The following is a 57,020-nucleotide window of genomic DNA, read 5'->3' on the forward strand; positions in this document are numbered from 1 at the left end:
CGACACCGTGCCGGCCGCGCCGGGCTGGGGCAGCGACCCGTTTTGCCTGACCCGCGATGGCGATCGGCTGATCGGCCTTGGCGCAGCCGACATGAAAGGCACGATCGCGGCAGTGTTGTTGGCGTTGCGGGCGGCAGCCGCGACGAAGCTGCCGCTGGCCTACGATCCGATGCTGCTGTTGTGTACCGACGAGGAGGCCGGGCTTTATCCTGGGGTGCGCTATCTGGCCGAGCAGGGCCTGCTCGAAGGCCACATCCTCAATTTCAACGGCAGTGCCGCGCCGCGCATCTGGGCCGGCTGCTTTGGCCTGTTCACGCTTTTGGTACGCATTCACGGCAAGGCGGCGCATGCCGGCGAGCAGCGCAGCAATGGCGCCAATGCGATCGAGGCGGCGCTGCCGCTGCTCAATACGCTCAGCGCGCTGAAGCCGGCGATCGCGCGGCGTGTGTCGAGCCTGCCGCCGCCACCGCAGGCGAGCGGGCCGCTGACGGCGCAGCTCGATATTGTCGCGGCCCATGGCGGTCAGTGCGGCGGGCAGATTCCGTCGCTGTTCGAGATCCTGCTGTGCCGACGCTATGCGCCCGAGGAGGATTTCGTCGCCGCGCGTGCCGAGATCGAGACCGCGATCGCGCAGGCCACCGAAGGCCTCGACGTCGAAATTGTTCTGACCGGCCATCTGATGCCGACGTCCGATCCGACCGGGCCGCACTGGCCGCGCTGGCAGAGCGCGCTCTCGGCCGGCTTTGGCTATGCGGCAGAGGATTTCGCCACATGGGGCGCGTCGGGCTGCTCGGATTTCGGCTGGGTCCAGCGGACCGGCATGCAGGAGGTGCTGCTGACCGGTCTCGGCCGACCGACCAGCCGCATTCACGCGCCTGGGGAATCCACCACCGTGTCCGACATCGTGGCGCTGGCCAAATCGGTGCTGGCCTATCTCTGCGCTGAATTTCGTCCCGATCTTTCTCCCGAAGCCGTGAATCATCCTTGAGGACACGCAACATGCCGTCCCTGTCCCGTCGTCATTTTCTCGCAGGAACCGCGCTCACATTCGCCGCCTTGCCGCATGTCGCGGGCGCCGCCGAGGCGCCGGCGCGCGGCGGCGTCCTGCGCATCTCCGTCGATCAGGGCGTGGCCGTGATCCATCCGCTGCTGACGCGGGTGAATCCGGAATATCTCGTCACCGAGTTGCTGTACTCGAACCTCACCCGGCTGAAGCCCGACATGACGGTGGAGCCGGATCTTGCGTTGTCCTGGCACGCCGATGCCGGTCTGTTCGAATGGACCTTCAAACTGCGGCCCAACGTCACCTTCCACGACGGCACTGCGCTGACGGCCGACGATGTCGTCGCCACCTTCAAGGCGATTCTCGATCCCAAGACGGCCTCGCCGGGGCGCACCAATGTCGGCCCGATCAAGGAGATCGCAGCCCTCGATCCGCTCACGGTCAAGTTCACGCTTTCGAGCGCCTTTGCCGACCTGCCGGTTGCGCTCGCCTACACTAACGCGCGCATCGTGCCAGCGAAGGCCATCGCCGGCGACCTCGGCAGCCTTGCCACCAAGCCGAACGGCACCGGCCCGTTCAAGCTCGTCTCATACGAGCCAGACCGCAAGATCGTCGTCGAACGCAATGCCAGCTACTACGATCCCGCGCGGCCTTATCTCGACCGGGTCGAGATCCTGGTTTACCCGGATCGCACGGCGGAAGCATCGGCGCTGATCTCGGGCGACACCGATCTGATGCTGTCGACGACGCCCGGCGAATATGAGCGCCTTGCCAAAGCGGCGGGCGTCAAGGCGCTGCGCACGCCGTCCGGCCAGTTTCTCAACGTCAACATGGGCTGCGACCAGAAGCCGTTCAACGACGTCCGCGTACGCCAGGCGCTGGCGCTGACCGTCGATCGCGAGGCGATGGCGGGTTTCGTCGCAGGCGGCTACGGCACAGCGGGCAACGACACGCCGTTGAGCCCGGCCTATCGCTTCTACAAGGACATTCCGCTGAAGAAGCCGGACATCGCCAAGGCCAAGAAGCTTTTGGCCGATGCCGGCTATCCCGGTGGCCTCGACCTGACGCTGGTGGCCTCCGACAAACCGGAGACGCGAACGCAGCTCGGTGTCGCGATCCGCGAGATGGCCGCGCCTGCGGGATTCCGTATCAACGTCCAGACCATGCCGCATGCCACCTATCTCGACCAGGTCTGGAAGAAGGGCAACTTCTATGTCGGCTTCTACAACATGCAGCCGACGGCAGATGCGATCTTCAAGCTGCTCTACACCTCGGACGCGGCCTGGAACGAGACGCGCTGGAACAACCCCCGCTTCGACGAGGTCGTCAACGCGGCGCGCGCCGAAACCGCCGAAGCCAATCGCAGAGCGCTTTATGATCGGGCCCAGGCGATGATGAACGATGAGGTCCCGTCGGTGATCCCGGTGTTCTTCGACATCCTCGCAGCGCAGCGGTCCTATGTTTCCGGCTATGTGCTGCATCCGCGCGGCTCCGTGTTCCTGCTGGACAAGGTCTCGCTCGGGGCCGGTGCGCCGAAGCGCGCCTGACATCGGGACGTCCAATGTCGTTTGCCTGGCTGCTGCGGCGGCTGCTCCTGATGGCCTACACGGTCGTCATCGTCTGCGTGCTGGTGTTTGCCATCACCCAGGCGCTGCCGGCCGATGCGGCTCAGACCCTGCTCGGCGAGAACGCCTCACCGGAGGCTCTCGCCGCGGTTCGTGCCAGGCTCGGTCTCAATGACCCCGTCTGGCTGCAATTCGTTCATTGGGCGGCGCACGCTGCTCTGGGCGATTTCGGCGTCTCGATGCGCACCGGTTTGCCGGTCGCGCCGGAGATGCTGACCGCGCTGTTGCGCTCGCTGCTGCTTGCGCTCTGCGCGATCTTGGTCACCCTCGTTATTGCGGTGCCGCTCGGTATTTTCGCCGCTATCAGACAGGGCCGGCTGGCCGATACGATCACCAGCCTTGCTGCTTATGTCGGTGTCTCGCTGCCGGAGTTCGTCACGGCCACGATCCTCACGCTGGTGTTCACGGACAAGCTGCCCTGGCTGCCAGCCACCGGCTACGTGTCGCCGTTGGAGGACACGGCTGCGGCGATCGCCCATCTGGCGCTGCCCGTGCTCACCGTCTCGGTCATCCTGGTCGCTCACGTCATGCGGATGATGCGGTCCGAGACGCTCGACGTGCTGCAGTCCGACTACATCCGCGCCGCGCGGCTCAAGGGATTGCCGGAGCGGACCGTGCTGACGCGGCATGCGCTGCGCAACGCGCTGTTGCCGGTCATCACCATCATCGCGCTGGATGTCGGCTATCTCCTGGGCGGCATCATCGTCATCGAGGAAATCTTCGCCATTCCCGGCATCGGGCGCGCGCTGATGATCGCGATCACGACGCGCGACCTGCCGTCGATCCAGGCCGGCGCCATGATCATGGCCGTGACCTACGCGATCACCAACACGGCGGCCGACGTCGTCTATGCTCTGATCGACAGGCGCATCCGCTATGACTGAGTTGCTGCGCCGCCTGTTGCACAAGCCGCAAGGCGCGATCGGTGTCGCGCTGCTGGTGATGCTGACCTTGGCCTGCCTTTTCGGCCCGTGGATCGCGCCTTACGCGCCGGAGAAGATGGATTTCCTCGGCCGCTTCCGCGCGCCGGGCTGGCAGAACTGGCTCGGCGCCGACCAGTTCGGCCGCGATGTGCTGAGCCGCCTGCTGTTCGGCGCCCGCTCGACGCTTCCGATGGCGCTCGCGGCCACCCTGATCGGCAGTGTCGCCGGCGCGGTGATCGGCACCGCATCGGCCTATCTCGGCGGCAAGGCGGACGAGATCATCATGCGGACCAATGATGCGATCATGGCGATTCCCGGCCTTCTGATGGCGCTGCTGCTGGTCAGCACGCTCGGCAATGGTGCCGGCAACGCGGTGATCGCCATCGCAGCGGCGTTCGCACCGGGCATGGCGCGGGTGACGCGCGCGGTGGCGCTGGCCGTGCGCAATCAGGACTATGTCAAGGCGGCCAGCTCGCGGGGCGAGGGCGCGAGCTGGATCGTCTTCCGCGAGATGCTGCCCAACGTCATGGCGCCGATCGTGATCGAGTCCACCATCCGGGTCTCGTTCGCCGTGATGCTGTTCGCGACCTTGAGCTTCCTCGGTCTCGGCGCCCAGCCGCCCGCTTCCGAATGGGGACTGATGGTGGCGGATGCGCGTCAATACATGCATCAGGCGCCCTGGGTGCTGATCGCGCCCTCGGCTGCGATCGCACTCGCGGCGATCGCCTTCAATCTGGTCGGCGACGGGCTGCGCGATGCGCTCAATCCGAGGGCCGAGCGATGACGGCACGCCCTGCACTTGCGGTCGCGAACTACGCGCTGGACTATATCACCGCCGCTGGCCCCGTGCAGGTGCTCCGCGATGTCTCGCTCGAGATCGCGCCGGGTGAAGTGCTCGGCCTTGTCGGCGAATCCGGCTCGGGCAAGAGTTCGCTCGCTTGGGCCTTGATGCGTCATCTGCCGGCCAACGCCCGTGAGGTGGCTGGCTCGCTGACGCTCGGTGACATCGATTTGCAGCGTTTGACGGCCAAGCAGTTGACGCATGTTCGCGGCCGCAGGCTCGGCATGGTGTTCCAGGATCCGTCCACTGCGCTGAACCCAACGCTGACGGTCGGACGCCAAGTCACGGAAGCGCTGATCCGGCATCGCGGCTTGCGGGCGCGCGAGGCCGAGGCGCTCGCCATTGAGCTGCTCGGTCATGTCGAACTGCGCAATCCCGCGGCGATCATGCAGCGCTACCCGCACGAGATCTCGGGTGGCGAGAAGCAGCGCGTCATCATCGCCACGGCTTTCGGCTGCAGGCCGGACGTCATCCTGTTCGACGAGCCGACCACTGCGCTCGACGTCATCACCGGCGCCCGTATCCTCGACCTGTTTGCGCGGCTGCGTGCCGAGACCAAGGTCGCCGCGCTCTATATCTCGCATGATCTCGCGATGATGACGCGCGTCGCCGACCGCGTCGCGGTGATCAAACACGGTCGCGTGGTCGAGCAGGGGCGGGCGTCCGAGATTTTCCGCTTCCCCCGGCAGGCCGATACGCGTGCCTTGGTCGCGGCGGTGCCGCGACCCGAACGCCGTCTGGTGCACGACAGTCCGGAGCAACGTGTTCTTCTCGCCGCAAACCGCATCGGCGTGCACTATGGCCGCGGCGGACTGTTTCGGGCCGCGCCGCCGCCAGCGACGCATGCCGTCGACCTTTCGATCCGGGCTGGCGAAATCCTCGGCCTGGTCGGCGAGTCCGGTTCGGGCAAGTCGTCCATTGCGCGCGCGCTCACCGGCCTGGCGCGCTTTTCCGGTGAGATCGCATTCGCCAACCGCACGCTGCATGGCGGCCGCGACATGAACGCGGCGTATCGGCGTGACGTTCAGATCATATTCCAGCATCCGGATTCCTCGCTCAATCCGCGTCACCGGATCGGCGAGATCCTGTCGCGCCCGCTCAAGCTCTATGGCGGCGATGCGGCGGAGGTTCCCCGGCTGCTCGAGCAGGTCAAGCTGCCCCGGTCCTATGCCTCGCGCTGGCCGCATCAGCTCTCCGGCGGTGAGAAGCAGCGGGTGGCGATCGCGCGCGCCTTTGCAGCGCGTCCAAAGCTCGTGATCTGCGACGAGATCACCGCGCCCCTCGATGTTTCGGTGCAGGCCCAGATCATCGAGCTGCTGCTCACGCTACGCGCCGAGACCGGCGCAGCCTATCTCTTCATCACCCACGACCTCAACCTGATCAGGCAGATCGCGCACCGGATTGCCGTGATGCGGCACGGCCATTTGGTCGATTGTCTGCCTGTCGAGGACTTCGATACGGACCACGTTCATCCGTATACCCGCGAGCTGATGGCTGCCTCGCCGGCACCGGTCGGCTGATTTGCAAGGATTTGACTTCATGGACCACAACGCGCTTTTCGCTCGGATCGACGTCGCGGGCTCTCTGGAGCTGCTGTCGCGCATGGTTCAGCACAAGAGCTACTCCAAGACCGAAGGCGAGAAGCAGCTCGCGGCCTTCATGGCGGAGCGCATGCGCGAGATCGGTCTGGATTCCGAGCTCGCGCCGTTCGGCAACGAGGGCCGGGTCAACGCGGTCGGTCGCTGGAAGGGCTCCGGCGGTGGCAAGAGCCTGTTGTTCAACGGCCATGTCGACACCAACCCGGTAACGGAGGGGTGGACCGTCGATCCCTGGGCCGGCAAGGTCGACGACGACTTCATCTACGGCATCGGCGTCTCCAACATGAAGGCTGGCGATGCCGCCTATTTCTGCGCGGTCAAGACGCTGATCGATGCCGGCGTGAAGCTGAAGGGGGACGTCATCCTCACCTATGTGGTCGGCGAGCTGCAGGGCGGCGTCGGGACCTATTCGCTGCTCGAACAGGGGCTGCGCGCCGACTACTTCGTCAATTCCGAGCCGACCGACCTGAAGGCGATGACCATGCACGCGGCCGCGTTCATGTTCATCATCGAGCTCACGGGCAATACCCGCCATCTTTCCAAGCGCGAAGAGGCCGTCGATGCGATCGCGGCGGCTTGCGATCTCATTCCGCGTCTCAACGCGATGAAATTTTCCGGTGCGCGCTCGCCTGCGCACGAAGGGATCAATCGCGTTCATGTCGGTGTCGTCCACGGCGCCCTCGGCCGCGAGCTGCACGAATGGCGCACGCCGCAGGTCGCCGATTTTGTCCGCATCAAGGGCTCGGGACGCTATGCGCCGGGCCAGACCGAAGCCGGCGCCATCGCCGACATGCGCCGGGAACTCGATGCGCTGCAGGCGCGCTTTCCCGGCCTGAAGGCCGAGATCATGTCGGAGGACCGCGCCGGCGTACCGACCATGCCGCCTTTCGAGGTGGCTCCTGAAAGTCCGATCGTCCTTGCGATCAACCAGGCTTACCGCGCAGTGCGTGGCGAGCAGCAACCGACCGGACCGGTCGCACCGAGCTGCTTCTACGGGACGGATGCCGGCCATCTCTATACCTACGGCGGCATGGAGGGTATCGTGTGCGGACCGGGCGGCCGCTACAACACCATGCCGGACGAGCGGGTCGATATCGCAGATTTCCTGGATATGATCCGAATCTATATGCTGACGATCCTCGAAATCTGCAGCTGACGAAATTTGTCGCCGGGACCGGGCGGACAAAGCGCGCGATTCGTGACAAGATGGCTTCATTGTTTCGAACCGAATTGCTGGAACGCCATGGTCGTGTTCAATTCGAGCCGCATATCGAATGGGGTTCGGGCCGCTATGATGGCGGCGCTCGGCCTCGTCCTGATCTGCCCGGCAGCGAACGCTTGGGCCGCGGATAACGACGACGGCAGCGATACAAAGCCAGCTGCGCCGACGATGTATCTGGACCTCAGGACCTATTATTCGCAGCTGCCTGCTGGGACTCTGGCGTTCGGCTTCGGTCATCCCTCCTTGTTCAGCGCAGTGCAGACGCTTGGCGGGCCCAACGGCGCGGCATTGTCGGCCGGATTGCCGGCGGCGAAGTCCCTGAACGTCGATGTTCCATTTACGGTCGACGTCACCGACCACATCTCGCTCTACGCCGGTGTGTCCGGCAGCTCCACGCAATTCGCGGGAAGCGGCTGGTCCTCATTTGACATCACGAGCTGGAATGTCGGGTTCCAGGCCGACGTCTACGAGCAGAATGGTGGGACGTTTCCGACCGTAACTCTGCAATCGACAATCACCCAATCGATACCGAACGGCCCCCTGGCCGCAACGTCCTTCAACAATATTGTCGAGTTCGACTATGCCCTGGACAAGGACGAGACACGCGGTCTGCTCGCAGGCGTCCAGTACACGCGCGTCGAAATGGCCACCGCAGCGGTAAGGATCAACCCAAATACGATCGGCTATGTCGGCGGCTATTATCAATGGCCCAACAACTGGAAGTTCACGGGCCGCGTGGGCGTGCAGTCGTTCGACGGCGCCCAGCTTCTGAGCCTCACGCCGGTCCGGCCATTCACGCAGCCCATCGTGCGGCTCGATCTGGACCGTATGGATGACAACGACAACCGGCTGTTTGGCGTGACCGCCGAGATCATGTGGGTACCGAAACCGGCATTCCAGCTCACGCTCAGAACGCCGCTCTACGCGGTGCGGAACTAGCTCGGTCGCAGCCTCTTTCGTCGCACGCTATCGCTTCAGCTGCTTGATCAGGGCTTCAAGTTCGCTGTTGCCGGGCATCAAACGCGAGAGCTGGGCTGCATAGTCCAGGGCAGATGCCGTATCGCCGCTTTCGCGGCTCAGTGCGAGCGCCGCAGCAAGGATGTCGCGATCATTGGGATGACTTTGCAAACCATTCCTCAAGACGGCAAGAGCCTCGTCGCGGCGGCCGGAGGAATTTAGCCCCACGGCATAGACATAGGCGTAGCGTGCCTGGCCGGGGTCGAGCGAGGCTGCTTGACGCAGCTCGTCGAGCGCCGCCTCGTTGCGCTTCAGGCGGACGAGCGTCAAGCCGAGCGCGTGGTGAAGCGAGGCGTCTTGCGCCGATGTGGAGAGAGCCTCGCGCAGGACCCGCTCGCCGTCACCGTCACGTCCGAGCTGCCGATACAGGTCGGCCAGATTGATGGCGGCGGCTGCAAACGAGGGATCGAGCTTCAGCGCAGCCTGGTACTCGGCTTCGGCGTCAGCGGCTCTCGCTTGGCGGACGAAGAAGTTGCCGAGTGCCGTTCGGGCGTCCGGACGGTCGGCGTTGAGATTCTGCGCCGCAACGAATTCGGCTGCGGCTTGTGCAAACTTGTCGCGCTCGGCGACAGGCTGACGTGCGGCGGGAACCGATGCGAGAAGCTCGGCGGCACGGATGCGCACGCCACGGATCGGGTCGGTCAATTGCGCGGAGGCGAGCGCCCAGAGCCGATCGGCCGGCACTCCTTCCAGCCCGTCGAGCGCCCCCAGCCTGACCAGTGGATCCGGGTCTGAGAGGCCGCGGCGGATCAGGTCGAGGTCCGGCGTGGGAAGCTCGGCCAGAGCGCTGGCGCGGACGATGCCAGGCAGTTCGCCTGCGCCAGCAACAGTCGCAAGCAGGGCTTGCGCATCAGCGGCTTCGGTCCAGGCGGCATGAAATGCCGATGCATAGCTCTGATAGCCGTGTCGCTCCGGCCCGAACCAGCTCTCGATCTGTTGTGCTGCCCAGGCCGCCGACTTGTCGCGGTGGCAGTCGTTGCAGGCATTGGGTGCGCCTGTCTGCATGGAGAGATCGGGGCGGGGAATCCGGAAGCCATGGTCATGGCGTCGGTCGACGACCATGTAGCGGCGTTCCGGCATGTGGCAGGAGGGGCAGCCCGGCGCCGGCGAGACATCGGCATGGTGCCGGTGCGCGGCCGTTTCATATGTCGCGGCAGCATGACACTGCGCACAGATGCCATCGCCGGGTGCCTTCAGGGCCGCACTGTGCGGGTCGTGGCAGTCGCTGCAGGTCACGCCCTTGGCGAACATCCTGCTCTGCTTGAACGGGGCGTAATTGTAGGTCTCCTCGTCGTCGCGCATCTGGCCGTCGGGATGGAAGCGCTGCTGATCGAGGAGCGAGACTCGATGGGTCTCCGAGAGTGGGCGTCCCGGAATCCAGTCTTCCGAAAGCTGGCCGCGGCGCGCGTGGCAGCGCCCGCAGGTTTCGACCTCCTTGCGCAAGGCCGGCGCCGGCGCGCTGCGGATCGGCCTCAACGTTCCGGCCTCGGTCGACCAGGTGATGCCCGTCCGTTCGTCGAATTTCACGAGCAAGCCGGGGTCGAAGCCGCGCGACGCCAGCTTCTGGTGAGCCCATTCGACGTGGCGTGACCCCGCGCCGTGACAGGCTTCGCAGCCTACACTGATCTCGGCGAAGGTCGTTGCGAACCGGCCCTTGGCCGCGTCATAGTTCTTGTGAACGTCGGTCGAGTGGCACTCGGCGCACATGAAGTTCCAGTTCTGGTTCAGTTTGGTCCAGTGCAGGGGATCTTTGTTGGTGACCGCTGCATCCGGATACAGGTGAAACCAGCGCTGTCCGCCTTGATCCTTCGGCCGTGTATCCCAAGCAATGGACAGGGCCTGAATACGGCCATCGGCGAATTCGATCAGGTATTGTTGCAATGGCTCCACGCCGAACGCGTATTTGATTTCGAACGTCCCGAGTTTGCCGTCCGGGCCGTCGGTCTCGACAATGAATTTTTCTCCCTCGCGGAAGAAGCGGGAGCGCGTGCCGGCATATTCGAACGTTGCGTCATTGAAATCGCCGCGCACCGACCGTCCGGTCGCGTGATCCATCGCGTGCCGGTGTTGCGAGGTCTGCCAGAGCTTCGTCTCGGCTTGATGGCACCCAGCGCAGGCCTGGCTGCCGACAAAGCTCAACTCCGCGGTTTGATGCGGCGCAGGCGGGAGGTCGGACTTCGTGAGCCAGTAGAGTGCGCCGCCTATGACCAGGGCGAGAAGAAGCAGGCTCGGGCCAATCCCCAGCCAGAGAATGCGTTTGCTGGCGACCGCTTCGGGCTGTTGCGACGCGCCAGACAGCACCTGCGGTCGCGTATCGGCGTCGGTCCTTTTTCGTTTACGGTTCCTTCGAGAGCCCTTGGCCACGTCTCTTTACCGATCCGTGCGTCGTCTATCCGTTTGGATTACACGCCAAGATCGTCTGCGTGAAGCACGAGTCTCGCTTCCGTCGCGAAGGTCTTTCCGAGCAGAAGGGCTGGACCCGAGCCGGAACATCGGCAACGCACCTATTGAAGCTGCTGAACCTTCGCAGCCATGTCGGGGGCACGGCTCACCTGATAACTCGCATTGCTGCATTTGAGCACCCAAACCGCATGATCGGGTTTGGAGAGATTCGTATCTTGTGTGGCGCTCAGCGGCTTCTCGCAGACAAAGCCCTGCGCTCGGATTTGTGCGGCGAGCATGTTTTGCACGGTCTCGTCGGCGGTTTGCGCGGAAGCGCCGCCGGGAGCCAGCAGGTCGGCCAGCATCATGGTTGAGATGCACATTGCGTGACGACTTATCATGAAGCCCTCCAATTGCGGAATCGAGAGGATGTGTTGGTCCGATTCCGAAGTCGCGCCAGAGGGTGCCCTTCGTGGAAAGCACCCTCCATCCGTCGGGATCTATTTCGTCGGGGCTGCCGGATGGGACGGCGGCGACACGCCGGGAGCCGCCCGTTCCACATCGCGAGTCGAGATCGCCTTCATCCAGGCCGTCATCGACTCTTCCGACACCGGCCCCTCGCCGAGATCCACCGTGATCTTCTCAAGCTTGCCCGAGAAGACGAACGGGGTCTGATAGTCCTTGTCGTCGACGGCGGTGCCGGTATCCATTCCGACGTCGAAGGTCTCGTCCCAGGCGAAGGTGAAGGGCGTCGTGTGGGGAAGCGTGATGCGCGCGGCTTCCTGACCGTCCACGGACATCACGCCCGTGCCGCCATGTCCGAACGGGACTTCCCCCTTCTGCTCCAGTGCAAAGTCGAAAACGATCGTATGTCGGCCCGGCTTCAACGCCTCTCGTGCTTGCCACTTGGGCCGTTCGACGTTCAGGAGGTTCATGGTGAAGGTCGGCCTGCCGTCCTTCAGGTAGAATCCCCATCCGCCGAACCGGCCGCCCTGCAGGAGCGCCGAGCGGGTTGGCGAGCACAATGCGGTGGTGTGGAAGCTGGTGTAACGCAGGCCGTCCGCTGCGACCCGGTCAAGCGTCGGAGTTGGGATCACGCCGCCAAACGTCGAAGGCGCTCCGAAGCCGACGTCGTCGGTCAGAATGAGGAGGACGTTCGGCGCATTGGCTGGAGGCATGATCTGCGGCGGCCAAGCGGGTGTACTATCAACCGCATTAGGCTGGATCGCTCCCGAAAACTGCGGCGTGGGTGCCGGCAATTGCAGGCCCGGCAATGTCATCACGGTGCTTGGCGCTCCCGGAGTGCCACGTATCTGCTGCGCCTCACTCGATGCGGACATCGATAGCGCGCCAACAAACAATGCGCATGCGGCAACTAAATGTCGACGACAATGCACTGCAATGCCTCCTCGAAAACGGCCAATCCTCACTTTGTTTCCGCTCTCTGAACTTGACGCAGATCAACCGATCTTAGGTGCGCCCTGCTGCCGGACCGGCCGCTTTAAGTCGGGATCACTGTGCCAGCGCCTATGCAGACGTCGAAATCTAATCAGGAGAAACGCGCGGCAGCCAGGTGCAAGGCATTGCCTTTCGGTCTCTCAATTCATTGAATCTACTATAGATTGTAAGATTGGGTCGACGTAATGCTGTCATCGGCGGAGCTGATCAGCAAGATAGATCGCTCTAACAGTTTTGATCTGCATCAACGCTTGGCATCCGCTCGCGTGGCTCGTTTCGTACATTTTAGCGAACGGAGAGATGCATGAAGATTGTTCTGATTTCAGCTGCCATGCTTGCAGGCCAATCGTTGATAGCGGTGTCCGATCGCGTTCCCGAACTGAAAGTCGAAGCGCTTTGCCAGGCGACCTCCGACACGGACAAGGCGATGGGATTGGCGTTGGCGCAGAGTGTCTCCGATTGCATGCGCGATGAGACAGCGGCGCGGCAGCAGCTCGAGGTTGCATGGTCGGCGACCAAACCGGCCGTCCGCAATGAATGCGAAAGTGAGGCCATGTCGGACGGGACTCAAAGCTATGTCGATCTGCTCACCTGCATTCAGATGACGGACACGGCAAGCGCGATGACGTCGGCGGCGCCACTCAGGGGCGCCAGCAAGAATCGAAACAAGCGATAGTGAATCAAATTATCGATGGAGCAAATCTATGAGCATCAAGCGTTTCGCACTCGTCGCCGGCATCATTGCCGCGACCGTGATTCCGGCTTCTGGCGCGTCGGCCCAGTCGATCAATCTCACCGGCATCTTCAGGTGCATTCAGATGTGCCGCGGCGGCTTGCCGGCCTACGTCACCCAGAATGGCCCCGAGCTCAACATTCTGACCGAGGCGGGGGTGCCTTCGCGCGCGTGGCCGGACTGGTATTCGCCGGCCAACCGGATCTGGATCGATGCCTTCAACGAGAGCGCGGTCTACTCGCCGGATGGCATGCTGATCCAGTTCGATAACGGGACCATCTGGCAACGGGAGCTTCCGCCGGTCGTGCCGCCCGTCCGTCGGCGACGGTAGGGCTGCACTCGTTGGAAAGACCTGCCGCGTAGCGCGGGGACGAAGATCGCGGGCCAGGCGGCGTTCGGCTAGTCGCGCGATCACCCGTGATTCAGTGGTGGGCCCGGCAGGACTCGAACCTGCAACCAGACCGTTATGAGCGGGAGGACAACGGTCGGCGTGGTTGAATTTGCTGAGCCTTCGATTGAGATCGACTGCGTTTGGGGGCGCGGCGCTTGGATCCGCCGCACGCAGTTAGAAAGCTCGGGCAGTGCGGGCCGGCTGCGCCGCCGGTAGCGCGTCAAGCCGCAGGTCCTTTCGAATCCCGGCGTCCACCAGGGCGGCGGGAGCAAATCGGTGGAGCAACCGCAGGCGGTTTGCGAGTTTGCCGGCCGCGTATCGGATTTTTGGGTGCGCCGCGCTGGCCGCCTTCAGGACGGTGTCGGCAACGACGCCGGGCTGTTCGGCGGTTGCCATCACCTCGTGCATTCTCTTGGTCACGCCCTCGCGTGCCTCGCGATACGCATCGAGCTTGGCATCCGGCTCCATGAAGTTCGCGTCAAACGGCGTCTTCGTGTACGCGGGTTCGATGACCGAGACCCGGATGCCTTTCGTGCGCAGCTCATGGTCGAGCGATTCCGAATAGCCTTCCACGGCGTGCTTGGTTGCGGCATAGAGCGCACCATAAGGCATCGGCAGAAAGCCGAGCACGGAGCCGATATTGATGATGCGGCCCTTCCCCTGGCGTCGCATGTGAGGCACGACGGCGCGCGTCATCCGGATCAGTCCGAAAAAGTTCGTCTCGAAAATCGATCGGGCCTGACTGATCGAGCTCTCCTCCGCCCCAGCAGGGGCAACACCGAATCCGGCGTTGTTCACGAGCAGATCAATGCGGCCATCGCGCCGTATCACTTCGGCAACTGCGGCTTCGACGGACTCATCGCTGGTTACATCAAGCGACAGCATCTCGAACGATTGCTTGTTTGCCCGGGCTGCCCGTCTGCTCGTGCCGTAGACCTTGTAGCCGCCTTTCGCGAGCCGCTCCGCCGTGGCTTGGCCGATGCCTGACGAAGCGCCGGTAACGAGCGCTATCTTTGTTTGGGTGCTGTTCATAAGAGTCTCCTGACGGCAGGGGGCCGATTCTGAACCAATTTGATTGCGATCGTAATTATTGATATAGATGACGGTCGCCACTATATTTGTCAAGTCCCGAGACTGAGGACCAGCGAACATGCGCGTTTCAAAAGAACAGGCAGCCAAGAACCGCGAGCGCATTCTCAATGCCGCCTCCCGCCTCATGCGAGAGCGCGGCATCTCCGGCGTCGGTGTCGACGCGCTGGCGGAGGCGGCCGGGATGACCCATGGCAGCCTGTACAGTCAGTTCGGTTCCAAGGAACGGCTCGTCGAAGAAGCGGTGGCCCACGCAATCGCCACCAACGGGCAGGACGTGCCCAAGGTCTTTGCGCTCGGCGACTACGTTTCAGAATATCTCTCGGCGGCGCATCGCGACGAGCCGGGAAGCGGCTGCCCATTGGCAGCGCTGTGTTGTGAAATGCCGCGTCAAAGTGGTGGCGTGAGAGAGCGCTTCACGGCCGGAGTGCGGGGCGTGGTCGCGCTCCTGAGCGGCCGAATGGAGTCCCAGCTGAAGCCACGGCAGCGCGAGGAAAAAGCGCTGGCGACTCTGGCCTCGCTGGTCGGAGCGCTCGTGCTCGCCCGGGCCGTGAACGATCCCAAGCTATCGGACGACATTCTTCGCGCAACCAGGAGCCGGTTGAGCGACTGACTGTCATCGTGGCGCGACAATTTGGTGGGCGTTGAAGTAGAGCAATGAACGACAAAACCAGGTGTTTCTGGTGCGGTATTCAACTGCGAGAAGACGAGACCCGATAAGCTCTTGGTTCATTGGTGGGCCCGGCAGGACTCGAACCTGCAACCAGACCGTTATGAGCGGCCGGCTCTAACCATTGAGCTACAGGCCCCGCGGCGCTGGCGCTACCCACAACGACATCTGTGGTATCGAACCGGCACGGCTGGTTCGACCAATGCCGGTGGGAGGCCGGGCGACGGTGCGGGCCCCGTTTACCGCGTGGCGTCCGATCCGGCAATGCCGCCTGCCGGATCTCTCGCCGAATCCTGATGATGCCGGCGAAGCTCGCGGAATGGCGGGTAGGGGGTAACGAACAGGAAAAATTCCCATTCGCTACTCGCCAATCGCTATTCGCGCCGCTTCACCAGCGGACAGGCCGGATCGGGCGGGCCGAAGGCGTCCTCGCCGGAAATCGTCGCCAGGATCTTGTAATAGTCCCACGGATATTTGCTTTCCTCCGGCGACTTGACCTGCGCCAGCACGAGATCGTGCACCATCAGATTGTCGGCGCGCAGCTTGCCGTGGCGGGCGAAGAAATCCTCCACAGGCGTCTCGCGCATCTTCGCCGCGACGACAAGCGGATCGTCGCTGCCTGCGGCCTTGATGGCGTTCAGGTAATGCGTCACGGCGGAATAGACGCCGGCCTGCCACATCGTCGGCATCCGGTTCATCTTGGCGAAATAGCGCTTCGACCATTCGCGGGTCTTGTCGTCCATGTCCCAGTAGAACGAGGTGGTCAGGAGCAGGCCCTGTGCCGCCTGCAGGCCGAGCGAGTGGATGTCGGTGATCAGCGCCAGCAAGGCCGCCATCTGCTGGCCGCCCTTGAGCACGCCGAATTCGGCCGCCGTCTTGATCTCGTTGATGTTGTTCGGCGGCCCGGCGGCAATGCCGATGATCTTCGCCTTGGAGGCCTGGGCCTGCAGGACGAAGGAGGAGAGATCAGGCGTTGCGAAGGGCGGGCGTACCGCGCCGACCACCTTGCCGCCATTGGCGGTCACGACGCTGGAGGCATCTCGCTCCAGCGAATGGCCGAAGGCATAATCGTCGGTGATGAAGAACCAGCTGTCGCCGCCGCGCTTCACCACCTCTTTCGCCGTCCCGGTCGCGAGCGCGCGGGTGTCGAACACCCATTGCATGGCGTAAGGCGAGCAGAACTTGCCATGGAAATCGGCCGCGCCGGTCGAATGCGTGATGAACAGCCGGTGCTTCTCGTTGGCGATGGTCTGCACCGCGAGGCCGACCGCCGAGACCGGCACGTCGACGATCAGGTCGACCTGTTCGGTGTCATACCAGCGCCGCGCGATCGCAGCGCCGATATCCGGCTTGTCCTGATGGTCGCCGACGATGACGCTGATCGGCTTGTCCAGCACTTTGCCGCCGAAATCGTCGACCGCCATCTGCGCGGCCGTCACCGAGCCCTGGCCGGTCGGCGTCGATGCCGGGCCGTTCATGTCCGAGAGCACGCCGATCTTGACGACGCCGTCTGAAATCTCGGCGCGGGCTGTGGGCGCAACGCAAAGCAGGGCCGCGCCCATGATCGCGCCCATGATCGCGGCCTTGGTCGCGCGTTTGGCGTCGATAAAAGGCAATCCGTCCTCCCCCGATATCTCCGGCTCTCTCGGCCGGTCGCCCTTTGTGCAATCAACCGGCGGTTCCAGTCAATCAGGCGGCAAAACGGATCTGCCCGGCGGGAGAGGTATCATAGCCGGTCAGTTCGGCGGCGCGCTGCTGCGTGCGCTTGTCGGCGAGGAAGCGGATCAGGGCCTGCATCGCGGGGCGGAAATAGCTGCGCTGCCGCGTCAGGAGGTCGAAATTTTCCCAGGTGAGCGGCACGAAATCGAGCCCGGCCGCCTTGGCCGCCGCGCGCGTGGCGATGCCGCAATCGGCACTGCCGTTGCGGATTGCGGCAGCCAGATCTGGTCCGGTCAAGCAGGCGGGCTCGCGGCGCTTCAAATCTCTCAATCTGGCGCCGGTGCGTGCGAGCAGGCTTTCCAGCAGAAGCTGCGCACCCGCGCCGGGCTGCCGCACGGCAACCAGCGCGCCAGAGGCCAGCACGTCGGCCAGGCTCAAGAGATGCCGCGGATTGCCGAGCGGCACCAACAGTCCCTGTTCCCGCCTGACAACCCCGACCAGCACGGCGTCGTAAAGGCCCGGCATCGCCTGCACCGCCGCGACGTTGGCGTCGCTCTGCTCAGGTCCGCTGCCGTGAAAGTGAAGCGCGGTGGCGATCACCTCGCCGCGCTGCAACCGCTCGACGCCGCGCAGCGTGCCTTCTGTCAGCGAGGCCAGAGCCGAGCCGGATTCGCGCAGGCACCATTCGAGCAGATCGTCCTGACTGCCGCCGACGATCGGCGGCGGGTCGGCTGCCGGCATGCCGGGCGGCCGTGCCATGCCTGCCAGCACCCACAGATCTAGCTCATGCCGCGGGAATAGCCACTTACCGGTGACCTTGCTGCAGGGAATCGCTCCCGAGGTCACGAGCTCATAGAGCTTGCGCTCGCCCAACCGAAGGTAGTCGGCCGCTTCGCTGGTAGTGAGGAATTCCATCCTGCATCTATATGCATATTTTGGGTCCTGCTCAATTGTTTGACAGCACCGGGAAATTATGCCGAACAGGGCAGGCGGAGCGGCAGATGGTAGATCACGGCAGCGCTTGGGAGTTGATCGCGAGCGGCGATGCGACCTTGTTCGCAATCGTCCGCTTGTCGCTGATCGTCAGCCTCGCCGCAGTTGCGCTCTCGACCCTGATCGGGTTGCCGCTCGGCGCCTGGCTGGCGCTGGCCCGTTTTCCGGGCCGCGAAGCGATCGTGGTCGGACTGAATGCGATGATGGGGCTGCCGCCGGTCGTGGTCGGGCTTGCGATCTATTTGTTGCTGTCGCGCTCGGGCCCGCTTGGCGAACTTGGCATCCTGTTTACGCCGAGCGCGATGGTGATTGCGCAGACCGTGCTGATCGTGCCGATCCTTGCGGCATTGACGCGTCAGACCATCGCCGATCTTTGGGTCGAATATCGTGATGAGCTCGCGGCGATGGCGGTCGGCCCGGTCGGGCGGCTGACGACCGTCTTATGGGATGCGCGCTTCAGTCTGCTCACGGCGCTGCTGGCGGGCTTCGGCCGCGCGGCGGCCGAGGTCGGCGCTGTGATGATCGTCGGCGGCAATATCGATGGCTTCACCCGCACCATGACGACGGCGGTGGCCTTGGAGACCTCCAAGGGCGATCTGCCGCTCGCGATGGGGCTCGGGCTCATTCTTCTCGCCATCGTGGTGGCGATCAACGCCGCTGCCTGGGCCATGCGCGCCTGGTCGGAACGGCAGGCAGGTTAGAGATGCGCGCGCCCCTTAGCGACCTGCCGCTGCTGCTTGAGGATGTCTCGCTGCGCGCCGGGCGCACGCCTCTCCTCGAGGGTGTGAGCCTCAGGATCACGCAAGGACCGCCGACCATGATCGTCGGCCCCAATGGCTCGGGCAAGACCAGCCTGTTGCGGCTGTGCATGGGCCTGGCGCGCGCGAGCGAAGGCCGTATGACCTGGGGCGGCCGGGAGGAGAGCGCGCCGGCGCGGCGCGCCTTCGTGTTCCAGCGTCCGGTGATGCTGCGGCGAAGTGCTGCGGCCAATGTGGATTACGCGCTGGCGCATGCGGGTGTGGCGCGTGCCGAGCGCCCCGCGCGCATTGCGGAACTGCTCGATCGCGTCGGCTTGTCCGAGCTTTCGGAGCGTCCGGCGCGAAGATTGTCCGGCGGTGAGCAGCAGCGCCTGGCGCTGGCACGTGCGCTGGCGCGCGAGCCCGAAATCCTGTTTCTGGACGAGCCGACCGCGAGCCTCGACCCCGCCGCGACCCGCGCGGTGGAAGACGTCGTACTCAGGGCGGCGCAGTCCGGCATCAAGGTCGTGATGAGCACACATGATCTCGGCCAGGTGCGCAGGCTTGCCGGCGACGTGATCTTTCTGGTGCGCGGCGCGCTGCGCGAACGCAGCCTCGTGATCGATTTCCTCGACAATCCGGCAACGCCGGACGCTGCGGCGTTCATCCGCGGCGATCTCGTGCTCTGAACGCACACAACGACAAGCTCACAATAACAAGAAGGACATCGTGATGCGCGCTCGCCTCGGCTCCTTGCTCGTCATCGGCTTCGTCGCGGCGGTCGCGGCGCTTGCGCCTGCGCGCGCCGCGGACCACTCGATCGTGGTCGCCTCGACGACATCGACGCAGGATTCCGGCCTGTTCGGCTATCTGCTGCCGCTGTTCAAGGCCAAGACCGGCATCGACGTGAAGGTGGTCGCGCAAGGCACGGGCCAGGCGCTCGACACTGCGCGGCGCGGCGATGCCGACGTCGTGTTCGTCCACGCCAAGGCGCAGGAGGAGAAATTCCTGGCCGAAGGCTACGGCGTGAAGCGTTATGACGTCATGTACAATGATTTCGTGCTGATCGGTCCGAGCAGCGACCCGGCGCATGTCAAGGGCAACGACATCCTCGCCGCGTTCAAGGCGATCGCCGCCAAGGCTGCGCCCTTCGTCTCGCGCGGCGACCGCTCCGGTACCCATCAGGCCGAGCTTGCGCTGTGGAAGGACGCCGGCATCGACATAACAGCGCAAAAAGGGCCCTGGTATCGCGAGATCGGGCAGGGCATGGGAGCGGCGCTGAACACCGCAAGTGCGATGAACGCCTATGTGCTCTCGGACCGCGGCACCTGGATTTCATTCAAGAACCGCGGCGATCTTGCCATCCTGGTCCAGGGCGACACGCACCTGTTCAACCAGTACGGCGTGATGCTGGTGAACCCGGAGAAATTCCCGCATGTGAAGAAGGCGGACGGCCAGGCTTTCGTCGACTGGTTGATCTCCCCGGAAGGTCAGGCCGCGATCGCCAACTACAAGATCGACGGCCAGCAGCTGTTCTTCCCCAACACGAAATCCTGAACTTGGTGCTGTATGAGCTGTTGCCGCGCGCTCGTGACACCTCTCCCCGGTGGGGAGAGGTCGATCGCGAAGCGATCGGGTGAGGGGGCACAGCTCTATCGATAGACCGTAGCCCCTCACCCCAGCCCTCTCCCGAAGGGAGAGGGAGCAGACCGCCATTGCAATTGCCGCTTGAGGCTCTCTCCGTCGAGTTCTGGCTACGCCTTCGCCGCCTTGCGTTCGGCATGCGCGGCTTCCCACACCTCGTGCGCGGCGTCCGCATTGAGGCAGGCGATGCCGACGCCGACGATCAGGTCGGGCCAGATCGAGTGCCACAGAAAGGCGCTGATCAGCCCTGCGGCGATGATCGCGAGGTTGGCAAACGCGTCGTTGCGCGCCGACAGGAACGCCGCTCTCGTCAGGCTGCCATGGTGATGCCGGACCCGCGCGAGCATGATCGCGCAGGAGAGATTCACGATGAGCGCACCTAAGCCGGTGATGGTCAGTGGCAGCGGCTCGGGGACGGCGGGCGTGAAGAACTTCTCGCCCGCGGTCCACAGCCCGGCGAGTGCCGGCACCAGCAGGACGACCGCGAGCACCATGCCGAGCCACGCGCGGGCCGGCGCGCTCCAGCGCAGCGCAAACAGGATGAGGAGATTGACCGAAGCATCTTCGAGGAAGTCGACGCTGTCGGCGAACAGCGACACCGATCCGATCGCGAGCGCCACCGCGAATTCGATGCCGAAATAGCCGAGATTGAGCAGCGCAACGGCGATCACCGCGCGCCGCACCGCGGTCGTTCGCGGATCGTCAGTGATGTCGTCAACCGCCATTGGATGCCGCCAGTCGCTCAGCTTCCGCCAGATCCTCGGCGGTGTTGGCATTGAAGAAGGGATCGAGCGGTGTCGTCGGCCAGGTCACGGTCGCGAGCCTATAGCGCGCGGTGAAGCGGTCGATCTTCCTGATGTCCTCGACCACCAGCGCGTGACGCAGCTGATCGCGCAAGGATACTTTCCACAGCCCGATCACCGGATGCGACTGGCCGTCCGATGCCGCCACGGCGAGCTCGGTGCCGTCGGCGCATACCGCGGCGTGCAGCCGCGTCACCAGATCCCGCGGCAGGAATGGGCAGTCGCCGGCTGCGCTCAGCATCCATGGTGCGGACGGCAGGTTGGCTGCGACCCAGTCCAGCCCGGCGAGGATTCCTGCCAACGGTCCGGGAAAGTCGGTGACGCTGTCCGCCACGACCGGCAGGCCGAACGCTGCAAAGCGGGCGGGATCGCCATTGGCATTGAGGATCAGGCGGCTGCATTGCGGCGCAAGCCGCGCGATCACGCGCTCCAGGATGGTGCGGCCGGCGATGACGCGCATCGGCTTGTCGCCGCCGCCCATCCGCCGCGCCAGCCCGCCGGCCAGCACCACGCCCGGAATGTCCATCGCGGTCATGGATTCAGTCATCGCCGCCTTCGCCCTTGCGCCGGTGTTTGGCCGATTCTTCTTCGACATAGGCCAGATCCTGGTCGTAGACGATCCGCTCCGCGCCCGAAAGCGCGATGAAGCGTTTGCCCCTGGTACGACCGACCAGGGTCAGCCCGACCTGGCGCGCGAGGTCGACGCCCCACGCCGTGAATCCGGAGCGCGACACCAGGATTGGAATGCCCATCCGCACCGTCTTGATCACCATCTCGGAGGTCAGCCGGCCCGTGGTGTAGAGGATCTTGTCGGCGGGATCGACGCCGTGGCGGAAGAGCCAGCCTGCGATCTTGTCCACGGCGTTGTGACGTCCGACATCCTCGGTGTAGCAGATCGGCGTGCCTTGCTCGCACAGCACGCAGCCATGGATCGCGCCGGCCTCGAGATAGAGCGAAGGCATCGTGTTGATGGTCTGCGTCATCTGATAGAGCCACGAGGTACGCAGCTCGGCCTTGGGCAGCACGATGCTCTCGATCGCCTCCATCAGGTCGCCGAAGGCGGTGCCTTGCGCGCAGCCGGACGTCTGCGTGCGCTTCTTCAGCTTCGCTTCGAAATTGGTGTGATGTTCGGTGCGCACGACCACGACCTGCAGATCGTCGTCATACTCGACCTCGGTGACGACGTCGTCGTATTTCAGCATGTTCTGATTGAGCAGATAGCCGAGCGCCAGATAGTCCGGATAATCGCCGATGGTCATCATCGTGACGATCTCCTGGGCGTTCAGGTAGAGCGTCAGCGGCCGCTCCACCGGCACCTTGATTTCGACCCGCGCGCCGGTCTGGTCGATGCCGCTGACGCGCTCGGTCAGCCGCGGATCGCTTGGGTCAGGCAGGATGCGCGGGGCGGGGGATCTTTCGAGTTTCACCATAGTCTCAGCTTAGCATGACAAGGCGATCCCGCCGATATAATGATGGCTCCGGGCGCGAAGCAGCGCTTGCTCGTCATTGCGAGGAGCGCCAGCGCCGAAGCAATCCAGATCTTCTCCGCGGAACCATTCTGGATTGCTTCGGCGCTGATGCGCCTCGCAATGACGGGAAGCTTCGGAGCGAACCGGTTGCGGAGTAGACAAGACATGAACGTGATTGGCCTCGCCGGCTGGAGTGGTGCCGGCAAGACCACCCTGCTGACCCGCGCGATTCCGTATCTGAAAGCGCAGGGCCTGCGCGTGTCCGTGATCAAGCATGCCCACCACAGATTCGATGTCGACGTGCCCGGCAAGGATTCCTGGCGGCATCGGGAGGCAGGGGCGGAGGAGGTCCTGGTGTCTTCAGCCGCGCGCTGGGCCTTGATGCATGAGTTGCGCGGTGACGCGGAGCCCGCGCTCGCCGACCTGCTGGCCAAATTGTCCCCGGTCGATCTCGTGGTGGTCGAGGGCTACAAGGCCGATCCGCATCGCAAGATCGAGGTGCATCGCGCAGCCAACGACAAACCGCTGCTGTTCCCGAACGACCCCGCCATCATCGGGATCGCCAGCGATGCCGCGATCAAAACGTCGCTGCCGACCGTCCATCTCGACGACATCCCGGCGATTGCAGCATTGATGTTGCAGGCGGCAATGCCGGTCGCCGACATCATTGCGATGGCCCGACATTAAGAGGCAGAGACATCATGGCGCAGCTCTCCGACGATTGTTTTGCCTTCGGCGGCCCCTTGATGTCGATCGACGATGCCGTCGGCATCATCACAGCGAGAGTGAGCGCGGTCTCGGAAACCGAGACCGTGCCGCTGATCGCGGCCGATGGGCGCATCCTTGCCGGCGATGTGGCGGCGCCATTGCCGCTGCCGCCATTCACGAATTCGGCCGTTGACGGTTACGCGGTGCGCGCGGCCGATCTGCCGGTCGGACGTGAGGCGACATTCGCAGTCGCGGGGCGCGTTGCCGCCGGCAGCGTGGCGGCAGCTCCCATTGTGGGCGCGCACGCCGTGCGCATTTTCACCGGTGCGCCCATGCCTGACGGCGCGGACACCGTGTTCATGCAGGAGGATGTGGGCCTCGCCGACGACGGCCGCGTCAGGCTGCCTGCCGGGTTGAAGCCGGGCGCCAATGTGCGTCCCGCAGGCGAGGACATCGCGGCCGGCGCCGTCGCACTCAAAGCAGGCCTACGCCTGAACCCGCAACATCTGGCGGTGGCCGCCGCCTTTGGCCTGCCGGCGCTGACCGTGCGGCGCCGCATCCGGGTGGCGGTGTTTTCCACCGGCGATGAACTGGCCTCACCCGGCGCTTCGCGCGGGCCGGCGCAGCTCTACGATTCCAACCGCTTCATGCTGATGGCGATGTTGAAACGCCTCGGCTGCGAGGTGTCCGACCTCGGCATCTTCAGCGATGAGCGGGCGCCGCTCGCAACGTCCCTGCGCGACGTCGCTGCCCGGCACGATCTGCTTCTGACCACCGGCGGCGTCTCGACCGGCGAGGAGGATCACGTCAAAGCTGCGGTCGAGAGTGTCGGCTCGCTGGTGCTGTGGCGGATGGCGATCAAGCCGGGACGTCCGGTCGCGATGGGCATCATCTCGGGTACCCCGTTCATCGGCCTGCCCGGCAATCCGGTGGCGAGTTTTGTCACCTTCGTCCACGTGGTCCGGCCGACCGTGCTGGCCCTTGCCGGCGGCCTGCCGGAGGTGCTCATGCCGATGCCGGTGCGCGCCGCCTTCAGCTACAAGAAGAAGGCCGGCCGCCGCGAATATGTTCGCGTGACCTTGCGCAAGGCGGCGGATGGCTCGTTCGAGGCGACCAAGTTCCCACGCGAGGGCGCTGGCCTCCTCTCGTCCCTGATCGAGACTGACGGGCTGGCAGAACTCGGCGAGGAGATCATCAAGGTCGAGCCCGGCCAGAGCGTCGGCTTCCTCTCTTATGCCGAACTGATTTGAAGGCGCGTGCTCCGCCATGCGCAATTTGGGCCACGGCCTTTTCGGCCGTCGGTTGACGCTGCGGTCTTGCTTCGCCATGGTCCGCCGATGACAACGACGATGCTCGATCTCAAGGGCTTGAAGTGCCCGCTGCCGGCGCTGAAGACCCGCAAGGCGCTGAAGCCCCTCAAGCCTGGTGACCGCCTCGAAGTGCATTGCACCGATCCCTTGTCGGTGATCGATATCCCGAATCTGATTCGTGAGACCGGCGACAAGGTCGAAATCGCCGAGCGCAGCGAGCGGCAGATCGTGTTCCTGATCGAGAAATGCGATCGTGCGCAGGTTGGCTGATCGCATCTTTGTTACCCGGGCGGGCTGGGTTTCGCCCTGCTCCTGACATCCTGGCGGCGTCAAACTCGCACTGTGCCAGCGTGGTAGAGCCGCTCGAGATTGGGATAGCGCGACACGTAGAATCAAACTACCAACGTCTGGCCCGCGGTTCCATTTGAGATTCGGATGATTTGATCGAGAACTCGAATGACTCGCGTCATTCGGTCGCACCTTTGCCTGCAGCTGTTAGTGGCGAACTAATGATTTGCACGCGCTGCAACGTAACAATGAGCAATGTTTGTTGCTGCGCCGCGACGAATCTACGTTGTTTGTTTCGATATCAGCTTTTGCGACTCGACATCTTCCGCGGCTTCTGCACCAATCACGGTTTCTCCGCAGAGGTTGCGGAGGATCAGTCATGCCCGTTGTGAATCGAGGCGGAAGCAAACCCCGACACAATGATGGCAGGCGGCATAAGAGGTCGGCAGGGGTGTTATGCGTGTCGAAGCCGACCTTGGGGCCTTGTGCATCGCGACATGTCGTGGTGCATCCATTACGGACGGCCGCGACTGACCGCGTTGATTCAAATCAAGGGGACTGAAGATGGGACTTAGCCTTGGGACGGGCGCAAGTAGGGGAGGTTTGAATGGCTAGCGTTGAGAGTGCTGGAACCATGGTCGAGGAAAGCCCGGGAATTTTTGACCGCGAGCATACCGTCGCCAAGGCCGGCTTTAATCGGTGGCTGGTGCCGCCTGCGGCGCTATGCATCCATTTGTGCATAGGCATGGCCTACGGTTTTTCCGTGTTCTGGCTACCGCTGTCGCGGTCGATCGGCATCACCCAGACCAAAGCCTGCCCGGACATGTCGCTGGTCGAGGAGCTGTTCACCACGACCTGCGACTGGAAGGTCGCGAGCCTGGGGTGGATGTTCACGCTGTTCTTCGTGCTGCTCGGCGTCTCCGCTGCGATCTGGGGCGGCTGGCTCGAGCGCGCGGGTCCGCGAAAAGCGGGTGCGGTTGCAGCATGCTGCTGGGGTGGTGGCCTGCTGATCGCTGCGTTCGGGATCTATATTCACCAGCTCTGGATCATGTGGCTCGGCGCCGGCGTGATCGGCGGCGTCGGGCTTGGCCTCGGCTACATCTCGCCAGTTTCGACGCTGGTGAAGTGGTTCCCGGACCGGCGCGGCATGGCGACCGGCATGGCCATCATGGGTTTCGGCGGTGGCGCCATGATCGGTGCGCCGCTGGCGAACCTGCTGATGAACTACTTCAAGACTCCGACCTCGGTCGGCGTCTGGGAGACCTTCGTCGCGATGGGCGTGATCTACTTCATCTTCATGATGATCGGCGCCTTCGCCTATCGCGTGGCTCCGGCCGGTTGGCAGCCAGATGGCTGGACACCGCCGACGACCAAGAAGGCGATGATCTCCGAGCACCATGTCCATCTGCGGGATGCTCACAAGACGCCGCAGTTCTGGCTGGTCTGGTGGGTGCTGTGTCTCAACGTGTCCGCCGGCATCGGCGTGATCGGCATGGCCTCGCCGATGCTGCAGGAGATCTTCGCCGGCAAGCTGATCGGCCTGCCCGACGTCAGCTTCAACCAGCTCGACGCTGCGCAGAAGGCAACGATCGCGGGGATCGCGGCCGGCTTTGCCGGTCTGCTGTCACTGTTCAACATCGGCGGCCGTTTCTTCTGGGCGTCGCTGTCCGATCACATCGGCCGCAAGAACACCTACTACTGCTTCTTCCTGATCGGCATCGTGCTCTACGCGCTGGCGCCGACCTTTGCGGCAATGGGCTCGAAACTGCTGTTCGTGGGAGCGTTCGCCGTCATCCTGTCGATGTATGGCGGTGGTTTCTCGACGGTGCCGGCCTATCTCGCCGACCTGTTCGGAACCCAATTCGTGGGTGCCATTCACGGCCGGCTGCTGACGGCGTGGGCGACGGCCGGCATCATCGGCCCTGTCGTGGTGAACTACATCCGCGAGTTCCAGCTGGCTGCCGGCGTGCCGCGCGACCAGCTCTATAACTCGACGATGTACATTCTCTGCGCCATGCTGCTCGCCGGCCTGATCTGCAATTTCCTGATCAAGCCGGTCGATCACAAGTGGAACATGAGCCCGGAGGAAGTCGCCCGGTATCAGGCCGAGACCGCCAAGACCGAAGCTGGAATCCAGCACGGCTCGTTCGGCATCGGCAAGGGCGGCCTCGACGCCAAGGCCGGCCTGTTCTGGCTCTTCGTCGGTATCCCGTTGTTGTGGGGTGTCTGGAAGACCTTGGAAAGCGCGGTCAAGATTTTCTGATCGCCTTGCGTTATTGATTGCGGGACGCGCCAGCCCGGCGCGTCCCGCATTTTTTTTGCGCCATTGTTGATGAATGATTTTAGGGGGGTCGAAATGTCTCGGCTTTGGATTTGTTGTCTTGCCAGCGGTGCTGGTCGCCAATCCGCTTTCGACCGGCTTTGCCCAGACGGCGCCGGCTGCTGCGGCCGCCTCCGATGGCGCGAAGCCGTCGCGCGTGAAGCTGTCGATGCAGAGGCTGAAGGAGATGAAGGCCAAGTGGAGCGCGAACAGGCCGAAGCTGAAGGCCTGCCGGAAGCAGGTCAAGGCAAAGGGTCTCCTGGGCGACGAACGCTGGTTCTATATCGAGGATTGCACGAGCAAGGGCTGAGGCTCGGCCCGCATCAGCCGCGGGCGGAAATGGGTTCCCTCGTTTCCGCTCATGGAGCGATGACCTCGTAAATTGCGAGTTGCACTTGCCTCTGGCATGCCAGGGATTAGAGTGGCCTAAAGATTTCAGGGAATGAAGCGCTAATGGCTCACGATGTGCATCAAGTTCGTGCCTTCGACCATCCAGGAGAGGGCCGCCGGCGAGCCAAGGCCACGCCGAAAGGCCGGCAGGTCGATCCCACCGCCGCGCATGAGATCGTGGAGTTGCTCGGCGAACGCCCGCGCCGGCGCGATCTTCTGATCGAGCACCTGCACCTGATCCAGGACACGTATCGTCAGATTTCGGCGGCGCATCTGGCCGCCCTCGCCGACGAGATGAAGCTGTCCTTTGCCGAAGTGTTCGAGACCGCGACCTTCTATGCGCATTTCGACGTGGTGAAGGAAGGCGAGCCGAACCTGCCGCCGCTCACGGTCCGAGTTTGCGATTCCTTGAGCTGCGCCATGATGGGCGGCGAGCAGCTGCTGGCCGATCTCCAGGCCCAGGCCGGTCCCGGTATCCGCGTCGTGCGCGCACCCTGCGTTGGCCTGTGCGACTGCGCGCCGGTGGCCGAGGTCGGGCATCATTTCGTGCACCAGGCCACGCCGGCCGAGGTGCTGGCGACCGCCGCCCGCGACGACAGTCACCCGCATATCCCCGACTATATCGACTACGGAGCCTATGTCGCTGGCGGCGGCTACAAGTTGCTGAACGACCTGCGCGCCGGCCGCGTCAGCCGCGATGACATCCTGAAGGTGCTGGATGATGCCAGCCTGCGTGGGCTCGGCGGTGCTGGCTTCCCGACGGGGCGCAAATGGCGCGCGGTGCTCGGCGAGCCTGGACCGCGGCTGATGGCGGTCAATGGCGACGAGGGCGAGCCGGGCACCTTCAAGGACCGGCACTATCTCAACAGCGATCCGCACCGCTTCCTCGAAGGCACCCTGATCGGCGCCCATATCGTCGAGGCGGGCGAGGTCTACATCTACATCCGCGACGAGTATCCGGCGGCACGCGAGATCCTCGCGCGGGAGATTGCCAAGCTGCCGCCGGGCGGCCCGGTGCTGCATCTGCGCCGCGGCGCCGGCGCCTATATCTGCGGCGAGGAATCCTCGCTGCTGGAGAGCATCGAGGGCAAGCGCGGCCTGCCGCGGCACAAGCCGCCTTACCCGTTCCAGGTCGGCCTGTTCGGTCTGCCGACCCTGATCAACAATATCGAGACCTTGTGGTGGGTGCGCGACCTCGTCGAGAAGGGCGCGGGCTGGTGGACCAGCCATGGCCGCAACGGCCGCAAGGGACTGCGCAGCTATTCGGTGTCGGGGCGCGTCAAGAATCCCGGCGTCAAGCTGGCGCCGGCCGGCATCACCGTGCGCGAGCTGATCGATGAGTTCTGCGGCGGCATGGCCGACGGCCACAGCTTCTACGCCTATCTGCCGGGCGGCGCCTCCGGCGGCATCCTCCCCGCATCGATGGACGACATCCCGCTCGATTTCGGCACGCTGGAGAAATATGGCTGCTTCATCGGTTCGGCCGCGGTGATCATCCTGTCGCAGCACGACAGCGTGCGGGCAGCCGCGCTGAACCTGATGAAGTTCTTCGAGGATGAGAGCTGCGGCCAGTGCACGCCGTGCCGGGTCGGCACCCAGAAGGCGGCGCTATTGATGCAACAGCCGGTCTGGAACCGGGCTCTGCTCGACGAATTGAGCCAGGCGATGCGCGATGCTTCGATTTGCGGGCTCGGCCAGGCCGCCTCGAACCCGCTGACCTCGGTGATCAAATACTTCCCCGACGAATTCAAGGACGCAGCCGAATGACCGCGATTCTGTTCGAGCTCGATGGCGTCAACGTCGAAGCCAAACCTGGCGAGACGATCTGGCAGGTCGCGCAGCGTCAGGGCAAGGAGATCCCGCATCTCTGCTACTCGCCGGCGCCGGATTATCGCCCAGACGGCAATTGCCGCGCCTGCATGGTGGAGATCGAAGGCGAGCGCGTGCTCGCCGCCTCCTGCAAGCGCACGCCGACCGTCGGCATGAAGGTGAAGACGGCGAGCAGCCGTGCCGTTGCCGCGCAGAAGATGGTGATGGAGTTGCTGGTCGCCGACCAGCCGGCGCGCGAGACCTCGCACGATCCGGATTCCAAGTTCTGGCATTGGGCGGAAAAGACCGGCGTCACCGAGAGCCGCTTCCCCTCCGTGGAGCGGTGGCAGGCCGACCCGAGCCATCCGGCGATGCGCGTCAATCTCGATGCCTGCATCCAGTGCGGCTTGTGCGTGCGCGCCTGCCGCGAAGTGCAGGTCAACGACGTCATCGGCATGGCCTATCGCAATGCCGACGCCAAGATCGTGTTCGATTTCGACGATCCGATGGGCGAATCCACCTGCGTCGCCTGCGGCGAATGCGTGCAGGCCTGCCCGACCGGCGCGCTGATGCCGGCCGTGATGCTGGACGACAAGCAGACCCGCGTCACCTATGCCGATCGCAAGGTCGATTCGCTGTGCCCGTTCTGCGGTGTCGGCTGCCAGGTCACCTATCAGGTCAAGGACGAGAAGGTGATCTATGCGGAAGGGCGCGACGGTCCGGCCAATCACAACCGGCTCTGCGTCAAGGGCCGCTTCGGTTTCGACTACATCCACCATCCGCACCGGCTGACCAAGCCCTTGGTGCGGCTGCCGAACGCCAAGAAGGACGCCAACGACCAGGTCGATCCGGCCAATCCGTTCACGCATTTCCGCGAGGCGAGCTGGGACGAAGCGCTCGATATCGCCGCCAAGGGTCTCGTCAAGATCCGCGACGAGAGGGGAGCAAAGGCGCTGGCCGGCTTCGGCTCGGCCAAGGGCTCCAATGAGGAAGCCTATCTGTTCCAGAAGCTCGTGCGCACGGGTTTCGGCTCCAACAATGTCGACCACTGCACGCGGCTCTGCCATGCCTCCTCGGTCGCCGCGCTGTTCGAAGGTCTGAGCTCCGGCGCAGTGTCGGCGCCGTTTGCGGCCGCCGCCGATGCCGAGGTGATCTGGGTGATCGGCGCGAACCCGACCGTGAACCATCCGGTCGCCGCGACCTATATCAAGAACGCGGCCAAGCGCGGCGCCAAGCTCTACGTCATGGATCCGCGGCGGCAGGTGCTGTCGCGCCATGCCACCAAGCATCTCGCCTTCAAGCCGGGCAGCGACGTCGCGATGCTGAACGCGATGATCAACACCATCATCACGGAGGGCCTGACCGACGAGCAGTACATCGCGGGCTACACCGAAGGCTATGACGAGCTGAAGGCGAAAATCCAGGAGTTCACCCCCGAGCGCATGGCTCCGGTCTGCGGCATTCCCGCGGAAACGCTGCGCGAGGTCGCACGGGCCTACGCCACTGCCAAATCCTCGATCATCTTCTGGGGCATGGGCATCAGCCAGCATGTCCACGGCACCGACAATGCGCGCTGCTTGATCGCGCTGGCGCTGATCACCGGCCAGGTCGGCCGTCCCGGTACCGGTCTGCATCCGCTGCGCGGGCAGAACAACGTGCAGGGCGCATCGGACGCTGGCCTGATCCCGATGTTCTTTCCGGACTATCAGCCAGTCGGCCGCGCCGACCTGCGCGGCGCCTTCGAAAAGCTATGGGGACAGGAGCTCGACCCCGTGCGCGGGCTCACCGTGGTCGAGATCATGAACGCGATCCACGCCGGCGAAATCCATGGCATGTATATCGAGGGCGAAAATCCGGCGATGTCGGATCCCGACCTGCAGCACGCCCGCGAGGCGCTGGCGAAGCTCGACCATCTCGTGGTGCAGGACCTGTTCGTCACTGAGACTGCTTTCCATGCCGATGTGATCCTGCCGGCATCTGCCTTCGCGGAGAAATCCGGCTCCTTCACCAACACTGATCGCCGCGTGCAGCTGGCGCGCGAGGTGATCAAGCCGCCGGGTGATGCCCGTCAGGATCTCTGGATCATCCAGGAGATCGGCAAGCGGATGGGTCTGCCGTGGAACTATTCCGGACCCGGTGAGGTGTTCGCCGAGATGGCCGAGCTGATGCCGTCGTTGAAGAACATCACCTGGGAGCGGCTGGTGCGCGAGGGCGCGGTGACCTATCCGGCCGACGATCCGAACAAGCCCGGCAACGAGATCATCTTCACCACCGGCTTCCCGACCGAAAGCGGCCGCGGCAAGATCGTGCCGGCGCACATCATCCCGCCGGACGAGGTGCCCGACGACGAGTACCCGATGGTGCTGTCGACCGGGCGCGTGCTCGAGCATTGGCACACCGGATCGATGACGCGCCGCTCCAACGTGCTCGACCAGATCGAGCCGGAGGCGGTCGCCTTCATGTCGCCGAAGGACATGCGGCGCCTGCAGGTGGTGCCGGGCGATTTCATCCGGCTGGAGACCCGCCGCGGCGCGGTCGAGGTCAAGGTGCGCTCCGACCGCGACGTGCCCGAGAACATGGTGTTCATGCCGTTCTGCTATGCGGAAGCCGCCGCCAATCTCCTCACCAATCCCGCGCTCGATCCGTTCGGCAAGATCCCGGAGTTCAAGTTCTGCGCGGTCCGCGTCGCGCGCGCCGAGCTGCGCAACGCGGCCGCGGAGTAGCCCGCCGGGCGCGCGCAGGCAGCGCTTATGAGTTTCCTATGAGGGACGGCCGGACGCCGTCTCGCATTCCTACGCCGATCATGTCCATCGTTCCTCTCTGCTGGCACGTCGTTATGCGCCGGCGTCAGGAGACTGGCCATGACTTCGATCGATCTGCACGTCGGTACCGCGCGCGGCTTCGGCAAGGGCAGTGCGGCGCCGCTCGCTCGTACCATCAGCCGGATTCGCGCCGCCTTCAGAACGATCCATGCGGCGATTGCCGCGGCGAAGATCCGGCGGCTGCGCAACGAGCTGATGTTGCGCGGCAGCCCTGCCGGCGCGCCCTCGATTGTCCCTGATCCGATCCGGCAGCCTCAGGTGCCGCTGATCCTCTCTGACAAATGGGATTTCTGAAGTGATCGATGCGCCCGGGATATCCGGGCGCATCGCAATTCTGGTTTAAGCCTGCGCGCGGATATTGCAGGCAGGCGCGTCGGCGATCTCCTGAGAGAGAAGCAAGGCGTTCGCCTTGGCCACGGTGGTCTTGGCCTCCTCATCCAACGCGACCAGCGGCAGCCGCACATCCGGGCGCATCAGGTCTTGCAGGCTCAAAGCATATTTGAGCGCCGCGGGCGTATCGCTTGCAAGAGCTTCGACCATCGGCAGCATCTGCCGATACAGCCGTCGTGCCGCGCGCCAGCGCGCCCGCTGACCATACGCAAGCATCGCGGCGCATTGATGTGGCGCAATGTTCATGACCTGGGAGATGCAGCCGTCGCCGCCTGCGGCGATGAACGGCAGGGCCGTTGCATCATCGCCGGATAGGAGCCGGAAGCCGGCCGGGAGCAGCGAACGCAGCCGCGCCGTACGCATGATATCCCCGGTGCCGTCTCGCAGGCCGACGAACTGGCTGGACTGCGCGAGCCGGGCCAGCGTGTCGTCGGACAGCCCGCGCGCGGTTCGCGCGGGACAGTCGTGCAGGATGATCGGCAGTGCTGTGGCTGCGGCCACGGCGCGGAAATGCGCGTCAAGTCCTTCCTGCATGGGCCTGTTGTAGTAAGGCACCACCGAGAGGATTGCGTCCGCGCCTGCGGCGGCGGCCTGCTTTGTGTTTTCCACCGCAAGGCCGGTGGAGTTCGAGCCGGCGCCGGCGATGACATGGACGCGCTTGCGCGAGGCCTCGACGGCCGTGCGGATGATCGCGTCGCGTTCGGCGGGAGTGAGTGTCGCGGCTTCGCCGACGATATCGCACACCACGATCGCGAGGGCGCCGGCCTCGATCTGCCGCTCGCAAAGCCTGCCGAGAGCCGCGAGGTCGACCGTACCCTCGGCATCGAACGGCGTCGGGATGTCTGGAATATAGCCTGCCAGCCATCTGGCCGGATGGCCGCCCCAACGATAGCTGGTGACTTGCGACGTCATGCGACGGGCCGTTTGCCGGCGCCGAACAGCATTCCGATCGGCGCGAGCCGGCCTTGCGTGTCGAGTTCGATCGTGCGGTGCAATTCGACGATGGTCTCGGGATGATGGCCGTTCTCGAACAGCGCATATTTCATGGCCTCGGCGCGGCTGACGAACAGGCCGCCATAGAGGCCGTTCTGCTCCTGGGCGACCCATTGGCCGCTCCTGTTCCTGCCAATGAAGACGAGGGCGGCAGCGGATTGATTGTGCGAGGGAGGTTCGACGAATTTCACGGAAATGGTCCTTTCAGCTGCGGCGCGCGAATCCCTTGCGAGATCCGTGGCTGTGGTCGTTCAAATATCGAAGGGGGTGGATAGGAATTCGAGACGGCGCGACGGTCGACGTCATAAGCGTCGCGTATAGGGCGCGCCTCAGGAGGCCGTCAGCTGGTTCAATTCCATGACGCCGCAATAGAGTGCGGTATAGGCAACCATCTCATCCCAATGGTTCAGCCCGGCGGTGAAGACGCGCTCGCGCCGCATCGTGCCAAGCACGGCGCAGAGGATGATCGTCATCCACAGCAGCGCAGCGAGGCTGCGGCCGAAGCTGATCGTGCCGAACGCGGCGAAGACCAGCAGGATGGAGGTTCGTACGACGAAGCGAAGCACGACCCGTAGCGGCGAAAGCTCGGTCGATGTGTCTGCAGTTGGCACCACTGCTTTCCCCGGGGTCGCTAAGCGAAGTTGTCACAGCAGAAGGGCATCGTCGCAGCGCCTGCGTCGGCAGGTGGCACATGCGGGGCGCTCCTCGGCTCGCTGGATCCGCGGGCCTCCAAACAGGCCTCGAGAACCGCCAGCGCGAGGTCGGCATGCCGGCCCTCGACCGAACGGTCGAGCCAGTCGGGCAGCTCGCGCATGCGCGACAATGCGCAATGCCACTCGCCGGCGTCGTAGGCGATCCGGCGCAGCTGCCATTGCGGCAATTCCAGCGCGATCAGCTCGAGGGCGGCGTCGATCCGGGCGCCCGACCTCATCAGGTCTTCGATCCGCGCTCTGCGATGGTCACGCTCCAGGGCAGGCGACTCGCGCCTCGAGCTGCCGAGGATGTCGTCCATCAGGGCCGATGTCGTCGCGGCGACATCATGTCCGGCAAGTTCCTGATATCTGCTCGCAAGCGACATGACGTCGTCCCGAAGGTCATATTGCTGCAGCCCGCTTCGGACTGCGCCCGGCAGCATGGCAAGATCGCCGTAGGAAAACGAGATGATCGCCGGGCGCCGGATATAAATGCCGCATAGGCAGAGGAGGGCAGAGGTGATCCGTTCCCACGCGTTGTTCGCAGCGAAGGCTAGAGGTCTGCGGCGGTCGGCCCTTATGGTTTCGTGTGACTTGCGGCGCTTGTGCTTTAGGTCCCACACGCGCCAAAAAGCCGGTTTCTGCGGTGTTTCCAAGCCGATCTTCCGGTTCAGCTCTCCCAGTATAAATCTTGTTTCGTTTTTTCGGAAATGTGCTATGCTTGTTTCGTCCTGTTTCGTCGGAGGGGCGTACGCGTCGTCACGAACGTGAGGCGGGATGCGGTGGACGTGGTTGCTTGCGATGAGACGAGCGCAAGGATCGCGGACGTGAAGTCGTGTCGTCCTGGCGCCCCGGTGCTGGCGCCAAGTTGGCGGCGATGCTCAGTGCATCGTGCCGATGACGGGGGCAAGAAAGCCGGTCCCCGGGGAGAACTCGTATAAGCGTTAAAACCATCGCGCAGGGAATGCCGGTTGATCGGCGGAACCTGTGGTGACTGCCGCCTGCTATTTTCTTTGCAGGCGGGCCATGGGTGAGGCCTTCACCCGGCATTCCCTGCTCCCTCTGAATCAAGGGGGGATCATCTCAAAACCTCGGACGCCTGGCGCCGCGAGAAGGTGAGCGTGTGGCTGCACGCGGTACCGAGGTCAGCCAAGCGCCGACCGTCTTTATGAGATTCCTATAAGTTTGCCGCGGGCACCGTCTCGAAAACCTATGTCTCCAATGGCACTTCCGGGCGACGGATCCGGGCGTAGCAGAAGCGACCCGCGATTGATCCATCGCAACGCTGCTCGTCCGGATCAGGGCAGCTTTGTGCGCTGCCTATTCCGCGCACGACCTGGAGCAAACCATGCTTGACATTCTGATGCTGGCGCTTGCCGCCGGCCTGTTCGCACTGGCGATCGGCTACACCTACGCCTGCGAGCGGCTTTAGAGGAGGCGAGCCATGATGTTCGACTATTCGCTTGCGGCCGCCGTCTCGCTCGGCCTTCTCGTTTACCTCACTTACGCGCTGCTGCGGCCCGAGCGGTTCTGACCGCTTACGACCTGCGCAATCAAGGGCACCTTCCATGACCGCTATCGGCTGGATTCAAATCCTCCTTTACTGCGCGATCGTCATCGCGCTCACAAAACCGCTCGGCTGGTACATGACCCGCGTGTTCTCGGGCGAGCGCACCTTTCTCTCGCCGGTGCTGCGCCCGGTCGAGTCCGCGATCTACTGGATCAGCGGCGTCGATGAGCGGCGCGAGCAGCACTGGCTGACCTACACAGTCGCAATGCTGCTGTTCCACGTCGGCGGCTTCCTGATCATCTACGGCGTGATGCGGCTGCAGGCCGTCCTGCCGTTCAATCCCGCGGGGCAGTCGGCGGTCGCCGAGGATCTGTCGTTCAACACCGCAATCAGCTTCCTCACCAACACCAACTGGCAGAACTACGGCGGCGAGAGCACGGTTTCCTATCTCGTGCAGATGCTGGGCCTGACCCATCAGAACTTTTTGTCGGCGGCGACGGGTATCGTCTTGGCGATTGCGCTGATCCGCGGCTTTTCGCGGGCCTCCGCCCGCACGGTCGGCAATTTCTGGGTCGACGTGACGCGCTGCACTCTCTACGTGCTGCTGCCGATCTGTGTCGTCTACACACTGTTCCTGGTCTGGCAGGGCATGCCGCAGACACTCGGCGACTATGTCGAGGCGACCACCCTCGAGGGCACCAAGCAGACCATCGCGGTCGGCCCGGTCGCCTCCCAGGTCGCGATCAAGATGCTCGGCACCAATGGCGGCGGTTTCTTCAATGCCAATGCGGCGCATCCGTTCGAAAACCCGACTGCACTATCGAACTTCGTGCAGATGATCTCGATCTTCGTGCTCGGTGCGGCGCTGACCAACGTGTTCGGCCGCATGGTCGGCAACCAGCGCCAGGGCTGGGCCATCCTCGCCGTCATGGGCGTGCTGTTCGTCGCCGGCGTGTTCGTGACCTATTGGGCCGAGGCCAACGGCACCACCACGCTCGATGCGCTGGGACTGACCGGCGGCAACATGGAAGGCAAGGAAGTCCGCTTCGGCATCGTTGCGTCCTCGCTGTTCGCCGTCATCACCACGGCGGCATCCTGCGGTGCAGTCAATGCGATGCATGACAGCTTCACCGCGCTCGGCGGCATGATCCCGCTGATCAACATGCAGCTCGGCGAGATCATCGTCGGCGGCGTCGGCGCTGGGCTCTACGGCATGCTGCTGTTCGTGGTGCTCGCGATCTTCGTGGCGGGCCTGATGGTCGGTCGCACGCCGGAATATGTCGGCAAGAAGATCGAGGCGCGCGAAGTGAAGATGGCGATGCTGGCGATCCTGGTTCTGCCCTTGATGTATCTCGGCTGGTCCGCGGTCGCCGTGGTGCTGCCGTCAGCCGTCGCATCGATGGCCAATGCCGGCCCGCACGGCTTTACTGAAGTGCTCTATGCCTACACGTCGGCGACCGCCAACAACGGTTCCGCTTTCGCCGGTCTGACAGGCAACACCTTCTTCTACAACCTGACGCTTGCCAGTGCGATGTTCGTCGGCCGCTTCTTCATGATCATCCCGGCAATGGCGATTGCCGGCTCGCTGGCGGGCAAGAAGTCGATCCCGCCCTCGGCAGGGACGTTCCCGACCACCGGCGGCCTGTTCGTCGGCCTCGTCGTCGGCGTCATTCTGATCATCGGCGGCCTGACCTTCTTCCCGGCGCTGGCGCTCGGGCCGATCGTCGAGCATCTCGCGATGAACGCCGGCACCTTATTCTGATCGGGCTCTTTTCGGAGTGACTTCCATGGAAGCTGTTCACAAGACCAACAAGCGGATGCCGGTCGCCACGATGCTGGATCCGAAAATCGTGACGCCGGCGTTCGCTGCAGCGTTCGCCAAGCTCGATCCCCGGCTCATGATCAAGAACCCCGTGATGTTCGTGGTCGAGGTCGTGGCTGCGCTGACCACCGTGATCTTCCTGCGCGATCTCGTCACCGGAGGAGCCAATCTCGGCTTCACCTTCCAGATCATCCTCTGGCTCTGGTTCACGGTGCTGTTCGCCAATTTTGCGGAAGCCGTGGCCGAGGGCCGCGGCAAGGCGCAGGCGGACTCGCTGCGCAAGACGCGCTCCGAGAGCCAGGCCAAGCTCTTGACCGGCATCGACCGTACCTATCGGCTGGTACCGGGCACCAGCCTCAAGGTCGGCGACATCGTGCTGGTCGAAGCCGGCGATACCATTCCGTCGGACGGCGAGGTGATCGAAGGCGTTGCCTCCGTGAACGAGGCCGCCATCACCGGCGAGTCGGCTCCCGTGATCCGCGAATCCGGCGGCGATCGCTCGGCCGTGACCGGCGGCACGCAGGTGCTGTCCGACTGGATCCGGGTCAAGATCACGGCGGCGCAAGGTTCGACCTTCATCGACCGCATGATCCGGCTGGTCGAGGGCGCAGAGCGGCAGAAGACGCCGAACGAGATCGCGCTGAACATCCTGCTGGCAGGGCTGACCATCATCTTCGTGTTCGCCACCGTGACGATCCCGAGCTACGCCGCCTATGCGGGCGGCTCGATCTCGGTGGTGGTGCTGGTCGCGTTGTTCGTCACCCTGATCCCCACCACCATCGGTGCGCTGTTGTCGGCGATCGGCATCGCCGGCATGGATCGCCTGGTCCGCTTCAACGTGCTGGCCATGTCGGGCCGCGCGGTGGAAGCCGCCGGTGACGTCGATACGCTCCTGCTTGACAAGACCGGAACGATCACGCTCGGCAACCGCCAGGCGACCGCCTTCCGTCCGGTGCGCGGGGTCGGCGAGCAGGAACTGGCGGACGCCGCTCAGCTCGCCTCGCTGGCCGATGAGACGCCGGAGGGCCGCTCCATCGTGGTATTGGCCAAGGAGAAATATGGCTTCCGTGGCCGCGACATGGCCGAGCTCGGCGCCACCTTCGTGCCGTTCACGGCGCAGACCCGCATGAGCGGCGTCGATGCCGGCGGCTCCTCGGTCCGCAAGGGCGCGGTCGATGCGATCCTGAACTATATCGGCGGCGGAGCGACCCAGCTCGCCTCCGGCAATACGGTCCGGGCGATTCAGCCGACGCCCAATTCGGACGTGGCGCGCGAGGTGCAGGCGATCGCCGACGAGATCGCCAAGACCGGCGGTACGCCGCTGGCGGTCGCCAGGGATGGCCGGCTGCTCGGGGTCGTGCAGCTCAAGGACATCGTCAAGGGCGGCATCCGCGAGCGTTTCGCCGAACTGCGCCGGATGGGCATCCGCACAATCATGATCACCGGCGATAACCCGATGACCGCAGCGGCCATCGCGGCCGAAGCCGGAGTGGACGACTTCCTGGCGCAGGCAACGCCTGAAGACAAGCTGAGGCTGATCCGTGACGAGCAGGCCAAGGGCAAGCTGGTGGCGATGTGCGGCGACGGCACCAACGACGCACCCGCACTGGCGCAGGCCGATGTCGGCGTTGCCATGAACACCGGCACGCAGGCCGCGCGCGAGGCCGGCAACATGGTCGACCTCGATTCCAATCCGACCAAGCTGATCGAGGTGGTCGAGATCGGCAAGCAGCTTCTGATGACGCGCGGCGCACTGACGACGTTTTCGATCGCCAACGACGTCGCCAAGTATTTCGCGATCATCCCGGCGATGTTCCTGGCGTTCTACCCGCAGCTCGACGTGCTCAATGTCATGCATCTGGCGAGCCCGCAGAGTGCGATCCTGTCAGCGATCATCTTCAACGCGCTGATCATCATCGCGCTGATCCCGCTGGCCCTGAAGGGCGTCGCCTACCGCGCCATCGGCGCCGGCGCGCTGCTCGGCCGCAACCTGATGATCTACGGGTTAGGCGGCATCATCATTCCCTTCATCGGCATCAAGGCGATCGACCTGATCGTGACCGCCTTGCACTTAGCCTAAGCGACAACCGTCATGGCGAGCGAAGCTATCAATACGTCCACCGTCATTCCGGGGCGCCTCGAAGAGGCGAGCCCGGAATCTCGAGATTCCGGGTTCGATGCTGCGCATCGCCCCGGAATGACGAAGCAGGTGGTCTGGATTGCTTCGTCGCTTCGCGCCTCGCAATGACGGAAACAAATAGGAGACACGACAATGCTCAGAGAAATCCGTCCCGCCATTTTCGTTCTGCTGGCGCTGACCTTGATCACCGGGCTGATCTATCCGCTCGCCATGACCGGCATCGCCGGCGCGGTCTTCCCGGCCCAGGCGGGCGGCAGCCTGATGATGCGCAACGGTCAGGTGGTCGGCTCAGCCCTGATCGGGCAGGAGTTCAAGGACGACAAATATTTCCACGGCCGTCCGTCGGCGACGACGGCGCCCGACCCGAACGACTCGACCAAGACAGTGCCGGCGCCCTACAACGCGGCCAATTCGGGCGGCTCCAATCTCGGGCCGACCAGCAAGGCGCTGGCCGATCGCATCAAGGACGATGTCGAGAAGCTGAAGGCGGAGAACCCGTCGCAAGCCGTGCCCGTCGATCTCGTCACGACCTCGGCGAGCGGGTTGGACCCGGACGTCTCGCCGGGCGCCGCGCTCTTCCAGGTGCCGCGGGTGGCGAAGGCGCGCAACCTGCCCGAGGACAAGGTCCGCGCATTGGTTGTCCTGAACACGCAGGGCCGCTTCCTCGGCCTGCTCGGCGAGCCCCGTGTCAACGTGCTGGCGCTCAACCTGGCTCTCGATACCGCAGCGGCCAAATGACTGGGCTGAACCGTAGGAGCCGCAAGGCGTCGGGCTTGGCGTGACGGGGCGCTCATCTATAATGCGTCATGGCCAGTCAACGCCGCGATCCTGATCAACGTCCCTCGCCGGACGCGCTGCTTGAAGCCGCCCGGCGGGAGGACAGTCCTGCCGGGCGCCTCAAGATTTTTGTCGGCGCGGCGCCCGGCGTCGGCAAGACCTACGAGATGCTCTCCAGCGCGCAGGCCAAGCTGAGGGCCGGCGTCGATGTGGTCATCGGTTTCGTCGAGACTCACGGCCGCGCCGAGACCGAGGCCCTGGTCCAAGGGCTGGAGGTGATCCCGCGTAAGCGTATCGCCTACAAGGATCAGGTCCTGGAGGAGATGGACCTCGATGCGGTGATCGCGCGGCGCCCGCAGCTCGCGCTGGTCGACGAGCTCGCCCATACCAACGTGCCCGGCAGCCGCCATCCCAAGCGCTACCTCGATGTCGAGGAGCTTCTGTCGCATGGCATCGACGTCTATACCGCGGTCAACATCCAGCATATCGAAAGCCTCAACGACGTCGTCGCACAAATCACGCATGTGCGGGTACGAGAGACCGTTCCTGATTCCGTCTTGGACCGCGCCGATGCGATCGAGCTGATCGATCTCACGCCCGATGACCTGATCCAGCGGCTGAAGGAGGGTAAGGTTTATGTCCCCAGGCAGGCCGAGCGCGCGCTGGAGCATTATTTTTCGCCGGGTAATCTCACGGCGCTGCGCGAACTCGCGCTGCGCCGGACCGCCGAGCGGGTCGACGAGCAGCTGCTCACCCATATGCAGGCAAACGCGATCGCCGGCCCGTGGGCCGCTGGCGAGCGCATTCTGGTCTGCGTCAGCGAGGATCCCCGTGCGGCCGGGCTGGTCCGCTATACCAAGCGTCTCGCCGACCGCGTGCATGCGCCGTGGACCGCGATCACGATCGAAACCCGGCGCACCCTGCAGCTCTCCGATGCAGAGCGCGACCGGCTGGCCGATACGCTCCGCCTTGCTGAATCGCTCGGAGCGGAGGCGCTGGCCATTCCTGCCGGCGGGCGCCATATCGCTGACGATCTCATCAGCTTCGCCCAAGCCAACAATGTCACCCAGATCGTCATCGGCAAGTCCAGTCGCTCGCGCCTGTTCGAGATCATAAGAGGCTCGGTGGTGCACGATCTGGTTCGGCAGGCTGGCAACATCAGCGTTCATGTGATCGCGGGCGACGCGCTGCCGAGCAATGCGAGCACATCGGTGCAGACGCGCGCTCGCAGCGAGCCGTTTCAACCGCGGCCCTATCTGATGGCGGCGCTGATCACGGCGATCGGTCTTGGCGTCGCGGAGCTGATCCAGCCCGGCTTCGGCGTCGAGAATGTCGATCTGGTGTTCCTGACCGCGGTGGTCGGCGTCGCGGCGCGCTACGGCCGATGGCCGTCGCTGCTGGCGAGCGTGCTCGCCTCGCTCTGCTACAATTTCTTCTTCCTGCCGCCGATCTACACCTTCACGATCACCGACCCGACCAACATCGCGGCGTTCTTCTTCTTCATGCTGATCGCGATCCTGGTGTCCAATCTGGCCTCGCGGGTGCGCGTGCAGGCGGATTCCGCGATCGGCCGCATCCGCACCACCGAGCAGCTCTATGCCTTCAGCCGCAAGCTCGCGGGGACTGCGACACTCGACGACGTGCTGTGGGCGACCGCCTACCAGGCAGCGCTGATGTTGAAGGTGCGCGTGGTGCTGCTGCTTCCGCAGGACGGCAAGCTGACGGTGATGGCGGGCTATCCGCCGGAGGACCAGCTCGACGACGCCGACCTTGCGGCGGCGAGTTGGGCCTGGAGCAACGATCGCGCGGCAGGCCGTGGCTCGGACACGTTGCCCGGCGCCAAGCGGTTGTTTCTGCCGATGCGCACCGGCCGCGGATCGATCGGTGTCATCGGTATCGATGACGACCGGACCGGGCCATTGTTGACGCCGGATCAGCGGCGCCTGCTCAATGCGCTGGTGGACCAGGGGGCGCTCGCGATCGAGCGCGTGCTCCTGGTCGAGGACATGGACAAGGTCAAGCGCACGATGGAGCAGGACCGGCTGCGCTCGGCGCTGCTGACCTCGATCTCGCACGATCTGAAGACGCCGCTGGCCTCGGTGCTCGGCGCCGCCTCGACCATGCGCGACCTTGCGGCGCGGTTGACCGACAAGGAGAAACTGGACCTGCTCGCGACTGTGATCGATGAGTCCGAGCGTCTCAACCGCTTCATCGCCAATCTGCTCGACATGACCAAGCTGGAATCCGGCGCGATCATACCCAATACCGCGCCGCATGATCTCGGCGAGATCGTCGGCAGCGCGCTCCGCCGCGCCAGCAAGATCCTGGCCCACCACAAGGTCTCGTTGGAGCTTGCCGCCGATCTGCCGATGCTCGAGCTGGATGCCGTGCTGTTCGAACAGGTCTTGTTCAATCTGTTGGATAACGCCGCCAAATATTCCCCGTCGGACACGCTGATTGCCATTCGCTCGCGCCGGGACGAGCAATGGGTGGTGCTCGACATCTGCGACGAAGGCGAGGGGATTCCGCCGGGCGAGGTCGAGCATGTCTTCGACAAATTCTATCGTGTGCAGAAGGGCGATCAGGTCCGCCCAGGCACGGGGCTCGGGCTCGCCATTTCGCGGGGGTTCATCGAGGCCATGCATGGCCGGATCTCGGCCGGCAATCGCCCAGATCGCAGCGGCGCGATGCTGACGATCCGATTACCCATCCCGGCGCTGCTCAAATCGTTGGATACCGCGGCATGACGGGTGCGCCGACCAAAGTCCTCGTGATCGACGACGAGCCGCCGATCCGCAAGCTGCTCCGGATGGGGCTGAGCACCCAGGGGTATGAGATCCTGGAGGCGCCGAACGGCAGAAGCGCATTGGAGCTGCTCGCGCAGCATCCCGCGCTGATCATCCTCGATCTCGGCCTGCCCGATATCGACGGCCACGAGCTGCTGCGAACGATCCGGAGCCGCAACGACAGCGTGCCGATCGTGGTGCTGTCGAGCCGCGGCGACGAGGCGGGCAAGGTGCAGGCGCTCGACCTCGGCGCTGATGATTATGTGACAAAGCCGTTCGGCATGGATGAGCTGCTCGCCCGTCTGCGCGCCGCGCTGAGGCATCAGCTGCAGGTCAAGGGCGAGCGTCCGGTGTTTCGCACCGGCGATCTCTCGGTCGACCTGGTGCGCCGCATCGTCAAGGTCGGTGAGCGCGAGATCAAACTGTCGCCAAAGGAGTACGACCTGCTGCGTGTTCTGGTCCAGCACGCCGGCAAGGTGCTCACCCATCGTTTCCTCTTGAAGGAGCTGTGGGACGAGCTGACCGATGCGCAATACTTGCGCGTCTATGTGCGGCAGCTGCGGCAGAAGATCGAGGCCGACCCGGAGCGCCCTCATTATGTGCTCACCGAAACCGGAATCGGCTATCGGCTGCGCGCGCCGGATCAGGACCACGTATGACAGCTCGACAGAGCTTATCGGGAACCTTCTGCAAGCCTCGTGATTGCTTTGGTGCCACAGGAGATTATTTTCATGGCACGCACAGCACGAAAATATTCCAAGGGAGCATCCGCCAAAGTCGGGCGCGCGATGAAGAAGCGCAAGGCCGGCACGTTGAGAAGCGGCCGTTCGGGACGCAAGGTGAAGAGCCGCAAGCAGGCGATCGCCATCGGTTTGTCCGAAGCGCGGCGCGAAGGCAAGAAGGTACCGAAGAAGAAGACCGCCAGAGCGTCATCAAAGAAGTCCAGCAAGAAGACTACCAAGAAGCGAGGCTCGAAGCGCTGAGAGCGAAATCCTCTCGGCCGTCATTGGGCGGACCGATAGCTGCGAAGCAATCCAGTTGCTATCGCGACCCAACTGGATTGCTTCGCTTCGGGGAATAGCGACTTCGGGAGAGCGATCCACAGGCGTCTTACCCCGCCCGCCGCTGCTGCGCGGTCGAACGATGCGATTTCTTCGCGGAGCGACGCTGCGCGCGCGGTCGTCGGGCCGGCGCGCGCGAAGGCTTGGCTGCGTGCTTGCCTTTCAGGCTTCGTTTCAACGCATCCATCAGGTTGATCACGTTGCTCGGCCGCTCCTCGGGCGCGGGCAGCTTGATCGGCTTGCCGGCGGCCTTGCGCTTCACCAGGGCCTTCAGCGCGGTCTCGTAGTCGTCCTTGAATGTCGACGGATCGAAATGCGCGGCCTTGGTCTGGAGGATATGGCCGGCGAGCTCGACCATATCCTTGCTGATCCTCGGGCTTTTGATGTCATCGAAAAACTCACCCTCGTCGCGCAGCTCGTAAGGAAAGCGCAAAGTGGTACCGAGCATGCCTTTGCCGAGCGGCTCGATCGCGATGACGTGCTCGCGGTTGGTCAGGACGATCCGCGCCAGCGCCACGCGATCCTGGTCCTTCATGGCGTCGCGGATTACCGCGAAGGCGTCGAGCGCGGCCTTGCCGTCGGGTGCGATATAATAGGGGTGGTTGAGGTACCGCTGGTCGATCTCGCGCCTGGGCACGAAGCTGTCGATGTCGATGGTGTGGTTGCTCTCGATCTGGACGGCCTCGAGCTCCTCCGGCTCGACCTCGACATACCGTCCTTTCGAGAGCTCATATCCGCGGCCCTTCTGCTCACCCTCGACGATGTCACCGGTCTCGGCATCGATCATCTGCTGCTTGAGGCGGTTGCCAGTCTCGCGGTTGATCAGGTGAAAGCGGGTCTTCTCGGTCGATGTCGCGGCGGGATAGAGGACAATCGGGCAGCTCACCAGCGACAGCTTGAGTGTCCCTTTCCAATAGGCGCGAGGGGCCATGATGTCTCTCCCGGGAAGGCTCGGCGCGGATCGGGAACCCCAACTGATCTCAGGGGTTTTGGTTCCGGGCGGCGGCCGCGACGTGTTAGGCTCGCGCGCCTCTCGTCGAGTAGGATCAAAAGCCGTGGCGCTGAGAAAGCTATCTGCCTATCGTAAGAAGCGGGATTTCGACAAGACCGCCGAGCCTTCGGGCGACGTCAAAGTCACGCCTGCCGGACGGTTGCGCTTCGTGATCCAGAAGCACGATGCGACGCGCCTGCATTACGATCTGCGTCTGGAATATGGTGGCGTGTTCAAATCCTGGGCGGTCACCAAGGGTCCGTCGCTCGACCCGCACGACAAGCGGCTGGCGGTGGAGGTCGAGGATCATCCGCTCGATTACGGCGACTTCGAAGGCATGATTCCGGAAGGTGAATATGGCGGTGGCACCGTGATGTTATGGGATCGTGGCTATTGGGAAAGCGACGATCCCGAGCGTGGCTTCAAGAACGGCGATTTGAAGTTCACGTTGAGCGGCAAGAAGCTGCACGGCAGCTGGGTGCTGGTGCGCATGCGCCACGATCGTACCGGTAGCAAGCGGACCAATTGGCTTCTGATCAAGCATCGCGACGAATTCGCGCGCGAAGGCGAGGCCAACGACATCCTGGCACAGGACAGATCGGTCGCCTCGGGTCGCACGATGGCGCAGATTGCGGCCGGCAAGGGCAGGGCGCCGAAGCCGTTCATGCTGGCGAAGGCGAAGTCGGCGAGCGCAGACGCGGTCTGGCACTCCAATTACGAGGAGATGCAGGAGCGCCCGCGGAAGGCGACTGCGAACAAGCCTGCCGCGAAGAGCGTCGAGCCTAAGAAGGTCGCGGTGATGCCGGACTTCGTTGCGCCGGAGCTTTGCACCTCGGTGGAGCAGCCGCCGGCAGGAGCGGATTGGGGGCATGAAATCAAGTTTGACGGCTATCGGGTCCAGATCAGGGTTGAAAGCGGCGAGGTGACGCTGAAGACTCGCAAGGGCTTGGACTGGACCCCGAAGTTCGGTGCGATTGCGGATCAGGCAACGAAACTTCCGGACGTGCTCATCGATGGCGAGGTCGTGGCCCTGGATGCGGAAGGGAATCCGAATTTCTCTGCCTTGCAGGCCGCCCTCTCGGAAGGGAGGACCGACCAGCTGATCTATTTTGCGTTCGACCTGCTATTTGCTGAGGGGCTGGATCTCCGCCGACTGCCGCTGCGCGAGCGTAAGGCGCGTCTGCAGAAGCTGCTGAAGGCAAATATCAAGGGCAAGAACCCGCCCATCCGTTATGTCGAGCATTTCGAGAGCGACGGTGAGACGGTGCTGGAGTCCGCGCGCAAGCTGAAGCTGGAGGGTATCGTTTCGAAGCGGCTTGATGCGCCCTATCATTCCGGTCGCAGCGAGAGCTGGACCAAGGCGAAGACGCGGCCGGGCCATGAGGTCGTGATCGGCGGTTGGAAGACGACGAACGGCAAATTCCGCTCGCTGATGGTCGGCGTCAACAAGGATGATCATCTCGCTTACGTCGGCGTCGTGGGGACCGGCTTCGGCCAGGACAAGGTCAAGCAGATCATGCCGGCGTTGAAAGCGGCGGCGTCCGACAAGAACCCGTTCAGCGGCGAGAATGCCCCGCGCAAGTCGCGCGATATGCATTGGCTGAAGCCGGAGCTGGTCGCTGAGATCGAGTTCGCCGGATGGACCGATGGTGGCAACGTGCGGCAGGCGTCGTTCAAAGGGCTGCGTCAGGACAAGCCCGCGAAGGAGGTCGTAGCCGAAGAGCCGGTCATGACAAAGGTCAGGAAGCCGGTCGCGCGCGCGGCGGCGACCGTCGCCAGCGCCGGCAGCGCCGTGTTCGAGACGCCATCTCGGTCGAAGCGCGGCGCCGAAGTGATGGGCGTGGTGATTTCGAACCCCGACAAGGCGCTGTGGCCGGACGACGGCGATGGCGAGCCGGTCAGCAAGCTCGACCTCGCGCGCTATTTCGAGAGCGTCGGCGAGTGGATGATTGGCCACCTCAAAGGCCGGCCATGCTCCATCGTGCGTGCTCCCGACGGCATCCACGGCGAGATATTCTTCCAGCGTCATGGCATGCAGGGCACATCGGAGCTGCTTGAGCTTGCGAAGGTCTCTGGTGACCGCAAGCCGTACCTCGAGATCGATCGCATCGAGGGATTGGCTGCGGTGGCGCAGGTTGCCGCGGTCGAACTGCATCCCTGGAATTGCGCGCCTTACGCCTATGACGTACCAGGTCGGCTCGTATTCGATCTCGATCCCGCGCCGAATGTCCCGTTCGATGAAGTGATCGCGGCGGCAAAGGAGATGCGGCAGCGGCTCAAGAGCTTGGGGCTTGAAAGCTTCTGCAAGACGACCGGCGGCAAGGGCCTGCACGTGGTGACGCCCTTGCAATACGGCGCGCGTGACAAGGTGACGTGGCCGGAAGCGAAGAAGTTCGCACAAGGCGTTTGCCAGTGGATGGCGAATGACAACCCGGAGCAGTTTCTGCTCAACATGTCCAAGCGTCTACGCAAGGGTAAGATCTTCCTTGACTACCTGCGCAATGACCGGATGTCGACGGCGGTAGCCGTCCTGTCGCCGCGCGCGCGTGAGGGCGCCACTGTCTCGATGCCGCTGACCTGGACTCAGGTGAAGGACGGGCTTGATCCCAAGCGTTACACCATCCGCACGGTGCCAGCGCTGCTTGCCAAGACGACGGCCTGGGCGGGCTATGACGAGGCTGCAGGCGCCATCAAGGCGGCAATCAAGCAGCTCGCGAAGAAGCTATGAGTTGGCGAAGGCACTGCCTCGAATACGGCTCTTGCTATCATTGAGGGGGGCTGAAAGGAGGGGGCATGGTGTCACCACGCCCGCCTCGCTCGATCATCGAAAATGCTGTCGGCTCAGATGCGTCCGAGCAGGACCAGGATCAGCACGATGATGACGATCAGGCCCAAGCCGCCGCCGCCATAATAGCCGGTGCCATAGAACGGTCCGCCGCCAATGCCCGAGAAGCCGCCGAGCAACGCAATCACGAGAATGATCAGGATGATGGTTCCGATTGTCATGACGTATCCCTCCTCCGCCCGGCAGCGGGGCGGCCATTTGCTCTGCCTTCGCCGAGGAAACTGGTCGGAACTTCGAAAGTTCCGGAACCGGAGCCAGGAAAATCACTCTGTGTCTTTGCGGTCGCGCCCGGCGTAACTACATCTGATCGATTGGGCAGGAAGGAGATTTCGATGTCAGCGCCGCTTGTCATCTCAATTCCGCACCGTCTCGGCAAAGATGAGGCAGTACGTCGCCTGCAGAATGGACTGACGCGCGCTGCGGCAAGTGTGCCTGTCCTGAAGGTCGATGAGGAACGCTGGGAGGGCGACCAGATGTTCTTTCGTGTCCGTGCGCTTGGGCAGGCTGCGTCAGGCCGCATCGACGTGGCGGACGAATACGTCCGTGTGGAGCTCGTCCTACCCTGGCTATTGCAGCGCTTTGCTGAAGCGGCGCAAGCCGCCATTCGCAACCGCGGGCAGTTGCTCCTCTCGAAGAAGAGCTAGCCAGATGAGGCGTCGGCTCGCGCGGGCATTTGTTTCTGCGCTGGGTGCGCTGCACCCTCGACGCGCGCGTTCACGACGGCGATCGGCAAATGGTTGAACAGCGATGAGACCGGAAGCTCGCTCGTACGCTCTCGGCCTGCAATCCTATAGCCCTCGATGCGCACCGTCGCATCGAATGCCTCCGCACGGGGCCAGACGCGGCCGCCGTCGGTCAGCGGTGCAAAGGTACGGGGAACGACCGTGATGGCGGCATCGCGGCCGCGGCGACGTGCGAATGCGATGATGTGGTCGCGATGCGGCCCGCTGACCGCAAGCGGTTCGTAGTTGCCCTCCGTGAACACGGCTGCAAATTCAGTTCGCAGCTTGAGCAACTGTCTTGTCCAGGCCAATTTGATCCGGCCATCCGGCCAGTTTTGCACCAAGTCCACCCAATCCGGGTTCTCGACGTCGCGCAATGCGGCCGCGCGCGCCGCAAAATCGACCGGCCGCCGGTTGTCGGGGTCGACCATCGACAGATCCCAGAACTCGGTGCCCTGGTAGAAGTCGGGGACGCCCGGCATGGTCACCTTCAGCGTAACCTGGCTCAACGAGTTGAGCGCCCCCAGCAGCGCAAGACGTTTGGCCAGAGTATGCAGCGATTGCAGGAATTCCGGCGATCGCCCGCGGTCTAGCATGCGTTCGATGAAGAGGTGCAAGCCCTTCTCGTAAGCCTCGTTGGGATTGAGCCAGGACGTCTCCTGCTTACCCTCGCGCGCAGCCTTCAGTGCATAGGCCTGGAGCCGCTCCGGCAATGCATCGTCATGCCCGTGGGCAGGCCATATGGCGACCAAGGTCTGGTACAACATATATTCGAAGGTGGCCGAGGGCGCGCGGATATCGCCTTCCGTCACGACATTCGGCGCATTCAATAGCTTCCAGCGCGCAACCGCGGAGGTCCACTCGTTGGGAAGTTCGGTCAGCGCCATCAGCCGCGCGCGGGCGTCTTCGCCGCGCTTGGTATCGTGCGTTGCCGTTGCTGTCATGCCATGCGGCCAACCCTTAGCACGCTGGCGCATGAGCTCGTGAAAATCCGCAATCGACAGACCTGTCGCCGCCGCATCGCCGCCGACTTCATTCAATGCCAGGAGACGATGGAAGCGGTAGAAGCTGGTGTCTTCCAGCGACTTCGCCATCATCGGACCCGTGAACTGCTGCACCTTCAGGGCAAAGCGCCGCACGCGTGGAACGCTATGTGAGGTGCGACGGTCGCGCTTGATGAGGTCCATGGTGAGCGCGTCACGCAGGAAGTCGAAGATGGAGCCATCTGATGCAAACCACTCGGCCCGCGCGCGCTCGATCGTGCGATCGATCATGGCCCGATCGGCCGCCGTCGGGCTCGCGGCGGTCAAATAAGTGCGGTAGACGGGAAAGTGCAGTACATAGAGCTCGAGCGCCTGACGCAGACTGTCTTCCGAATAGTCCCGGGTCGAGTAGTGACCGTTGGCGATGCGCGCGAGCAGCCGTGTCAGCACGATGAACTCGCTCGTCAGCAGCGTTTCGAGCACGCGCCGCTTGGCTTCCTTCAACACCGGCTCGAGCCGAGGCGAAGTGCTGCTGATCTGGCGCCAGATCTCGTCGAGCGGCTCCAGGCCCTTGCGATCGATCAGCACCTGGGTGATCACATTCATCCACTCGTAGCCGGTAGTGCCGTGCACGCCGACGAAGCGCGGCAGCTTCTCTTGCTCGCAGACGATCTTCTCGACGACGATGTAGAGTGGCTGCACGGCTGGGCTGCGCGCGTCGCGGATGAGCCGGCGCAGTCGCTGAAAATATTGTGCGGGGTCGCGCAGGCCGTCGATATGATCGAGACGAAGGCCATGCAACTGACCTTCGGCCATCAGCTTCTTCACCAGACGGTGGATCGCTTCGAAAGTGCGGGCGTCCTCCACCCGCAGGCCGGCCAGCGTGTTGACGTCGAAGAAGCGCCGATAATTGATGTCGCTGGATGCGAGCCGCCAATGGCCGAGCTTGTAATGCTGCCGCTCCAGGAGGTGGTGCAGAGCCAGCGTCTGCGCCGGACGATCGGGGCCGGCGCGATAGGCCTCAAGCCCTTTCACGATGATCTCGGCCCCGCCGGATATATCCTTCAGGGCCGCCTTGAAGGTCGGTGCTTCCTTTCGGTTCGGATGGCGGAGGCCGTGATAGCGCGAGGCGAGCTCCAGGATTCGCTGGCCGGCGTCGCTCTGTTCGGCACCAGCCTCCTTGACGATCACCCGCAGGATCTCGGCGTAGCGCTCCGGTGCGATCGGCAGGCGATGCTCGAAATACCAGCAGGAGAAGCTGCCTTCCTCGGGATCGTAGTGCAGCTCGATCTCGCCACGTTCGAGCGCCTCGCCGTAGAACGAGCCGATGATCGGCAGCAGCACGCCGCCGCGGGCACGATAAGGCAACTGATCCCAATCGATATCGAAAGAGACGGCATGCGGCGATGCCTGGCCCCATTCGAGCACGTCGAGCCACCAGGGATTGTCGTCATAATGCACGCCGACATGGTTCGGCACGAAGTCGAGGATGAGCCCGAGATCGTTCTGCTTCAGCGCGGCGCCCAGCCGCGCAAAGCCTTCTTCGCCACCCAGCTCCGGATTGAGTTTGGTGTGATCGGTGATGTCGTAGCCATGCGTCGAGCCTTTGCGCGCCTTCATGAAGGGCGAGGCATAGAGATGGCTGATGCCAAGCGCCTTCAGATAGGGGACGACGCGCGCAGCCTCATCGAAGTTGAAATCCGCGGTGAGCTGCAGGCGATAGGTGGCAAGGGGAATGGCCGGAGGCATGCTATCCTCCGATGCTCCAGTACACCGACCAGGGTGGCAGGCGATCCGCGGGTGGTCCGCCCCAGATCAGCGTGCCCGGTAAAGGCGATGAAGGGCCAGCGATCTCCTTGTCTGAAACATTGGCGAGCAGGCGCAATTTGGTACCGTCGCCCATGACCCAGTAAGCAGTCAGGAGTCCTTCGTCGCTGACATGGGCCTCGCCGAAATGCGCGCCGGGAAGCCTTGGCGCGATCTCCTTGTGGCGCAGCGTCAGCAGCCCGCGGACCAGCGCCAGGCGTTCCTTGCCCGGGCTTGCATTGCAGGCGTCCCAATCGATGACGGCTGATTTGAACGTTTCGATATCGAGCGGGTCCGGCACCTCGTCGCCATATTTGGCGTAGGCCCACTCGTACTCGGTGCGGCGTCCCTTGCGCACGGCGTGCGCGAGGTCGCCCTTGAAGTCGCAGAAGAACGGGAAGGTTCGCGTTGACCCCCATTCCTCGCCCATGAACAGCATCGGCACTGTCGGCGCCAGCAGCGTCACTGCGAGCGCGGCGGCAATGCCCTCCGGCTTTGCCAAGGCTTCGAGCCGGTCGCCGAATACGCGGTTGCCGATTTGGTCGTGGTTTTGCAGAAAGTTGACGAAGGCGCCGGGTGCGAGGTGACCGCTCGGCTCGCCGCGGGGCTCACCACCCCAGAACGCGGCGCGCTCGCCCTGGTAGACGAAGCCGGAGCCGAGGGCGCGCGCGAGACCGTCGCGCGGAGAGTCCTGATAGTCGCCATAATAGCCGGCGCTTTCGCCGGTCAGCATCACATGCCAGACGTGGTGATAGTCGTCGTTCCATTGCGCCCGAAACTTGCCGCGCGGCGGCTCCTCGTTCGAATCCAGCATGCTGGCGCGATTGTCGCCATTTTCCAGCACCAAATGGATGTGCCGTCCGCTCTGCTCGGCGAATTCGCCGACCGCCGCGCTGAGTTCGTGCAGCATCGGCACCTCGCCTGGCGGCGTCAGGATATGGTTGATGGCATCGAACCTGAGCCCATCGAAGCGGTAGTCGGACAGCCAGTGCAGCGCGTTCTCGATCGCATAGGCGCGCACCTCGGGCCGGCCATAATCGATCGCCGCACCCCAGGGGGTATGCGCATCGGTGAAGAAGGTCGGCGCGTAGCGGCCGAGATAATTCCCTTCCGGGCCGAAATGGTTGTAGACGACGTCCACGAACACCATCAGCCCGCGCAGATGCGCTTCGTCAATCAGGGTGCGCAGATCGTCGGGACGGCCATAGCTGCTGTCGGGCGCATAAAGCAGCACGCCGTCATAGCCCCAGTTGCGGCAGCCTGCGAAGTCCGCCAGCGGCATCAGCTCGAGCGCCGTGATGCCGGTCTCGACCAGGTGGTCGAGCTTGTCGATCATGGCGCGGTAGGTGCCGTCAGGTGTGAAAGCGCCGACATGGCTTTCCAGAAACACCGCGTCCTGCCACGGGCGGCCGCGCCAGTCCTTGGCGCGCCAAGGAAAGCTGGCGTGATCGATCACCTCGCTCGGGCCGGAAACGTCCTCTGGCTGGAAGTCCGAGCCGGGGTCCGGCACATCGAGATCGTCATCGATCCGGAACTTGTAGCGCGCGCCGGCGCCGAGGCCCGTCACGTGGAGGACATACCACCCGTCTTCAGTGCGCTGCATCGGCCGCAGCGTGTCGAGCACAAGATCCACGCGCTTGGCGCCAGGAGCCCAGAGGCGGAATGAGACGCCGTCCTTGGTCAGGTGAGGACCAAACTGACGGGGCCTCATGACAGGCCCGCAAAAGCCAGAACCGAGCGGGGTGGTGCCTCGAGCTCGGTGCCGGAAGCGAAGTCAACCGGCATCTGCTTGACTTCCGCGGTATTGAGCACCTGTTGCCACGTCTTGTATTCGGCGAGCTTAGGCAATTTGAATCCGATCTGTTCGGGGGCAGCGTTCAGAACGATAAAGATCGGAGCTTGCTCCGGTTCCACCGGACCGAGCACATAGGCGAGAAATCGACCGTCAGGAAATGTCCAGTCCGCCTGCGTCATTTCCTCCGCGGAGGGAGTGAGCCACAGCACGCCGAAGCTGTCATCCGGGCGCCGGCCATCGAGCCATCGGCGTGCGCGGATCTGGCCGAATCGACGCCGCAGCTCGGTCAGATGGCCGATGAAGTCGATGAGATCGTCGCCCTCGCCGCCCATCCCGCTCCAATCGACCCAGCCGACCTCGTTGTCCTGACAGTAGGCGTTGTTATTGCCATTCTGCGAATTGCCGACCTCATCGCCTGCGAGCAGAAGCGGCAGGCCTTGCGCGAGGAACAGACAGGCGAGCTGGTTCTTGCGCAACTGCCGGCGCAATGCGTTGATCGCGGGATCGTCAGTCGGGCCCTCGACACCGCAATTGTTGCTATGGTTGTCGTTGGAGCCGTCGCGATTGTCTTCGCCGTTGGCTTCGTTGTGTTTGGAATTGTAGCTGAAGAGGTCGGCCAGGGTGAAGCCGTCATGGACGGTGACGTGATTGACGCTGGCGCGCTGGGTGCGACCGTCGTGATTGAAGAGGTCGGAGGAGCCGGTCATCCGGCTCGACACCTCTCCGATCAGGCTGCCTTGGCCGCTCCAGTAGCGGCGCATCGCGCTACGATAACGATCGTTCCATTCCGACCATTGCGAGGGAAACGCGCCGACCTGATAGCCGCCGAGACCGACGTCCCAGGGTTCGGCGACGAGCTTCACGCCGGACAGGACGGGGTCCTGACGGACCGCAGTGAGGAAGCCGCTGGAGCGGTCGTAGCCGCGTGACCCGCGTGCCAGCGTGGTTGCAAGATCGAAGCGGAAACCGTCGACGTGGCAGACTTCGACCCAATAGCGCAGCGAGTCCATCACCATCTGCAGTACGCGCGGATGGGTCAGGTTGACCGATGAGCCGCAGCCGGTGAAGTCGTCATAGTAGCGCGGATTGTCCGGCTTCAGCCAATAATAGGAGGCGTTGTCGATCCCGCGATAGCAAAGTGTCGGGCCGAGGTGATTGCCCTCGGCCGTATGATTGTAGACGACGTCCAGCATCACTTCGATGCCGGCATCGTGGAGCCTCGCCACCATCGTTCTGAACGAATCGAGCGGATTGTCCTGCGCATAGCGCGGCTCAGGGGCGAAATAGGAGATCGTGTTGTAGCCCCAATAGTTCACGAGCTTCTTCTCGACCAGCATGCGGTCGTCGATGAAGGCGTGAGCCGGCAACAGCTCGATGGTCGTGACGCCGAGCCGTTTGAGGTGTTTGACCATGGCCGGCGACGACAACCCGCCATAGGTGCCGCGCAGGTTCGGCGGCACATCCTCGCGCTTGATGGTCAGCCCTTTGACATGGGCCTCGTAGATGATCGTGTCTTCCCATGGAATCGAGGGGCGCATCTCGCGCCGCCCCCAATTGAAGGTCTCGTCGACGACGACGGCCTTCGGCATGCCGCGTGCATTGTCGCGCCGGTCGAAGGAGAGATCCTCCCGCGGGCTTCCGGCGCGATAGGCGAAATGGGCATCGCTCCAGACCAGGCGGCCGGCGAGCCGCTTGGCATAGGGATCGAGCAGCAGCTTGTGCGGATTGAACCGGTGGCCGCGCTCGGGCTCATAAGGGCCATAGACCCGATAGCCGTAGAGCTGTCCCGGCGACACGTCGTTGAGATAGCCGTGCCAGACATCCTCGGTCCGTTCCGGCAGCTCGATGCGCTCGATTTCGCGCCGGCCCTGGCTGTCGAACAGGCAGAGTTCGACCTTTTCTGCGTTGGCTGAAAACAATGCAAAATTGGTCCCTCGCCCGTCCCAGCTTGCACCGAGACGGGTGGGAGTTCCGGCCAACAGCCGCATCGAGTCAGCCTTCCGGGACGAGAAATACCGCTGCCAGGGGAGGGAGGATGAGGTTGAGCTCGTTTTGACCTTCAGAGGCATGGACCTCGCCGACATTCCCGACATTGCTGCCGCCGTAATGAACGGAATCCGAATTGAAAACTTCCCGCCATATGCCACCGAAGGGCACGCGGACTTTGTAGTTATAATACACGTTCGGCGAGAAATTCACGACGACGACGCAGCGCGCGCGCGGGTCGCGCCCCTTGCGCAGCCAGGCGAACACGTTGCGGTCGGCATCGTCGGTGATGAGCCATTCGAAACCGTCCGGCTCGCAATCGCGCTCGTACAGCGCAGGCTGATTGCGGTAGAGCCGGTTGAGGTCTCGGATCAGCGCTTGGATGCCGGCATATTTCGGTTGGCTGAGGAGATGCCAGTCGAGCGACTGATCGTGGTTCCATTCGCGCTCCTGGGCGAGCTCGCATCCCATGAACAGGAGCTTTTTGCCGGGATGGCCGAACATGAAGCTGTAATAGGTGCGCAGGTTGGCAAAGCGCTGCCAGTCGTCGCCCGGCATCCGGCCCAGGATCGAGCGCTTGCCGTGCACGACCTCGTCGTGCGAGAGCGGCAGGATGAAATTCTCGGAAAATGCGTAATGCAGGCCGAACAGGATTTCGCCGTGGTGATATTTGCGGTGGATCGGATCCTTGCTGATGTAGCGCAAGGTGTCGTGCATCCAGCCCATGTTCCACTTGTAGCCGAAGCCGAGGCCGCCGAGCTCGACCGGGCGTGACACTTGCGGCCAGGCCGTGGATTCCTCCGCCGCGGTGGTGGCTTGGGGGAAATGATGAAACACTTCGGTGTTCACGCGACGAAGAAACTCGATGGCCTCGAGATTTTCCCGTCCGCCATATTTGTTCGGGATCCAGCCGCCCGAGGGACGGCTATAGTCGAGATAGAGCATCGATGCGACGGCATCGACGCGCAGCCCGTCGATCGCATAGCGCTCAAGCCAGAACAGCGCGTTCGAGCGCAGGAAGTTCGCAACTTCGGTGCGGCCATAATTGTAGATCAGGGTGCCCCAATCGAGATGGCGGCCCTGCATCGGGTTGGCGTGCTCATAAAGCGCGGTGCCGTCGAAATGGCCGAGCCCATGTGGATCGTCGGGGAAATGGCCGGGGACCCAGTCGAGCCAGACGCCGAGCCCCTCACGATGACAGGCATCGACGAGAGCGCAGAAGTCCTCCGGGCTGCCGAACCGGCTGGTCGGCGCGAACAGGCCTGTCGGCTGGTAGCCCCAGGAGCCGTCGAACGGGTGCTCGCTGACTGGCAAGAACTCGATATGGGTGAAGCCCATGTCGCGGGCATAGCTCGGCAATTGCTCGGCGAGCTCGCGATAGCTCAGCCACTGATCCCCCGCCTTGCGTCGCCAGGAGCCGAGATGCACTTCGTAGATCGAGATCGGCCTGTCCAGCGCGTTGATGCCGGATGGCGCCGGTTGCGGGTGCGGCAGCCTGGTCTCGTCGATCACGATCGAAGCCGTCTTCGGGCGCAGTTCGGCCGCGAAAGCCATCGGGTCCGACTTGAGCGGCAGGTGCTCGCCATGCGGGCCGATGATGTCGAATTTGTATTTGTCGCCGGTCTTGGCGTGCGGAATAAACAGCTCCCAGTAGCCATTGCCCCGCACCCGCATCGGATGCCGCCGCGCATTCCAGAAGTTGAAATCTCCGACCACGCTGACCCGCCGTGCGTTCGGCGCGAGCACGACGAAACCGACGCCGTCGACGCCCTCCAGCACCATCGGATGTGCGCCGAGCTTGTCGTAGAACCGCTGGT

Annotated in this window: 49 protein-coding genes, 1 tRNA gene and 1 pseudogene (2 of these 51 running past the window's edge); 31 read left to right on the forward strand and 20 right to left on the reverse strand. The window is 63.9% G+C overall.

Going from position 1 to position 57,020, the window contains the following annotated elements; translation table 11 throughout:
• The 7 genes from QX034_RS18140 to QX034_RS18170 all read left to right on the forward strand — a co-directional run.
• On the forward strand, positions 1–988 hold the 3' portion of the coding sequence (locus tag QX034_RS18140) for a M20 family metallopeptidase (RefSeq protein ID WP_315703089.1). The gene continues 323 nt to the left of window position 1, outside the view; 988 of the gene's 1,311 nt are visible here — the last part of the coding sequence; its start codon lies beyond the left edge, outside the window; its stop codon occupies positions 986–988.
• An 11-nt stretch (positions 989–999) separates the two neighbouring features.
• Positions 1,000–2,550 carry an ABC transporter substrate-binding protein gene (locus QX034_RS18145; protein WP_315701149.1) on the forward strand — a complete coding sequence of 517 codons (1,551 nt, stop codon included), beginning with the start codon at positions 1,000–1,002 and terminating at the stop codon, positions 2,548–2,550.
• A gap of 14 nt (positions 2,551–2,564) precedes the next feature.
• Positions 2,565–3,512, forward strand: coding sequence for an ABC transporter permease (locus QX034_RS18150; protein WP_315701148.1), 948 nt, complete (start codon positions 2,565–2,567; stop codon positions 3,510–3,512).
• Positions 3,505–4,335, forward strand: coding sequence for an ABC transporter permease (locus tag QX034_RS18155; protein WP_315701147.1), 831 nt, complete (start codon positions 3,505–3,507; stop codon positions 4,333–4,335). Before QX034_RS18150 ends, QX034_RS18155 begins: the two co-directional genes overlap by 8 nt.
• Complete coding sequence (gene nikE, locus QX034_RS18160) at positions 4,332–5,912, forward strand: ABC transporter ATP-binding protein (protein ID WP_315701146.1); 1,581 nt, start codon at positions 4,332–4,334, stop codon at positions 5,910–5,912. Before QX034_RS18155 ends, nikE begins: the two co-directional genes overlap by 4 nt.
• A 19-nt stretch (positions 5,913–5,931) precedes the next feature.
• The gene (locus QX034_RS18165) at positions 5,932–7,146 is read left to right on the forward strand and encodes a M20 family metallopeptidase (RefSeq protein WP_315701145.1); all 1,215 of its coding nucleotides are present in this window, start codon (positions 5,932–5,934) and stop codon (positions 7,144–7,146) included.
• Between the two features lie 135 nt (positions 7,147–7,281).
• On the forward strand, positions 7,282–8,151 hold the full coding sequence (locus tag QX034_RS18170) for a hypothetical protein (RefSeq protein ID WP_315728526.1): 870 nt from the start codon (positions 7,282–7,284) through the stop codon (positions 8,149–8,151).
• A 27-nt stretch (positions 8,152–8,178) separates the two neighbouring features.
• On the opposite strand, the gene QX034_RS18175 is transcribed toward QX034_RS18170, so the two are convergent.
• The 3 genes and pseudogenes from QX034_RS18175 to QX034_RS18185 form a co-directional block, all read right to left on the reverse strand.
• Positions 8,179–10,284 carry a tetratricopeptide repeat protein gene (locus QX034_RS18175; protein WP_316196089.1) on the reverse strand — a complete coding sequence of 702 codons (2,106 nt, stop codon included), beginning with the start codon at positions 10,282–10,284 and terminating at the stop codon, positions 8,179–8,181.
• Positions 10,285–10,733: 449 nt separating this feature from the next.
• Positions 10,734–10,979, reverse strand: coding sequence for a hypothetical protein (locus QX034_RS18180; RefSeq protein WP_315701143.1), 246 nt, complete (start codon positions 10,977–10,979; stop codon positions 10,734–10,736).
• A gap of 597 nt (positions 10,980–11,576) precedes the next feature.
• Positions 11,577–11,951, reverse strand: a pseudogene (locus QX034_RS18185) (sulfatase-like hydrolase/transferase); the annotation flags it as partial.
• Between the two features lie 422 nt (positions 11,952–12,373).
• On the opposite strand from QX034_RS18185, the gene QX034_RS18190 reads away from it, so the two are divergent.
• Entirely contained in the window at positions 12,374–12,745 is a 372-nt protein-coding gene (locus tag QX034_RS18190; protein WP_315701142.1) for a hypothetical protein, read from the forward strand.
• A 28-nt stretch (positions 12,746–12,773) separates the two neighbouring features.
• On the forward strand, positions 12,774–13,133 hold the full coding sequence (locus QX034_RS18195; protein WP_315701141.1) for a hypothetical protein: 360 nt from the start codon (positions 12,774–12,776) through the stop codon (positions 13,131–13,133).
• A 234-nt stretch (positions 13,134–13,367) separates the two neighbouring features.
• Here the strand turns inward: QX034_RS18195 and QX034_RS18200 are convergent, their stop codons facing one another.
• Positions 13,368–14,225 (reverse strand): oxidoreductase, encoded by an 858-nt coding sequence (locus tag QX034_RS18200; RefSeq protein ID WP_315701140.1) that lies wholly within the window; start codon positions 14,223–14,225, stop codon positions 13,368–13,370.
• Between the two features lie 118 nt (positions 14,226–14,343).
• On the opposite strand from QX034_RS18200, the gene QX034_RS18205 reads away from it, so the two are divergent.
• Positions 14,344–14,895, forward strand: coding sequence for a TetR/AcrR family transcriptional regulator (locus QX034_RS18205; protein ID WP_315701139.1), 552 nt, complete (start codon positions 14,344–14,346; stop codon positions 14,893–14,895).
• Between the two features lie 120 nt (positions 14,896–15,015).
• On the opposite strand, the gene QX034_RS18210 is transcribed toward QX034_RS18205, so the two are convergent.
• The 3 genes from QX034_RS18210 to QX034_RS18220 all read right to left on the reverse strand — a co-directional run bounded on the left by QX034_RS18210 (position 15,016) and on the right by QX034_RS18220 (position 17,526).
• Positions 15,016–15,091 (reverse strand) — tRNA-Ile (locus tag QX034_RS18210).
• A gap of 235 nt (positions 15,092–15,326) precedes the next feature.
• On the reverse strand, positions 15,327–16,526 hold the full coding sequence (locus QX034_RS18215; RefSeq protein ID WP_316196091.1) for an ABC transporter substrate-binding protein: 1,200 nt from the start codon (positions 16,524–16,526) through the stop codon (positions 15,327–15,329).
• Positions 16,527–16,641: 115 nt separating this feature from the next.
• Complete coding sequence (locus QX034_RS18220) at positions 16,642–17,526, reverse strand: helix-turn-helix transcriptional regulator (RefSeq protein WP_315701138.1); 885 nt, start codon at positions 17,524–17,526, stop codon at positions 16,642–16,644.
• Positions 17,527–17,612: 86 nt separating this feature from the next.
• Here QX034_RS18220 and QX034_RS18225 point away from each other — a divergent pair, with 86 nt between their 5' ends.
• Genes QX034_RS18225 through QX034_RS18235 form a run of 3 tightly spaced genes read left to right on the forward strand, consistent with a single transcriptional unit; the run spans position 17,613 to position 19,898 of the window.
• Positions 17,613–18,305, forward strand: coding sequence for an ABC transporter permease (locus QX034_RS18225; RefSeq protein WP_315762889.1), 693 nt, complete (start codon positions 17,613–17,615; stop codon positions 18,303–18,305).
• A 2-nt stretch (positions 18,306–18,307) separates the two neighbouring features.
• Entirely contained in the window at positions 18,308–19,030 is a 723-nt protein-coding gene (locus tag QX034_RS18230; RefSeq protein ID WP_315765612.1) for an energy-coupling factor ABC transporter ATP-binding protein, read from the forward strand.
• A gap of 43 nt (positions 19,031–19,073) precedes the next feature.
• The gene (locus QX034_RS18235; RefSeq protein WP_315762885.1) at positions 19,074–19,898 is read left to right on the forward strand and encodes a substrate-binding domain-containing protein; all 825 of its coding nucleotides are present in this window, start codon (positions 19,074–19,076) and stop codon (positions 19,896–19,898) included.
• Positions 19,899–20,095: 197 nt separating this feature from the next.
• Here QX034_RS18235 and QX034_RS18240 read toward each other — a convergent pair whose 3' ends face one another.
• The 3 genes from QX034_RS18240 to QX034_RS18250 are packed head-to-tail and all read right to left on the reverse strand — an operon-like array spanning position 20,096 to position 22,218.
• Positions 20,096–20,710 (reverse strand): cation transporter, encoded by a 615-nt coding sequence (locus QX034_RS18240; protein WP_315701133.1) that lies wholly within the window; start codon positions 20,708–20,710, stop codon positions 20,096–20,098.
• Positions 20,700–21,335: a molybdenum cofactor guanylyltransferase MobA gene (gene mobA / locus QX034_RS18245; RefSeq protein ID WP_315701132.1), complete on the reverse strand. Its 636-nt coding sequence runs from the start codon at positions 21,333–21,335 to the stop codon at positions 20,700–20,702. Before mobA ends, QX034_RS18240 begins: the two co-directional genes overlap by 11 nt.
• Complete coding sequence (locus QX034_RS18250; protein ID WP_315701131.1) at positions 21,328–22,218, reverse strand: formate dehydrogenase accessory sulfurtransferase FdhD; 891 nt, start codon at positions 22,216–22,218, stop codon at positions 21,328–21,330. The genes mobA and QX034_RS18250 overlap by 8 nt, the downstream gene beginning before the upstream one ends.
• Before the next feature lie 204 nt (positions 22,219–22,422).
• Between QX034_RS18250 and mobB the strand changes: the two genes are divergently transcribed.
• The 8 genes from mobB to QX034_RS18290 all read left to right on the forward strand — a co-directional run bounded on the left by mobB (position 22,423) and on the right by QX034_RS18290 (position 32,198).
• Entirely contained in the window at positions 22,423–22,944 is a 522-nt protein-coding gene (mobB, locus tag QX034_RS18255) for a molybdopterin-guanine dinucleotide biosynthesis protein B (protein ID WP_315701130.1), read from the forward strand.
• Between the two features lie 14 nt (positions 22,945–22,958).
• Positions 22,959–24,215, forward strand: a complete 1,257-nt coding sequence (glp, locus tag QX034_RS18260) for a gephyrin-like molybdotransferase Glp (RefSeq protein WP_315728525.1) — start codon at positions 22,959–22,961, stop codon at positions 24,213–24,215.
• Between the two features lie 87 nt (positions 24,216–24,302).
• Entirely contained in the window at positions 24,303–24,545 is a 243-nt protein-coding gene (locus tag QX034_RS18265) for a sulfurtransferase TusA family protein (protein ID WP_315701128.1), read from the forward strand.
• Positions 24,546–25,170: 625 nt separating this feature from the next.
• Positions 25,171–26,826 (forward strand): OFA family MFS transporter, encoded by a 1,656-nt coding sequence (locus QX034_RS18270; protein ID WP_315701127.1) that lies wholly within the window; start codon positions 25,171–25,173, stop codon positions 26,824–26,826.
• Between the two features lie 73 nt (positions 26,827–26,899).
• Positions 26,900–27,193 (forward strand): hypothetical protein, encoded by a 294-nt coding sequence (locus QX034_RS18275; protein ID WP_409997785.1) that lies wholly within the window; start codon positions 26,900–26,902, stop codon positions 27,191–27,193.
• Positions 27,194–27,336: 143 nt separating this feature from the next.
• Positions 27,337–29,040, forward strand: a complete 1,704-nt coding sequence (locus QX034_RS18280; RefSeq protein WP_315728523.1) for an NADH-ubiquinone oxidoreductase-F iron-sulfur binding region domain-containing protein — start codon at positions 27,337–27,339, stop codon at positions 29,038–29,040.
• Positions 29,037–31,805 carry a formate dehydrogenase subunit alpha gene (fdhF, locus tag QX034_RS18285; protein ID WP_315701124.1) on the forward strand — a complete coding sequence of 923 codons (2,769 nt, stop codon included), beginning with the start codon at positions 29,037–29,039 and terminating at the stop codon, positions 31,803–31,805. Before QX034_RS18280 ends, fdhF begins: the two co-directional genes overlap by 4 nt.
• 138 nt (positions 31,806–31,943) lie before the next feature.
• Positions 31,944–32,198, forward strand: a complete 255-nt coding sequence (locus tag QX034_RS18290) for a hypothetical protein (RefSeq protein WP_315767226.1) — start codon at positions 31,944–31,946, stop codon at positions 32,196–32,198.
• A 45-nt stretch (positions 32,199–32,243) separates the two neighbouring features.
• On the opposite strand, the gene dapA is transcribed toward QX034_RS18290, so the two are convergent.
• From dapA to QX034_RS18310, 4 genes are all read right to left on the reverse strand, one after another.
• Positions 32,244–33,206 (reverse strand): 4-hydroxy-tetrahydrodipicolinate synthase, encoded by a 963-nt coding sequence (dapA, locus tag QX034_RS18295; protein WP_315701122.1) that lies wholly within the window; start codon positions 33,204–33,206, stop codon positions 32,244–32,246.
• Positions 33,203–33,478: a hypothetical protein gene (locus tag QX034_RS18300; protein WP_315701121.1), complete on the reverse strand. Its 276-nt coding sequence runs from the start codon at positions 33,476–33,478 to the stop codon at positions 33,203–33,205. Before QX034_RS18300 ends, dapA begins: the two co-directional genes overlap by 4 nt.
• Before the next feature lie 138 nt (positions 33,479–33,616).
• The gene (locus QX034_RS18305; RefSeq protein ID WP_315701120.1) at positions 33,617–33,901 is read right to left on the reverse strand and encodes a hypothetical protein; all 285 of its coding nucleotides are present in this window, start codon (positions 33,899–33,901) and stop codon (positions 33,617–33,619) included.
• 17 nt (positions 33,902–33,918) lie between these two features.
• Positions 33,919–34,635, reverse strand: coding sequence for a hypothetical protein (locus QX034_RS18310; RefSeq protein WP_316195654.1), 717 nt, complete (start codon positions 34,633–34,635; stop codon positions 33,919–33,921).
• 653 nt (positions 34,636–35,288) lie between these two features.
• On the opposite strand from QX034_RS18310, the gene QX034_RS18315 reads away from it, so the two are divergent.
• From QX034_RS18315 to QX034_RS18350, 8 genes are all read left to right on the forward strand, one after another.
• Positions 35,289–35,411 (forward strand): hypothetical protein, encoded by a 123-nt coding sequence (locus tag QX034_RS18315; RefSeq protein ID WP_315701118.1) that lies wholly within the window; start codon positions 35,289–35,291, stop codon positions 35,409–35,411.
• A 12-nt stretch (positions 35,412–35,423) separates the two neighbouring features.
• Positions 35,424–35,513 (forward strand): K(+)-transporting ATPase subunit F, encoded by a 90-nt coding sequence (locus QX034_RS18320; protein WP_315701117.1) that lies wholly within the window; start codon positions 35,424–35,426, stop codon positions 35,511–35,513.
• 34 nt (positions 35,514–35,547) lie between these two features.
• Positions 35,548–37,251 (forward strand): potassium-transporting ATPase subunit KdpA, encoded by a 1,704-nt coding sequence (gene kdpA / locus QX034_RS18325; RefSeq protein ID WP_315701116.1) that lies wholly within the window; start codon positions 35,548–35,550, stop codon positions 37,249–37,251.
• Positions 37,252–37,276: 25 nt separating this feature from the next.
• Positions 37,277–39,391: a potassium-transporting ATPase subunit KdpB gene (kdpB, locus tag QX034_RS18330; protein ID WP_315730070.1), complete on the forward strand. Its 2,115-nt coding sequence runs from the start codon at positions 37,277–37,279 to the stop codon at positions 39,389–39,391.
• A gap of 192 nt (positions 39,392–39,583) precedes the next feature.
• Positions 39,584–40,189: a K(+)-transporting ATPase subunit C gene (locus QX034_RS18335; RefSeq protein ID WP_315701113.1), complete on the forward strand. Its 606-nt coding sequence runs from the start codon at positions 39,584–39,586 to the stop codon at positions 40,187–40,189.
• A 68-nt stretch (positions 40,190–40,257) separates the two neighbouring features.
• Positions 40,258–42,975, forward strand: coding sequence for a sensor histidine kinase KdpD (locus tag QX034_RS18340; protein ID WP_315767227.1), 2,718 nt, complete (start codon positions 40,258–40,260; stop codon positions 42,973–42,975).
• A complete protein-coding gene (locus tag QX034_RS18345; RefSeq protein WP_315701111.1) occupies positions 42,972–43,673 on the forward strand; it encodes a response regulator transcription factor in 702 nt (233 codons plus the stop codon). Before QX034_RS18340 ends, QX034_RS18345 begins: the two co-directional genes overlap by 4 nt.
• Positions 43,674–43,745: 72 nt before the next feature.
• On the forward strand, positions 43,746–43,997 hold the full coding sequence (locus tag QX034_RS18350; protein ID WP_315701110.1) for a DUF6496 domain-containing protein: 252 nt from the start codon (positions 43,746–43,748) through the stop codon (positions 43,995–43,997).
• A 127-nt stretch (positions 43,998–44,124) separates the two neighbouring features.
• On the opposite strand, the gene QX034_RS18355 is transcribed toward QX034_RS18350, so the two are convergent.
• Positions 44,125–45,006 (reverse strand): Ku protein, encoded by an 882-nt coding sequence (locus QX034_RS18355; protein WP_316195656.1) that lies wholly within the window; start codon positions 45,004–45,006, stop codon positions 44,125–44,127.
• Between the two features lie 124 nt (positions 45,007–45,130).
• Here QX034_RS18355 and ligD point away from each other — a divergent pair, with 124 nt between their 5' ends.
• Complete coding sequence (gene ligD, locus QX034_RS18360) at positions 45,131–47,794, forward strand: DNA ligase D (protein ID WP_315701108.1); 2,664 nt, start codon at positions 45,131–45,133, stop codon at positions 47,792–47,794.
• A gap of 113 nt (positions 47,795–47,907) precedes the next feature.
• Here ligD and QX034_RS18365 read toward each other — a convergent pair whose 3' ends face one another.
• A complete protein-coding gene (locus QX034_RS18365; protein ID WP_315701107.1) occupies positions 47,908–48,072 on the reverse strand; it encodes a DUF3309 family protein in 165 nt (54 codons plus the stop codon).
• 171 nt (positions 48,073–48,243) lie between these two features.
• Between QX034_RS18365 and QX034_RS18370 the strand changes: the two genes are divergently transcribed.
• Positions 48,244–48,555 (forward strand): polyhydroxyalkanoic acid system family protein, encoded by a 312-nt coding sequence (locus QX034_RS18370; RefSeq protein ID WP_315701106.1) that lies wholly within the window; start codon positions 48,244–48,246, stop codon positions 48,553–48,555.
• On the opposite strand, the gene treY is transcribed toward QX034_RS18370, so the two are convergent.
• The 4 genes in view from treY to glgB are tightly spaced (at most 4 nt apart) and all read right to left on the reverse strand, a layout consistent with a single transcriptional unit that may run on beyond the window.
• Positions 48,552–51,365: a malto-oligosyltrehalose synthase gene (treY, locus tag QX034_RS18375; RefSeq protein ID WP_315701105.1), complete on the reverse strand. Its 2,814-nt coding sequence runs from the start codon at positions 51,363–51,365 to the stop codon at positions 48,552–48,554. The genes QX034_RS18370 and treY overlap by 4 nt on opposite strands.
• 1 nt (position 51,366) lies before the next feature.
• Positions 51,367–53,133: a malto-oligosyltrehalose trehalohydrolase gene (gene treZ, locus QX034_RS18380; RefSeq protein ID WP_315701104.1), complete on the reverse strand. Its 1,767-nt coding sequence runs from the start codon at positions 53,131–53,133 to the stop codon at positions 51,367–51,369.
• Positions 53,130–55,205: a glycogen debranching protein GlgX gene (gene glgX / locus QX034_RS18385; protein ID WP_315701103.1), complete on the reverse strand. Its 2,076-nt coding sequence runs from the start codon at positions 55,203–55,205 to the stop codon at positions 53,130–53,132. Before glgX ends, treZ begins: the two co-directional genes overlap by 4 nt.
• 4 nt (positions 55,206–55,209) lie before the next feature.
• Positions 55,210–57,020 carry the 3' portion of a 1,4-alpha-glucan branching protein GlgB gene (glgB, locus tag QX034_RS18390; RefSeq protein WP_315701102.1) on the reverse strand. It continues 334 nt past the right edge of the window, so the window shows 1,811 of its 2,145 coding nt (coding positions 335–2,145); its start codon lies off the right edge, out of view; the stop codon is at positions 55,210–55,212.

This window comes from Bradyrhizobium sp. SZCCHNR3119 (assembly GCF_032487775.1).
Lineage (GTDB): Bacteria > Pseudomonadota > Alphaproteobacteria > Rhizobiales > Xanthobacteraceae > Bradyrhizobium.

What these genes read in the sequence shown, in the direction of transcription:
- QX034_RS18145 (WP_315701149.1), top strand. Translation starts at nt 1,000, where the DNA reads ATGCCGTCCCTGTCCCGTCGTCATTTTCTCGCAGGAACCGCGCTCACA.
- QX034_RS18150 (WP_315701148.1), top strand. Translation starts at nt 2,565, where the DNA reads ATGTCGTTTGCCTGGCTGCTGCGGCGGCTGCTCCTGATGGCCTACACG.
- QX034_RS18155 (WP_315701147.1), top strand. Translation starts at nt 3,505, where the DNA reads ATGACTGAGTTGCTGCGCCGCCTGTTGCACAAGCCGCAAGGCGCGATC.
- nikE (WP_315701146.1), top strand. Translation starts at nt 4,332, where the DNA reads ATGACGGCACGCCCTGCACTTGCGGTCGCGAACTACGCGCTGGACTAT.
- QX034_RS18165 (WP_315701145.1), top strand. Translation starts at nt 5,932, where the DNA reads ATGGACCACAACGCGCTTTTCGCTCGGATCGACGTCGCGGGCTCTCTG.
- QX034_RS18170 (WP_315728526.1), top strand. Translation starts at nt 7,282, where the DNA reads ATGATGGCGGCGCTCGGCCTCGTCCTGATCTGCCCGGCAGCGAACGCT.
- QX034_RS18175 (WP_316196089.1), bottom strand. Translation starts at nt 10,284, where the DNA reads ATGGATCACGCGACCGGACGGTCGGTGCGCGGCGATTTCAATGACGCA.
- QX034_RS18180 (WP_315701143.1), bottom strand. Translation starts at nt 10,979, where the DNA reads ATGATGCTGGCCGACCTGCTGGCTCCCGGCGGCGCTTCCGCGCAAACC.
- QX034_RS18190 (WP_315701142.1), top strand. Translation starts at nt 12,374, where the DNA reads ATGAAGATTGTTCTGATTTCAGCTGCCATGCTTGCAGGCCAATCGTTG.
- QX034_RS18195 (WP_315701141.1), top strand. Translation starts at nt 12,774, where the DNA reads ATGAGCATCAAGCGTTTCGCACTCGTCGCCGGCATCATTGCCGCGACC.
- QX034_RS18200 (WP_315701140.1), bottom strand. Translation starts at nt 14,225, where the DNA reads ATGAACAGCACCCAAACAAAGATAGCGCTCGTTACCGGCGCTTCGTCA.
- QX034_RS18205 (WP_315701139.1), top strand. Translation starts at nt 14,344, where the DNA reads ATGCGCGTTTCAAAAGAACAGGCAGCCAAGAACCGCGAGCGCATTCTC.
- QX034_RS18215 (WP_316196091.1), bottom strand. Translation starts at nt 16,526, where the DNA reads ATGGGCGCGATCATGGGCGCGGCCCTGCTTTGCGTTGCGCCCACAGCC.
- QX034_RS18220 (WP_315701138.1), bottom strand. Translation starts at nt 17,526, where the DNA reads ATGGAATTCCTCACTACCAGCGAAGCGGCCGACTACCTTCGGTTGGGC.
- QX034_RS18225 (WP_315762889.1), top strand. Translation starts at nt 17,613, where the DNA reads ATGGTAGATCACGGCAGCGCTTGGGAGTTGATCGCGAGCGGCGATGCG.
- QX034_RS18230 (WP_315765612.1), top strand. Translation starts at nt 18,308, where the DNA reads ATGCGCGCGCCCCTTAGCGACCTGCCGCTGCTGCTTGAGGATGTCTCG.
- QX034_RS18235 (WP_315762885.1), top strand. Translation starts at nt 19,074, where the DNA reads ATGCGCGCTCGCCTCGGCTCCTTGCTCGTCATCGGCTTCGTCGCGGCG.
- QX034_RS18240 (WP_315701133.1), bottom strand. Translation starts at nt 20,710, where the DNA reads ATGGCGGTTGACGACATCACTGACGATCCGCGAACGACCGCGGTGCGG.
- mobA (WP_315701132.1), bottom strand. Translation starts at nt 21,335, where the DNA reads ATGACTGAATCCATGACCGCGATGGACATTCCGGGCGTGGTGCTGGCC.
- QX034_RS18250 (WP_315701131.1), bottom strand. Translation starts at nt 22,218, where the DNA reads ATGGTGAAACTCGAAAGATCCCCCGCCCCGCGCATCCTGCCTGACCCA.
- mobB (WP_315701130.1), top strand. Translation starts at nt 22,423, where the DNA reads ATGAACGTGATTGGCCTCGCCGGCTGGAGTGGTGCCGGCAAGACCACC.
- glp (WP_315728525.1), top strand. Translation starts at nt 22,959, where the DNA reads ATGGCGCAGCTCTCCGACGATTGTTTTGCCTTCGGCGGCCCCTTGATG.
- QX034_RS18265 (WP_315701128.1), top strand. Translation starts at nt 24,303, where the DNA reads ATGACAACGACGATGCTCGATCTCAAGGGCTTGAAGTGCCCGCTGCCG.
- QX034_RS18270 (WP_315701127.1), top strand. Translation starts at nt 25,171, where the DNA reads ATGGCTAGCGTTGAGAGTGCTGGAACCATGGTCGAGGAAAGCCCGGGA.
- QX034_RS18275 (WP_409997785.1), top strand. Translation starts at nt 26,900, where the DNA reads ATGATTTTAGGGGGGTCGAAATGTCTCGGCTTTGGATTTGTTGTCTTG.
- QX034_RS18280 (WP_315728523.1), top strand. Translation starts at nt 27,337, where the DNA reads ATGGCTCACGATGTGCATCAAGTTCGTGCCTTCGACCATCCAGGAGAG.
- fdhF (WP_315701124.1), top strand. Translation starts at nt 29,037, where the DNA reads ATGACCGCGATTCTGTTCGAGCTCGATGGCGTCAACGTCGAAGCCAAA.
- QX034_RS18290 (WP_315767226.1), top strand. Translation starts at nt 31,944, where the DNA reads ATGACTTCGATCGATCTGCACGTCGGTACCGCGCGCGGCTTCGGCAAG.
- dapA (WP_315701122.1), bottom strand. Translation starts at nt 33,206, where the DNA reads ATGACGTCGCAAGTCACCAGCTATCGTTGGGGCGGCCATCCGGCCAGA.
- QX034_RS18320 (WP_315701117.1), top strand. Translation starts at nt 35,424, where the DNA reads ATGATGTTCGACTATTCGCTTGCGGCCGCCGTCTCGCTCGGCCTTCTC.
- kdpA (WP_315701116.1), top strand. Translation starts at nt 35,548, where the DNA reads ATGACCGCTATCGGCTGGATTCAAATCCTCCTTTACTGCGCGATCGTC.
- kdpB (WP_315730070.1), top strand. Translation starts at nt 37,277, where the DNA reads ATGGAAGCTGTTCACAAGACCAACAAGCGGATGCCGGTCGCCACGATG.
- QX034_RS18335 (WP_315701113.1), top strand. Translation starts at nt 39,584, where the DNA reads ATGCTCAGAGAAATCCGTCCCGCCATTTTCGTTCTGCTGGCGCTGACC.
- QX034_RS18340 (WP_315767227.1), top strand. Translation starts at nt 40,258, where the DNA reads ATGGCCAGTCAACGCCGCGATCCTGATCAACGTCCCTCGCCGGACGCG.
- QX034_RS18345 (WP_315701111.1), top strand. Translation starts at nt 42,972, where the DNA reads ATGACGGGTGCGCCGACCAAAGTCCTCGTGATCGACGACGAGCCGCCG.
- QX034_RS18350 (WP_315701110.1), top strand. Translation starts at nt 43,746, where the DNA reads ATGGCACGCACAGCACGAAAATATTCCAAGGGAGCATCCGCCAAAGTC.
- QX034_RS18355 (WP_316195656.1), bottom strand. Translation starts at nt 45,006, where the DNA reads ATGGCCCCTCGCGCCTATTGGAAAGGGACACTCAAGCTGTCGCTGGTG.
- QX034_RS18365 (WP_315701107.1), bottom strand. Translation starts at nt 48,072, where the DNA reads ATGACAATCGGAACCATCATCCTGATCATTCTCGTGATTGCGTTGCTC.
- QX034_RS18370 (WP_315701106.1), top strand. Translation starts at nt 48,244, where the DNA reads ATGTCAGCGCCGCTTGTCATCTCAATTCCGCACCGTCTCGGCAAAGAT.
- treY (WP_315701105.1), bottom strand. Translation starts at nt 51,365, where the DNA reads ATGCCTCCGGCCATTCCCCTTGCCACCTATCGCCTGCAGCTCACCGCG.
- treZ (WP_315701104.1), bottom strand. Translation starts at nt 53,133, where the DNA reads ATGAGGCCCCGTCAGTTTGGTCCTCACCTGACCAAGGACGGCGTCTCA.
- glgX (WP_315701103.1), bottom strand. Translation starts at nt 55,205, where the DNA reads ATGCGGCTGTTGGCCGGAACTCCCACCCGTCTCGGTGCAAGCTGGGAC.